This is a genomic window from Dyadobacter sp. LHD-138 (assembly GCF_030929615.1).
In the GTDB taxonomy this organism is placed as follows: Bacteria; Bacteroidota; Bacteroidia; order Cytophagales; family Spirosomataceae; genus Dyadobacter.
In genome coordinates, this window is sequence record NZ_JAVFVU010000051.1 from 1 (window position 1) to 43,492 (window position 43,492).

General features: G+C 44.0%; 33 protein-coding genes, 3 tRNA genes and 1 pseudogene. 20 read left to right on the forward strand and 17 right to left on the reverse strand.

Going from position 1 to position 43,492, the window contains the following annotated elements:
* Nucleotides 1-314: 314 nt before the first annotated feature.
* The 3 genes from RB622_RS27075 to RB622_RS27085 form a co-directional block, all read right to left on the reverse strand.
* Nucleotides 315-388: transfer RNA gene (locus tag RB622_RS27075), tRNA-Arg, on the reverse strand.
* An 84-nt stretch (nucleotides 389-472) separates the two neighbouring features.
* A tRNA-Pro gene (locus RB622_RS27080) sits at nucleotides 473-546 on the reverse strand.
* An 88-nt stretch (nucleotides 547-634) separates the two neighbouring features.
* Nucleotides 635-721 (reverse strand) — tRNA-Ser (locus tag RB622_RS27085).
* Nucleotides 722-851: 130 nt separating this feature from the next.
* Between RB622_RS27085 and RB622_RS27090 the strand changes: the two genes are divergently transcribed.
* From RB622_RS27090 to RB622_RS27135, 10 genes are all read left to right on the forward strand, one after another.
* Nucleotides 852-1,814 (forward strand): VWA domain-containing protein, encoded by a 963-nt coding sequence (locus RB622_RS27090; protein ID WP_308049932.1) that lies wholly within the window; start codon nucleotides 852-854, stop codon nucleotides 1,812-1,814.
* A gap of 38 nt (nucleotides 1,815-1,852) precedes the next feature.
* Nucleotides 1,853-2,572, forward strand: coding sequence for a hypothetical protein (locus RB622_RS27095; RefSeq protein ID WP_308049934.1), 720 nt, complete (start codon nucleotides 1,853-1,855; stop codon nucleotides 2,570-2,572).
* 18 nt (nucleotides 2,573-2,590) lie between these two features.
* Nucleotides 2,591-3,526, forward strand: a complete 936-nt coding sequence (locus RB622_RS27100; RefSeq protein WP_308049935.1) for a phosphoribosylaminoimidazolesuccinocarboxamide synthase — start codon at nucleotides 2,591-2,593, stop codon at nucleotides 3,524-3,526.
* A gap of 52 nt (nucleotides 3,527-3,578) precedes the next feature.
* Entirely contained in the window at nucleotides 3,579-4,001 is a 423-nt protein-coding gene (locus tag RB622_RS27105; protein WP_308049936.1) for an anti-anti-sigma factor, read from the forward strand.
* Nucleotides 4,002-4,397: 396 nt separating this feature from the next.
* Nucleotides 4,398-8,981, forward strand: coding sequence for a glutamate synthase large subunit (gene gltB, locus RB622_RS27110; protein WP_308049937.1), 4,584 nt, complete (start codon nucleotides 4,398-4,400; stop codon nucleotides 8,979-8,981).
* Nucleotides 8,982-9,087: 106 nt separating this feature from the next.
* Complete coding sequence (locus tag RB622_RS27115; protein WP_308049938.1) at nucleotides 9,088-10,596, forward strand: glutamate synthase subunit beta; 1,509 nt, start codon at nucleotides 9,088-9,090, stop codon at nucleotides 10,594-10,596.
* A gap of 176 nt (nucleotides 10,597-10,772) precedes the next feature.
* Entirely contained in the window at nucleotides 10,773-11,396 is a 624-nt protein-coding gene (locus RB622_RS27120) for a polysaccharide deacetylase family protein (protein ID WP_308049939.1), read from the forward strand.
* A 35-nt stretch (nucleotides 11,397-11,431) separates the two neighbouring features.
* Nucleotides 11,432-12,199, forward strand: coding sequence for a TatD family hydrolase (locus RB622_RS27125; RefSeq protein ID WP_308049940.1), 768 nt, complete (start codon nucleotides 11,432-11,434; stop codon nucleotides 12,197-12,199).
* A gap of 24 nt (nucleotides 12,200-12,223) precedes the next feature.
* Complete coding sequence (locus RB622_RS27130) at nucleotides 12,224-13,294, forward strand: asparaginase (protein ID WP_308049941.1); 1,071 nt, start codon at nucleotides 12,224-12,226, stop codon at nucleotides 13,292-13,294.
* Between the two features lie 13 nt (nucleotides 13,295-13,307).
* On the forward strand, nucleotides 13,308-14,450 hold the full coding sequence (locus tag RB622_RS27135) for a hypothetical protein (protein ID WP_308049942.1): 1,143 nt from the start codon (nucleotides 13,308-13,310) through the stop codon (nucleotides 14,448-14,450).
* A gap of 10 nt (nucleotides 14,451-14,460) precedes the next feature.
* Here the strand turns inward: RB622_RS27135 and RB622_RS27140 are convergent, their stop codons facing one another.
* Complete coding sequence (locus RB622_RS27140; protein WP_308049943.1) at nucleotides 14,461-16,800, reverse strand: hypothetical protein; 2,340 nt, start codon at nucleotides 16,798-16,800, stop codon at nucleotides 14,461-14,463.
* Between the two features lie 660 nt (nucleotides 16,801-17,460).
* Here RB622_RS27140 and RB622_RS27145 point away from each other — a divergent pair.
* Entirely contained in the window at nucleotides 17,461-17,967 is a 507-nt protein-coding gene (locus RB622_RS27145) for a GNAT family N-acetyltransferase (RefSeq protein ID WP_308049944.1), read from the forward strand.
* A 64-nt stretch (nucleotides 17,968-18,031) separates the two neighbouring features.
* Here RB622_RS27145 and RB622_RS27150 read toward each other — a convergent pair whose 3' ends face one another.
* From RB622_RS27150 to RB622_RS27175, 6 genes are all read right to left on the reverse strand, one after another.
* Nucleotides 18,032-20,506 carry a hypothetical protein gene (locus RB622_RS27150; protein WP_308049945.1) on the reverse strand — a complete coding sequence of 825 codons (2,475 nt, stop codon included), beginning with the start codon at nucleotides 20,504-20,506 and terminating at the stop codon, nucleotides 18,032-18,034.
* 232 nt (nucleotides 20,507-20,738) lie between these two features.
* Nucleotides 20,739-21,596, reverse strand: a complete 858-nt coding sequence (locus RB622_RS27155; RefSeq protein ID WP_308049946.1) for a hypothetical protein — start codon at nucleotides 21,594-21,596, stop codon at nucleotides 20,739-20,741.
* Between the two features lie 114 nt (nucleotides 21,597-21,710).
* On the reverse strand, nucleotides 21,711-22,400 hold the full coding sequence (locus RB622_RS27160) for a pseudouridine synthase (protein WP_308049967.1): 690 nt from the start codon (nucleotides 22,398-22,400) through the stop codon (nucleotides 21,711-21,713).
* A 47-nt stretch (nucleotides 22,401-22,447) separates the two neighbouring features.
* Nucleotides 22,448-23,179 (reverse strand): class I SAM-dependent methyltransferase, encoded by a 732-nt coding sequence (locus RB622_RS27165; RefSeq protein ID WP_308049947.1) that lies wholly within the window; start codon nucleotides 23,177-23,179, stop codon nucleotides 22,448-22,450.
* A gap of 135 nt (nucleotides 23,180-23,314) precedes the next feature.
* Nucleotides 23,315-24,037: a DUF1361 domain-containing protein gene (locus RB622_RS27170; RefSeq protein WP_308049948.1), complete on the reverse strand. Its 723-nt coding sequence runs from the start codon at nucleotides 24,035-24,037 to the stop codon at nucleotides 23,315-23,317.
* A 184-nt stretch (nucleotides 24,038-24,221) separates the two neighbouring features.
* Complete coding sequence (locus RB622_RS27175) at nucleotides 24,222-25,499, reverse strand: DEAD/DEAH box helicase (protein WP_308049949.1); 1,278 nt, start codon at nucleotides 25,497-25,499, stop codon at nucleotides 24,222-24,224.
* A gap of 602 nt (nucleotides 25,500-26,101) precedes the next feature.
* Here RB622_RS27175 and RB622_RS27180 point away from each other — a divergent pair.
* A pseudogene (locus RB622_RS27180) lies at nucleotides 26,102-26,432 on the forward strand (biotin synthase); the annotation flags it as partial.
* 120 nt (nucleotides 26,433-26,552) lie between these two features.
* Here the strand turns inward: RB622_RS27180 and RB622_RS27185 are convergent.
* Complete coding sequence (locus RB622_RS27185) at nucleotides 26,553-27,746, reverse strand: Myo-inositol-1-phosphate synthase (protein ID WP_308049950.1); 1,194 nt, start codon at nucleotides 27,744-27,746, stop codon at nucleotides 26,553-26,555.
* Between the two features lie 802 nt (nucleotides 27,747-28,548).
* Between RB622_RS27185 and RB622_RS27190 the strand changes: the two genes are divergently transcribed.
* Nucleotides 28,549-29,199, forward strand: coding sequence for a hypothetical protein (locus RB622_RS27190; RefSeq protein ID WP_308049952.1), 651 nt, complete (start codon nucleotides 28,549-28,551; stop codon nucleotides 29,197-29,199).
* Between the two features lie 136 nt (nucleotides 29,200-29,335).
* Here RB622_RS27190 and RB622_RS27195 read toward each other — a convergent pair whose 3' ends face one another.
* Together RB622_RS27195 and RB622_RS27200 are read right to left on the reverse strand one after the other, a co-directional pair.
* Entirely contained in the window at nucleotides 29,336-29,701 is a 366-nt protein-coding gene (locus RB622_RS27195; RefSeq protein ID WP_308049953.1) for a DUF779 domain-containing protein, read from the reverse strand.
* A 97-nt stretch (nucleotides 29,702-29,798) separates the two neighbouring features.
* Nucleotides 29,799-31,340: an aldehyde dehydrogenase family protein gene (locus RB622_RS27200; protein ID WP_308049954.1), complete on the reverse strand. Its 1,542-nt coding sequence runs from the start codon at nucleotides 31,338-31,340 to the stop codon at nucleotides 29,799-29,801.
* A 210-nt stretch (nucleotides 31,341-31,550) separates the two neighbouring features.
* Here RB622_RS27200 and RB622_RS27205 point away from each other — a divergent pair, with 210 nt between their 5' ends.
* On the forward strand, nucleotides 31,551-32,498 hold the full coding sequence (locus RB622_RS27205) for an AraC family transcriptional regulator (RefSeq protein ID WP_308049955.1): 948 nt from the start codon (nucleotides 31,551-31,553) through the stop codon (nucleotides 32,496-32,498).
* Between the two features lie 24 nt (nucleotides 32,499-32,522).
* Nucleotides 32,523-33,050 carry a hypothetical protein gene (locus RB622_RS27210; RefSeq protein ID WP_308049956.1) on the forward strand — a complete coding sequence of 176 codons (528 nt, stop codon included), beginning with the start codon at nucleotides 32,523-32,525 and terminating at the stop codon, nucleotides 33,048-33,050.
* Nucleotides 33,051-33,137: 87 nt separating this feature from the next.
* Here RB622_RS27210 and RB622_RS27215 read toward each other — a convergent pair whose 3' ends face one another.
* Nucleotides 33,138-34,766, reverse strand: coding sequence for a carboxylesterase family protein (locus RB622_RS27215; protein WP_308049957.1), 1,629 nt, complete (start codon nucleotides 34,764-34,766; stop codon nucleotides 33,138-33,140).
* Nucleotides 34,767-34,925: 159 nt separating this feature from the next.
* Here RB622_RS27215 and RB622_RS27220 point away from each other — a divergent pair, with 159 nt between their 5' ends.
* On the forward strand, nucleotides 34,926-35,666 hold the full coding sequence (locus tag RB622_RS27220; protein ID WP_308049959.1) for an NrtR DNA-binding winged helix domain-containing protein: 741 nt from the start codon (nucleotides 34,926-34,928) through the stop codon (nucleotides 35,664-35,666).
* A gap of 149 nt (nucleotides 35,667-35,815) precedes the next feature.
* Here the strand turns inward: RB622_RS27220 and RB622_RS27225 are convergent, their stop codons facing one another.
* Nucleotides 35,816-36,394: a phosphatase PAP2 family protein gene (locus RB622_RS27225; protein WP_308049960.1), complete on the reverse strand. Its 579-nt coding sequence runs from the start codon at nucleotides 36,392-36,394 to the stop codon at nucleotides 35,816-35,818.
* 271 nt (nucleotides 36,395-36,665) lie between these two features.
* Between RB622_RS27225 and RB622_RS27230 the strand changes: the two genes are divergently transcribed.
* From RB622_RS27230 to RB622_RS27240, 3 genes are all read left to right on the forward strand, one after another.
* On the forward strand, nucleotides 36,666-37,145 hold the full coding sequence (locus RB622_RS27230; RefSeq protein WP_308049961.1) for a MarR family winged helix-turn-helix transcriptional regulator: 480 nt from the start codon (nucleotides 36,666-36,668) through the stop codon (nucleotides 37,143-37,145).
* A 24-nt stretch (nucleotides 37,146-37,169) separates the two neighbouring features.
* Entirely contained in the window at nucleotides 37,170-38,018 is an 849-nt protein-coding gene (locus RB622_RS27235; RefSeq protein WP_308049962.1) for a universal stress protein, read from the forward strand.
* Nucleotides 38,019-38,974: 956 nt separating this feature from the next.
* Nucleotides 38,975-40,012: a hypothetical protein gene (locus RB622_RS27240; protein ID WP_308049963.1), complete on the forward strand. Its 1,038-nt coding sequence runs from the start codon at nucleotides 38,975-38,977 to the stop codon at nucleotides 40,010-40,012.
* Nucleotides 40,013-40,082: 70 nt separating this feature from the next.
* Here the strand turns inward: RB622_RS27240 and RB622_RS27245 are convergent, their stop codons facing one another.
* Nucleotides 40,083-40,556, reverse strand: a complete 474-nt coding sequence (locus RB622_RS27245; RefSeq protein ID WP_308049964.1) for a YdeI/OmpD-associated family protein — start codon at nucleotides 40,554-40,556, stop codon at nucleotides 40,083-40,085.
* 36 nt (nucleotides 40,557-40,592) lie between these two features.
* On the reverse strand, nucleotides 40,593-41,237 hold the full coding sequence (locus RB622_RS27250) for a DUF1080 domain-containing protein (protein ID WP_308049965.1): 645 nt from the start codon (nucleotides 41,235-41,237) through the stop codon (nucleotides 40,593-40,595).
* Between the two features lie 160 nt (nucleotides 41,238-41,397).
* On the opposite strand from RB622_RS27250, the gene RB622_RS27255 reads away from it, so the two are divergent.
* Nucleotides 41,398-43,167, forward strand: coding sequence for an ABC transporter ATP-binding protein (locus tag RB622_RS27255; RefSeq protein WP_308049966.1), 1,770 nt, complete (start codon nucleotides 41,398-41,400; stop codon nucleotides 43,165-43,167).
* The last annotated feature ends 325 nt before the right edge of the window (nucleotides 43,168-43,492 follow it).

Sequence of the window (43,492 nt, forward strand, 5' to 3'; positions counted from 1 at the left end):
AAGCGTTCCGTTCCACCTCACGGGGTGTCAGGGATATTTCATTCTTCCTTTTCAGACTATCCAAACTCTACGCATGAAGTCCCGATTCAATTCCCCCCAAGAATTTGGCTTGATCCATATTTCATTCTTCCTTTTCAGACTATCCAAACTCTACGCATGAAGTCCCGATTCAATTCCCCCCAAGAATTTGGCTTGATCCGGATTACTCACCTTTTTTTTGAGAATTATTGAATATTTTGGGGTATTCCGCAAAAAGAAAACTCCCGCAAATGTTTGATTTGCAGGAGTTTATCGAGTTTTGATACTCTTTTTTGTGATCCCGTTGTGATTCGAACACAAGACCTACTACTTAGAAGGCAGTTGCTCTATCCAGCTGAGCTACGGGACCCTGTAATACTAAAACAGTTGGTGGTAGGATCAAGCAACGATAAATTGCTTCATTTTTACTCCCAACTGATCATTCAATTTATAGTCGGGGAGACAGGATTCGAACCTGCGACCCTCTGGTCCCAAACCAGATGCGCTACCGGGCTGCGCCACTCCCCGAGTCATTTGCCCTACCTACTGATTCTAAATTTTCATCTATTTCAATAAGTCCAGAACGTTGCGGCTAACCGCTAAAAGAGAAACAGTGTAGAGGAAGCGGGATTCGAACCCGCGGTACCCTTGCGAGTACGGCAGTTTAGCAAACTACTGGTTTCAGCCACTCACCCATCCCTCCGTCTTTCCGTTCTGGGTTGCAAATATAGGGGGTTGTGATTCAGAAAAACAAATGTTTTAGAAAAAAAATCTTTGTCACAAGCTTCTATTGTCTATTTTTGGAAAACTTTTAATTAGTCAAAACGTTCATTATGAACTGGAATTACCCCTTTGAAACCACTGAATATTTTTTTATATTTTTTTTCCTTCTGGCTTACACGACGTTCATTATTCGTACCATTCGGGTGGCGCGGCAGCTCAATACAACCCCAAGAACACTGATATTAAAACTTTTTTTACGCACGATATCTTTCGCATTACTGATCATTAGCTTACTCGGGCCTTCATTTGGCGAGGCGGATCAGGCGATCCAGTCAAAGGGAAAGGATATTTATGTACTCGTTGACCTGTCAAAATCCATGGATGCAACAGACGTTACACCTTCCAGGCTGGAAAAAGTAAAATTTGAAATAAACCGTTTTGTCCACAATCAGCGATCAAACCGCATCGGCCTGATCGTTTTTTCCAATGACGCCTTTGTCCAGGTACCGCTTACCTATGACGGTGCCGCACTTGAACTTTTCATCCAAAGCCTGCAAACGAATCTGCTGCCGACAAACGGAACAAATATTTGCGGAGCCGCACAGCTGGCTTATGAAAAACTTGTCAGCGGCAGTGATCCTTCGAGCAGATCAAAAATGATCGTACTGTTTACCGATGGTGAAAACAAAAGTGACTGTCGCAGTTCATTTTATAACAATATCCGCCGGTTTGGCATTGGCCTGTATGTGGCAGGGGTCGGCACTAAAAACGGCAGCAGCATCCCTTCCGAAGGAAAACCACTTAAGGACCAGAAAGACAATCTTGTAATCAGCAAGCTGGGTGGCGATTTCCTCCAGACGCTGGCGACCAATTCAAGAGGATTTTATTACGAACTGAACAACGAAAAAAATGAAATCGGCCGGATGATAACCGATATCAACAACGCCGACGGCACGCTGGTAGACACACGGACGGTCACCGTTGTGAGCAATAAATATTACTATTTCCTTGCCGCCGCATTATTTTTATTACTGCTCGACGTTTTAATTACCATCAGAACGTTCCGACTCTGACGATCTCTTCTTATTTTTGCAGCGTAATCGGAATCAATATGAATGCCCTACTTCTTTATTTATTGCTTTTGCTCTGGGACAACCGTACTTTCGATTCAATTACGAAAACGAACGAACGGAAAGCTGGTGCGGAAATAGCCTATGAAAAGAAGCAATATAGCAACGCTTCGAAATTGTATCACCAGATTACCTATGGATCACTTTTTTCCGACCCGGCGGCTCGTTTAAATATGGCTCACTCCTATTATCAGGCGGGGCAATTAAAGGATGCATTGTATCATTATAGACTTTTAACAGGTGTAACCAACAAGACGATCGCTTCCATTGCCAATAGCCAGGTGGCTCTTATTATGGTAGCAAAAAAGGATACGGCAACGGCTTTGGAAAAACTCAAAGATGCCCTTCGTCTTGAACCGAGAAACACACTGGCCCGGTCGAATTATATCATTCTTAAAAAACGTTTTTCAGGCAATGAACAGCCTTCCAGCACAAGTAACGAAAGAAGGCAGGCCAGAAATGAAGCGAGTAAAAATCGGCCAAGCCCTTCGCAGCCAGAGCTGAAACCCGAAGGATTTGAACAGGAAGAAGCAGACAAACGCGAACAGCTTTTAAAAAGCCTGAAAGCAATGAATATGTCCGAAGAACAGGCGCGCCTGATTCTGGATGCAATGAAATCAAACGAATCCCAATATATTTACCAGCTCAGACGAAAACAGTATGCAAAAAAGTCTGAGCGAAATGAGACAATAGAATGGTAATTCTTACTAAATAAATCCATGAACAGTATCCCAGAAACTAATTTTCAATTTCCAGGCCAGACCGCTTTTTACAAGGGAAAAGTACGCGATGTATATTCCTTTGAAGATCGCCTGGTGATGGTTGCGACAGATAGAATTTCAGCTTTCGATGTTATCCTGCCAAGAGCCATTCCTTATAAAGGACAGGTTTTAAACCAGATCGCCGCCCACTTTCTATCGGCCACGGCTGACATCGTTCCCAATTGGCTGCAGGAAGTCCCGGATCCAAATGTGAGCATGGGTATCAAATGCAATGCCTATCCTGTGGAAATGGTTGTGCGCGGCTATCTTGCCGGACATGCGTGGCGGGAATATTCATCCGGAAAACGTTCTGTTTGCGGCGTATCGCTTCCGGACGGACTAAAAGAAAATGACAAATTGCCTACGCCGATCATTACCCCTACCACCAAAGCGCATGAGGGCCACGACGAGGATATTTCCCGTGAGGAAATCCTGAGTAAAGGATTGGTCTCCGAGGATGATTATGAACATCTTGAAAGATATACGCTGGCTCTCTTCAACCGCGGCACTGAAATGGCTGCTGACCAGGGACTTATCCTGGTTGACACCAAATATGAATTCGGCGAAATGAATGGCACAATATATCTAATAGATGAAATTCACACACCCGATTCTTCACGTTACTTCTACAAAGATGCCTATGAAGAAAATCAACGGTTAAACCAACCTCAGAAACAACTGTCAAAGGAATTTGTGAGAGAGTGGCTGATCCAAAATGGTTTTCAGGGCAAGGAAGGACAGGCCGTCCCGACCATGGATGATGACCGTATACAAATGATTTCTGAACGCTATATTGAGCTTTTCGAAAAAGTTTCCGGTAAAAAATTCCAGAAAAACAATTTAGACAATCCATTACAACGCATTGAAAAAGCCATTCTTCGCGCGCTAGCCTAAGAACGGTTTATAACTCAACCAATCAAATCATCTGGTTTTAACAAAAACTCGTATGAATTACAGCCTACAAAAAAAAGAACAATACGCCTTCATTGACCTTGAAGAAGCGGCTTTTACAAATGACATCCCTGCTTCCTTCGAGGAAACATCACGGGAACTTTTCCGTGAGGGATTCAACAACCTGATCGTAAACATGCAGGCCACCAAGTCAATCGACCCCAATGGAACGGCCATCCTTAAAAAAATCAACAGATTATGTATTAATGACCTGGGCTTACTGGTCATTGTTACCCGGGATGATGATTTTATCGATTTGCTTGAATCTTTAAAAATTCCTGACCTTAACATTCTGCCATCAAAAGAAGAAGCGATCGATGCCGTTTTTATGAACAATCTGGAAAACGAATTCGGAGCCGGCGATGATGACTATGACGCAGAAGACTATGACGGTGTGAGTGAATCAAGCGAACCCTGATCATTATTAATATAACAATAACATGAAATCACCTCCATAACGGGGGTGATTTTTTTATTTTACACAAAATTTTATTAGCTTAACTTAAACAAAGCAGCGCTAAATAAATGATCGGTTACAGCATAGAACAACAAAATCCTGCTTTATCAAATTTCCAAAGAATTCATCTACCCATTGACACATTATCAATATTTATAGATTTATTGTGACGAAATAACCGAATTCAAAGAGTTGGAGAAAATTTTGTGTTTTTCGTATTACACCAAATATTTTTTATCATTATCTTGCGAGGCTTTACACTATTCATAATACAATAGCGGTCGGCAATTGATTTAATTTGCTTATTTATATAAATTCTACATACGAATTTGTTAATAAATCTACACTCTTCGATATATGTCGCAAATGTCTGAAACAATGGTAGAACAACAGGGGCTTTATCGCCCGGAATTTGAGCATGATGCATGTGGGATAGGTTTCCGTGCCAACATTAAAGGTCGTAAGTCACACCAGATTGTGGCTGACGCTATTCACATGCTGGAAAGAATGGAGCATCGTGGTGCTACCGGTTTCGATCCTAACACCGGTGATGGTGCCGGTATCCTGATACAAATCCCTCACGAGTACTTTGTAGAGGAGTGCTCTAAGCTTGGTTTTCAACTGCCTCCCGCCGGTGAATATGGCGTCGGTATGATTTTCTTCCCAAGTGATGAAACGATCAGGGAAGAATGCAGGGATATCGTTAACCGTAAATTAAAACGGTTGGGATTAACGCTTTTGGGTTACAGAAAGGTCCCTACGCTAAACAATACGTTGGGCGAAGGTTCTTTATCGGTTGAACCCTTTGTTGAACAGGTTTTCATAAAGCGTCCGGACGATATTACAGAAGATATCGGTTTCGAACGTAAGCTATATATACTACGTCAGGTTTCTGCGCGGTTAATTAGTGACACGGTGAAAGGTGCAAAAGGCAGCTTTTACTATTCCTCTTTGTCATGCCGCACAATTTCCTACAAAGGACAGCTGACTACTGCACAGTTAAAATATTACTTCCCGGATCTTGAAAACGAATCCGTGGTTTCAGCACTTGCTGTTGTCCACTCCCGTTTCGCAACCAATACATTCCCGAAATGGGAACTTGCGCAGCCTTTCCGTTACATCGCCCACAATGGCGAGATCAACACGGTAAAAGGTAACGTGAATTGGATCCGTGCCGGTGAAAAAACTTTCCAGTCTGAGTTTTTCAGCAAAGAGGAAATGGATATGATCCTGCCGATTTGCGACAGAGACCAGTCCGATTCGGGGAACCTTGATAACGCCATCGAATTGCTGCACCTTTCAGGACGTTCACTTCCTCACGTGATGATGATGCTCGTTCCAGAAGCCTGGGATGGCAATGACCAGATGGATGCCGAACGTAAGGCATTCTATGAGTACCACGCGGCGATTATGGAGCCCTGGGATGGCCCAGCATCTATTTCGTTCACGGATGGAAAAATGGTTGGTGCCACACTTGACCGTAACGGTTTGCGTCCGTCACGTTACTGGGTGTTGGATGATGATACCATTATCATGGCGTCAGAAGCCGGGGTATTGGAAGTTGACCAGGCAAAAGTCGTTACCAAAGGGCGTTTGCAGCCCGGACGTATGTTCGTGGTTGATATGGAACAAGGCCGTATCATTCCGGATGAAGAATTAAAGGCACAGGTTTGTTCAGCGCAGCCTTATCAGCAGTGGCTGGATGACTGCAAATTGCACATCGAAGAGCTTGATCAGCCTATCCGCACGTACAGACAATACGAAGATTTTTCGTTGCTGAAACGTCAGATGGCTTTCGGATTTACTTCGGAAGACTTGCGTATGATCCTTGCTCCAATGGCACAAACGGGTATGGAAGCGATTGGTTCCATGGGTACAGATGTTCCGTTGGCTGTTCTTTCAGAGCAAAGCCAGCATATGTCGAGTTACTTCAAGCAGCTTTTTGCGCAGGTAACCAACCCGCCGATCGACTCGATCCGTGAAAGAGCAATCATGTCGCTGATCTCATTCGTGGGAAGCACAGAAAATATTTTGACAGAAACACCGCAGCATTGCCGTCAGATTGAATTACCGCATCCGGTGTTGACTGTTTCTGAATTTGATAAGTTAAGATTTATTGACAAAAATCACTTCCAGGCCAAAACAATCAACATCTATTTCCGAGCAGACCAAGGCGGAAAGGCGTTGGAACGTGCATTGGCAAGAATATGCCGTTATGCAGAAGAAGCGATTGAAGATGGTTTTGAGATCATCATTCTTTCTGACCGTGCCATCGACTCTGACCACGCGCCAATTCCAACCCTGCTTGCTACGGCAGCAGTGCACCACCACCTGATCCGCGAAGGGTTGAGAGGTCGTGTGGGATTATTGGTTGAAGCTGGTGATGTTTGGGAAACACACCACTTTGCAACCCTGATCGGTTACGGAGCCGCGGGTATTTGCCCTTACATGGCATTTGAAACACTTTCATTCATGAACCGCAAGGGCATGATCGATGGTCAGTTCACAGACGACAAGCTTTACTATAACTACATTAAGGCTGTTAACAAGGAGCTTTTGAAGATCTTCTCCAAAATGGGAATCTCGACACTCCAGTCTTACCAGGGCGCTCAGATATTCGAGTGCGTGGGTATGAATAAAGACGTGATTGACAAATATTTCACAGGTACCATTTCCCGCATCAGCGGTATGGGTATTTCCGAAATTGCGCGTGAAGTGCTTGTGCGGCATAAAGTGGCTTACCATGAAGAATCAACCCTTACACCTCGTTTAGAAGTTGGTGGGTTCTATCAGTGGAAACAGCGTGGCGAAGCGCATATCTTCAACCCGCAGACGGTTCACTTACTCCAACATTCGACAAAAAACAACAGTTACGCTGAATTCAAAAAGTATTCAAAACTAATTGATGATCAGACGCATAAGGCACTTACACTTCGTGGATTATTACGTTTCAAAAAAGGAATCTCCATCCCAATCGAAGAAGTAGAGCCGGTTGAAAACATATTCAAACGTTTTGCAACGGGTGCGATGTCCTTTGGATCGATATCATGGGAAGCCCATACCACCCTGGCCATTGCCATGAACCGTATTGGCGGAAAATCCAATTCGGGTGAAGGTGGAGAAGATGAACTTCGCTACAAAACAATGCCCAATGGTGACAGCATGAATTCTCAGATCAAGCAGGTTGCTTCTGGACGTTTCGGGGTGACCAGCCACTATTTGAGCAATGCAGGCGAGTTGCAGATTAAAACGGCACAAGGTGCGAAACCAGGTGAAGGCGGTCAGCTTCCAGGGCATAAAGTAGATGACTGGATCGGACGTACGCGTCACTCGACACCGGGTGTAGGGCTTATCTCTCCCCCACCGCACCACGATATTTATTCGATTGAAGATTTGGCACAGCTGATTTTCGATTTGAAAAATGCAAACCGTGCGGCTCGTATCAGTGTGAAACTGGTATCCGAGGCGGGTGTTGGAACCGTTGCTGCCGGTGTGGCAAAAGCCCATGCTGACCATATCCTGATTTCCGGTTATGATGGAGGAACAGGTGCTTCGCCGCTGAGCTCAATCCGTCATGCGGGACTTCCGTGGGAACTTGGTTTGGCAGAAACACACCAGACACTTGTTAAAAATAAATTACGCGGACGTGTAACCGTACAGACGGATGGTCAGCTTCGTACAGGCCGCGACCTTGCCATTGCAGCCATGCTGGGTGCAGAAGAATGGGGTGTTGCAACAGCGGCGCTTGTGGCTGCAGGTTGTATCATGATGCGTAAATGTCACTTAAATACCTGCCCGGTTGGGGTTGCTACGCAGAATAAAGAGCTTCGTGCATTGTTCTCCGGAAAACCTGAGCATGTGGTGAACATGTTTACGTTCATGGCGCAGGAACTTCGTGAAATTATGGCACAGCTTGGTTTCCGTACCGTGAATGAAATGGTTGGACAAGTTCAGTACCTTGAACCACGTCACGACCTGAAACACTGGAAATACAAAAACCTTAATTTCGATGCGATCCTGTTTAAGGATGCCGACCTTTCGGTTGCACAATACAAACAAGAAGATCAGGATCACGGAATTGACACGATCATTGACCTTAAACTGATCAGCGCGGCGAAAACTGCACTTGAAAATTTGGAAGAGGTTTATGGTGAATTCCCGATCAATAACCTGAACCGCGCGGTCGGTACGATGTTATCTAACGAAATATCGAAACTGCATGGCGGCGTAGGGCTTCCGAAAGGAAATATCCATTTCCGTTTCCGCGGAACAGCCGGACAAAGTTTTGGCGCTTTCAACACAACAGGTATCCGTCTGGAACTTGAAGGTGACGCGAATGATTACTTTGGAAAAGGTCTTTGCGGTGCTGAACTGATCGTTTATCCGGATCGTGATTCTAAATTCAAACCGGAAGAAAATATCATCATCGGTAACGTGGCATTTTATGGTGCAACTTCCGGTGAGGCTTATATCCGCGGTACCGCTGGTGAGCGTTTCTGCGTAAGAAACTCAGGAGCGAAAGTGGTTGTAGAAGGATTGGGTGACCATGGTCTTGAATACATGACAGGTGGTTTGGCTGTAATTCTTGGTTCAACAGGACGGAATTTTGCAGCGGGTATGTCAGGCGGTGTAGCTTATGTTCTTGACAAACAAGGAGATTTCCGCGAGAAGGTTAACTTTGAAATGGTGACACTTGAAACTATCAATGAAGAAGACCAGGTGATCCTGCGCGAATTCCTGGAAAAACACTTCCAGTATACAACATCTAATGTGGCATTCCAGCTTCTGCAAAACTGGGAGGAGGCTGTGAAGCAATTTGTGAAGGTACTTCCAACGGACTTTAAGAAAGCCCTGGATAGCCGCGGCATTACGCTTGCCCAGCAAATCGCTGATAAAAATGTTGTGTATCAGGACATTGTTGTCGACGTAGAACATCTTTAACAGCTATTAACCGTAAGCTGTTGGCTGTTAGCTTCGGGACGCAGCACCGCAAGGTGTACAAACAGACAGCCCAATTGAATCACGATTAATAAGGAAATTAATAAGAATGGGAAAGCCAACCGGATTTATAGAGTTTGAAAGGGAATTACCAAAAAAACGCCCTGTCGAAGAGCGCCTTCATGATTACAAAGAGATTGAAACAGCACCGATAGAATCGAAGTCTAAAGAACAGGCTGCGCGTTGTATGGACTGTGGAATTCCTTTTTGCCACAACGGATGCCCGCTCGGAAACATTATTCCCGAATTTAATGATGCCGTTTATGACGGTAACTGGGGACTTGCTTACGAGATTTTAACATCGACCAATAACTTCCCGGAATTTACGGGAAGAATTTGCCCGGCACCTTGCGAAGCATCCTGTGTTTTGGGTATCAATAAACCGCCTGTTGCGATTGAATTTATCGAAAAATCAATCGTTGAAAAAGCGTTCGAACTGAATCTTGTTAAACCAAGATTCCCGAAGAAACGTACGGGTAAAAAAGTAGCTGTGGTTGGTTCTGGCCCTGCCGGAATGGCTGCTGCCAATCAGCTGAACCAGGCTGGCCACACCGTTTCCTTATTGGAACGTGCCGACAAAGTAGGTGGATTGCTGCGTTACGGTATTCCTGATTTCAAGCTTGAAAAGAAAGTGATTGACCGTCGTCTTGCCGTTATGCAGGAAGAAGGTATCGAGTTTATTACGAACGTAAACGTTGGTGTGGATATCACGGCCGACGAGCTTCTTAACGACTACGATGCAGTGGTTTTGACAACCGGCTCAACGGTACCAAGAGATTTGAACATCGAAGGCCGCCAGTTTAAAGGGGTTCATTTTGCCATGGAATTCCTGAGCCAGCAAAACAAACGTGTGGCTGACATTTTCCCGGAAGTGGATCACCGCGGAGCACCGTATAAAAACGGCCAGCTTCTTGCGACTGGTAAAAATGTAGTGGTGATTGGTGGTGGCGATACAGGTTCTGACTGTGTCGGAACTTCAAACCGTCATGGCGCGGCATCGGTAACCCAAATCGAATTGATGCCGGTACCTCCGAAAGATCGCGATGCAAGCACACCATGGCCAAACTGGCCCATGATGCTTCGTACATCCACTTCGCACGAAGAGGGTTGCGACAGACACTGGTCTATCAATACAAAATCATTTGTAGGTGACGAAAATGGTAACCTGGCAGGCTTGAAAATTGTTAAACTTGACTGGCAGAAAGACCCTGAAACGGGCCGTATGCAAATGAAAGAAGTTCCGGGAAGCGAAGAGACCATTCCATGCGAACTTGCTCTTTTGGCAGCTGGTTTCCTTCATCCACAACAGGAAGGACTTTTGAAAGACCTGGATCTTGAATTTGATGAAAGAGGTAATATCAAAGTGAATGGCTATCAGTCGACAACCAATGAGAAAGTTTTTGCAGCAGGCGACTGCCGCAGAGGACAATCTTTGGTTGTTTGGGCGATCAGTGAAGGACGTGAAGCTGCACGTGCAGTGGATGAATTCCTGATGGGCGAATCATTCCTTGAAGCCAAAGCAGTATCGATGCTGAATCCGGTTTTCGCTCACGCGTGAAAGGATAGCAATACGGACGAATAAATCATTTGACAAATGAAATAAGCCACTCTTTTTGAGTGGCTTATTTCATTTACATCGTTTCTGAAATTTAAATTTTATCGGATTGCCAGGGATCGTCGTTATATTTGAGTTATAAATTACGTCCTTTTATTGACTTGTAAATACACATACTAATGTTTTTACATTATTCTCCATTTTGGCTGAAAGCACTTTTCCCACGTTACAAATGGCACGTGAACACACAGGAAAAAAAGATCTTCCTAACCTTCGATGACGGCCCGATACCGGAAATAACCGAGTTTGTAATGGCCACCCTGAAACAATATCACGCCAAGGCAACCTTCTTTTGCATCGGAGATAATGTACGCAAACATCCGGCCATTTTTAAGGAGATCCTGGCACAGGGACATTCCGTCGGGAATCACACCTTCAACCACATGAATGGCTGGAAATCCGGGGATGCCAAGTATATGGACAATATTGCATTATGCAAAAAAGAGCTGAATTTAAATACGAACTTATTTCGTCCGCCTTATGGCAGGATGAAAAAAAGCCAGTCGCGGCAACTCCCGGCTCACACGGAAATAATCATGTGGGATGTATTAAGCGGTGATTTTTCGCCGACAGTATCACCGGAAACCTGCTTAAAAAAAACAATCAAACACGCCAGACCGGGCTCCATCGTATTGTTTCATGACAGCCTGAAAGCAGCCAAAAACATGCAATATGCCCTGCCCCGCTTTTTAGACCATTTTACCAAAAAGGGTTACCGCTTTGAAGCGTTGCCCATGTTGTAATTATACATTATTATCAGATTAACAGAATACCAGCAATGATTGAAACGCATGCCCATATATATGATGAAAAGTATGAAGAAGATCGCACCGAAATGCTTCAGCGTGCCTGGGATATTGGCATAGAGCAAATCTGGATGCCCAATTGTGATCATACCACCATTCCCGGCATGATGCAGCTTGCGGAAACCTATCCGGATCGTTGCCTGCCCATGATCGGCCTTCATCCTACCTATGTAAAAGAAGGTTTTGAAAAAGAGCTACAAATCGTTGAGGAGTGGCTGAACAAGTATGAATTTATTGCCATTGGCGAGATCGGGATGGATTTATTTTGGGATAAAACATTCCGTCCGCAACAGGAAGAAGCATTTTTATTCCAATGTGCATTAGCCCAAAAACATAATTTATGGATCGATATTCACAGCCGTGATGCTTTTTGGGAAACGGTTGCATTGATTGAAAAATTCGGGGATTCGTCCCTAACCGGGATTTTCCACTGCTTCATCGGCTCTCTGGACGAAGCACAGAAGGCCATTGAACTGGGTTTTAAACTCGGTATCGGAGGTGTATCCACTTTTAAAAACGGAGGCTTGGATAAGGTTCTCCCCTTCATCGGTCTGGAACATATTGTTTTGGAAACTGACAGTCCATACCTGGCTCCTACCCCTTATCGTGGCAAAAGAAATGAGGTTTCTTACATCGACCTGGTTGCGCAGCGCATGGCAGATTTAAAGGAAATCAGCAAACAGGAAGTTATCGCAGCAACTACCAAAACAGCGAAATCTTTGTTGACCCGAACTAATTAACCAAACAACTTTCCGACAGATTAAATGGCTTATAATAAGATACATATCAACCCCATTTCACCCGAACCACCCCGTGCATCGGTGCTGGTAATTTACACGGGAGGAACGCTGGGCATGGTTTATGAAACAAAAGGAAAACAGCTTGTTCCTTTTAACTTTGAGCAGGTGATTGAAAAAGTACCTGAAATCCGCAGGCTGGATTTTGAGATTACTTTTCTCACGCTCAATCCGATTGACTCATCCAACATGAATCCGGATATCTGGGTTGAGCTGGCCAAAATCATTGATGACCAGTACAACCTTTACGACAGTTTCGTGATCCTGCATGGCACGGATACAATGGCTTACACGGCCTCCGCATTAAGTTATCTGCTGGAAGATCTGAACAAACCGGTGATCCTTACGGGGGCGCAGCTTCCTATCGGGGTGGCAAGGTCAGACGCCCGTGAGAATTTTATTACCGCCCTGGAACTGGCAGCCTCTGTCCGGGAAGACGGAACGCCAGTTTTATCTGAAGTATGCGTCTATTTCAATTCCAGGCTGCTGCGCGGAAACCGGAGCAAGAAACAGGAAAGTTCGGATTTCAACGCTTTTCATTCCGAAAACTACCCGCACCTGGCCAATGCAGGCGTTCGTATCGATTGGAATTTCCCATTCATCAAAGCCTATAACCCCGACGCAAAACTTAAAATACGTGAACAGCTCGACACAAACGTAGCATTTTTAAAACTGTTCCCCGGTATTAACAAGCAAGTGGTACAATCCATTCTGGGAATTTCAGGATTAAAAGGCGTGGTCATGGAAACCTATGGAGCCGGCAACGCGCCGACTGACGAGTGGTTTTTGGAAGCCATAAGGGAAACCATTGAACGCGGGATCATTATTTTCAATGTTTCGCAATGTGACGGCGGACGTGTAGCACAAGGACAATACCAAACCAGTAAATATCTGAAACAGGTGGGGGTCGTAAGCGGATCCGATATCACGGCCGAAGCAGCTATTACCAAAATGATGTATATTTTTGGCAAAGAAACGGATCATGCAAAATGTGTTGAAATGCTAGGAATGCCAGTTTGTGGGGAGATGTCAGTTTGATAAACTTTTTACCATGAAAAAGCTTATTATACTCTTATTTTCGGTCATTAACCTTGAGGCCATTGCGCAGCCTGTGAAGTCTCAGCTATATGCAGACAGTACTTTTGGCTGGATGAAAATTTACAACAACACGGTTGTTCCTAAACCCATCAGTTCCGAAGGTAAAACATACAGCACGGCACAATTGCAAATCGCCAATAAATTTCAGGAGTGGATGCAGCAAAGTTATTTACCCAAAGGCGGTTCTGGGGAAATAAAAAAATTTGTAAACGATGACGCTACCTTTATAGAAAACAAAAAAGCCCTTTATCATTCCTACGGTGCGTATGCAAAAACGTATACCATCCTAAAAAAAGATGCAAATGGCAAAATAGTACCCATGACCGGCGATGGATATACCTGGCATATCAGAGCCAATGGCATTGCAACATTTAGTACCGAAGTAGAATCGCTCAGTTCGGATGAGCAATATTATTTTACCTTGCAAGCGGTCCGTCAGGATGATAAAACGGCAAATACCCAGGATGTTGAAAGCGCTAAATTGTCAGGCTTCGGCACGCATCCGATGTTAAATCAATATTCACATTTTTATACCTCAAAAAACAATACTGATGCGGGTAGTTTTTATGTGGTGATCCTCTGCCAGGATAATAAATTGCCCTGGATACCCATAACCAAAGCGGAATATTTTCAGAAACTGGAAGAAGGTATTAATCGTGAATATCAAAAAGAAATTGCACTGCGTACCAGAACAAAACAAACGGATTACGTAGAAAGAGCAAAAGACACTTTTAAAAAAGCCATGGTAAATCTAAAACGGCTAAAAGAAAAGTACGAAAACCAGATGAATGAATTTGCGGCGTTAAGAAGCAATGATGATCCGGGCGGTTATCACATAAGTAACTATAAAAATGGAGAGCCGGACATGTTCGATGAGAAAAAAGGCTACCCAGCTTTCCCCATTTATAAAGTACCCAAACAAACCCTGGATAAATGCAGCAGTCCTCAACCCCAGTGGATCGCTATTTATTGGGATCCCCAACTTCATCTGCATGAATCCATTCTCTCCAATTTTAATTTTGACTATGTATACAATTATTTTTTTGACAAGGATAAAATAACCGGGCCTTACAAACCGCGACGTTCGCCTAAATAAAACACAGAATTTATACGAACATCTTTCTTAATTCCGGTAGCCAATGCTCCAACAGGTCGCGGCAGTTGACCACTTTTTCAGCCAGGTCGTTCAACACGTAGAAATAGTGATTGGATGCCTCAAAACCCAGTCTGCTATCACTTCCCTGTAATTCCGCCATCCGTTTGGCCAGGACAATTTCCTTTTGCAGGATGCCTTCCAATTGCGAAATCAGATCGAGAGCAGTCTTTTTTTCCACACCCGAAGAAAGCTGGTCACGGATAAGATTGAAGCGCGTCTGGTTGACAATACTCCCGTAATGTATGGCTATCGTTTCCGCAACACCGCATTCCTTCACCAAAGCCGCGCGTTGTGGTTTCGTCAGATTAATCCCGTCTGTTTCTTTTTTAAGCGCTCTTAAGGCCAAATTAAAGCCGTCCGCAATTTTGTCCAGCTGCGACATAAAGACCGCCACAGGGTAAGAAGCCCGCCAGCTGGTGACGTCGTCATATGGAATGCCAACCATGCTGGCTGTGTAACCCGTAGGTTTTGACCAGAGCAAATTAGAAGGGCCAACCTGCAAAGGAGCAGAATAAACGACCGCCCCCTCATACGGAAATTCGCTAAAAGCTTTACTGTAAGATTGCCAGGCCTGTGTCACCGCATGGCCGGCAGCCCCATATCGGCGCTGTGCTACTTTTTGCATCGCCTGCATGGGCGTAATGGTTTCACTGCTTCCCATTTCTGCCACCACTTCCAGATTCGGGGAGGGATATCCACCCAAGGTCCAGCCCAGCATCAAGCCATCCACTTTTGTATTTCTCAGGTTCTGGGCATGTGTTGCTATATTTTCCAGCGCAGGAATGTAGGGTACCGCCGCAATTTCCCAGGTATTGCCAGCCTGTATTTTCGCGATTGTTTTCAAACCGTTTTTGCGGGCAATCTCCCAATGTCGCAATGCCCTTGGGCCCGGACCGATGGACGAGATCGAGTACTCACCTACTTTACTTTTGATACCGCCTCTTTCAATAGCCAGGTCCCATTCGCTCACACTCATCAGTGCTGATTCCGGAGGTAATTTTGAAATGATTTCTTCTGCCCATTCGTTTTTCCAGCCCCAATCCCAAACGATCAGTTGTGGTTCTTTTACCTGATTATTTCCAGCCTTATGGACTTCCAGACCTTTTTTAATACCGGTCATATAAATCCTGTTCAGTTCGGAAATTACTTCCGCAGCTCCTTTTTTGGAACAGCGCGGACATTCCCCGCCTTTTCCATGAGACCAGCAGTTGGTATGGTTCTCCGACGCGGTAATGGAGAAAAAGCCAGCCAGATCAGGAATCCGGGACGTGATCGTGGCCATTGAATCGGTCAGATACTGCTGCACGAGCGAATGAGAAGTACAAAGCGCCGCCTGATTTCCAATGGTAACACCTTTCAAATCGGGGTTTTTATCAAAAAAAGCAAGCGGCATAAACCGCGGTTCATTCAGATAAAGATAAATCCCGATGCCGTGCTTTTTGGCTTTCTGTACCATCTTCCCCAGGTTTTCCAACCTTGTTTCCCAATGCTCACTTATCGAAGGATCCCACGGAAATGGCGTCAGTTTGGAAAGTACAATATGCATCCAGGTCCCATCCATTCCGGATGCCGACATCTGTTCCAGGTAGCCATCCGGATAAGGATCGATTCCTTTTTCTAAAAGCGGGTCGCCGAACAATGCAAAATATGCATAGCCAAAACGGGGTGCGAAACCTGATGCAGCCCGGGATTTGCCTGTTTCCGGCATTTTTGACAAATCGTCTACAAACTGAAACAAAGGTTCCTTCGGTTCAGGAAATCCGGCTTTGAATTCTTCCCTCAGGACTTTCGCTAGCCATTGCTGCCGTTTTTTATCATCCCCTGACAAGCTCCGAAACCGAACTATTTCACAGTCAGGCTTGATACTCCCCAGCTTGATATAAAAGAAATCATCCTCCTGAAGCGTAAAGGTTAGTTTCTCCTCTGTCCAGTCTAGTAGTTTCAAAAGCTGTTCACGCGGTAGTAAATGCCAGTTGCGGCGTATGACCGTCAGATAACTTCTCTGCTGCTGGTCCAGCGTTACAGGTTTGTACGCCGGCAAACCTATGGCCCTCGCCATTCCGATCAGATCCTGCGGCTTCGCCCCTACAACGTCCGCAAGCCGCCCGATAGGGACAAGGTTCCAGTTTCTCCACAAATAGGCATGCAACAAATCCGGGAAATGCGGCAGTGCAACAGGTTTTCTTCCAGCGATAGGCTGATAAGTCATGCCCGCCAAAGCGGGAACGGTCAGCGCACCAGCCGTCAATACGGAAACAGATGTCAGAAATTTTCTTCTTGAAAGTGTCATATAGTACTATTAATTCCAGCCCGGATTTTGTTTCAGATTTTTATTCTTCGAGATTTTAAGCCTGTGGGACAGGCATCAGGTACATTTTAATGTAGCATAAACTTGCTCGTATGATAAAAAGTACATTCATAACTTACACTGTTTTTACGATTAGCTAATCATTTTAAAAGCACCAAAAAACACCGAAACAAATTAACGATCATTGCTATACTTTTTGCAGAAGAGCACGGATAATAGCGCGTCACCCGCTAAATCCCGGCTGGATACCTGCCATAAATAACCCTGAATACATATTCTTTCCCACCGACCAGGTCGGCCAACAGATTTTCATCATCAGGTTGAAAGTTACCCTTCATTAATGCATAAATTAATCCGAGATCATGTTTGAATCAGTCAGAAACCAGCAGTCAAAGACCGAACGGCTCCCTTTGCAATTTACATCGTTTTCTTTTAATACTACAAATAATAAATGTACCCTTTTCTGACAAACAACGATTTCAGTAATTGCGAAGATTTCGATGCAGGATAAAATATCATAAAGCAAAGCGATCAAACAAAATGATCTGTACTTATCAAAAACATCAAATCTGCATCTGTTATGTGATTTTCTATATTAAGAACTTTGGCTTTTGAAATTTGACAGCCAACCTAAAACTTAATATGCAAATAGTAAACAGTACAAATGCAGACATTGATACAATTTTCGAATTGTACAATCATGGAACAGAACATCAGAAAAAAGTAGCAAAAAAGCACTGGAAAGGCTTCCAACGTTCACTGATCGAACAGGAAATTTCCGAACAAAGGCAATGGAAAATTATCATTGACAACGTGATTGCCTGTGTTTTTGCTATCGATTACAATGATCCCGACATTTGGGGAGATAAGGACAATGATCCTTCGGTTTATATTCACCGCATTGCTACCAATCCCGTTTTCCGAGGCAGGTTTCTCGTGAAACAAATCGTGGACTGGGCAAAAGAACATGCCAAAGAAACTCAAAAAACCTTCATCCGAATGGACACGGGTAGTGGCAATGAGAAATTAAACAATTATTATGTGCGCTGCGGATTTACTTACCTGGGCGTCGTCAAACTAACAAACAGCGACAGCCTGCCGGCACATTACAAGGATGGCGATTTCAGTTTGTTTGAGATCCGGCTTTAATAAAAATCATATTTTCATTTCCGGGGTTAATAGGGCTAGTCAGAGCATATTAACCCCGAGAAAGCTAAACGTTTCTTCTGACTCCGACGATACAAGCTCCTGCAATTAACGCAAACAATAATACTGAACTGACCAAGTCAATCCGGTGACCGGCGGCAACAGATATGGGTTCAAATTTAAAAACAATCCGATGCTTTCCGGCAGGAATCCGTAACGCCCGCAATACGTAATCAGCACGTAAAAGCTCGGCAGGCTGCCCGTCAACGGTAACTTGCCATTCGTTTCTGACATTGTAATAAATCTCGGAGAAGACCGCCAGGCCATCATTTTTCGAAACACTTTCATAAATAATTTCATCGGGCTTGTAGCTGACAAGTTTGATATGGTCAGTCGAGTCCCGGCGAGGCACCAGTCCAGCCAATTGTACTTTAAATCTCTGATCCAGAACCGCTTCTTCCCTAGGATTTAAATGATCCATTGCTGCCATTTCAGCATCCGCATCCGGCACAATTTTATATCCTTTGACAAACCATCCATGCCCGTAAGCTTCGGGATTTGCCTGCGCAAGTTTATTTCCCTTTTCATCGGCAGTAATAATATACTTCGTATTCAGCATGTTGAGCACGGCAAAATTAGGATTCTGCTTGTAAATCTGACGCTCAAACAATTCCTGATAACGCCTTAATTTGGCTCCATGATAACCTCCCAAAGACTTGTGAAAATACGAAGCTTCGGCGCTATTGAAAGGCCCCTGGCTACTCGAAACATCATACACCCTGTAATCAGGATCGGGATCTTTCAGGATTTGCTCATCGGCTGAGGAAGGTGTTACGGCAGTTTTGGCCACGTAACCACTTACAAAATCTTCATTGTTCAAATAACGTTTGTCAATACCAAACATATCCAGTACCAGCAGACCAATCAGTACCACGTAAAACAACCATGGTTTGATTTTTTCTTTAATCCAAAGCCAAATCAGCAAAGCAGTCAGCAGAAAGATAATAAGCGTTCTGAGCGCGTCTGCTTTCATCATACCAGCCCTGTCGAACACAATCGCGTCCATAATTTGTCCGGCAAAAACTTTGTCCCCCGTCATATGCTCAAAACCAGCCAGGTGCGTCGAATCCACTACGGACCTGAAACTAAAAAATAATCCCGGTACAATAGTCAAAATCAACGTGAGGCCACCGGTGATGGCCAGCGTTATCAAAAAAGGCTTTTTCAGCTCTTTCCAGCTCAATTTTCGTTGGACGATAAGACGCAGCGCAAGTACAGAAAGAATCACCATCAGCAGTTGCGCCAACGAAATGACCATCGTGACTGCCCTGAATTTGTTGAACATTGGAAAAAAATCAAAAAACAGGTTATTGACGACCGACAGGTTTTTGCCCAATGCCCAGATTAAATACAAAAGTACAATAGCCGTCAGCCATGATTTAAGCGGATTTTTAACAATAAAAATACCCAGGACAAAGAAGAAAAAGATCATTGCGCCCACATAATACGGTCCGCCCATAATCGGCTGATCTCCCCAATACAGTGGCAGCTGTTTTACAAAACCTGCGGCCGCTACTGGCTGAACACCGTGACCCGTTAAGGTAAGATAGGTTTGTGACTTGTTATCCAGTTCTCCATAGGACGGGCCTCCGTAAGCATTCGGAATTATCAACGTCAGCAATTCCCCCAAATCATAACTGTATTGAAAGGCATATTCCTTATCAAGCCCTCCCTTTTTTTGAGGACTTCCCACTGCTTTCAGTTCTGATTTCCCCCGACTGGTTTCACTGGTATAATCATAACTATTCCAAAGCCTTGTGCTGTGCGAACCAACGGAAACGACTGCCGCCAGTGCAAGGCCGAGCAGGATCAATGCCAAATCTTTGCCTCTTCCATTTTTGATAAAAGAAAAACTTTCAATGCCCATCAGCACGACCACGCCAATACCCAGATAATAGGTTATCTGCGGATGATTGGCATAGAGTTCCAGTGACAAAAACAGCGCGGTCACCGCCGCTCCTGCAAGCCAGTGTTTTCTAAAAGCAAGAAGTACGCCCGCCAGCACGCCCGGCGCATACATGATCGCGATAATTTGTGAAACGTGGCCTGCTTCCAGGTTTATAACATTAAAAGAACAGAAGGTAAACGCAATGGCCCCAAACACAGATAACCACAGCCCGGCCTCCAAAACTATAAAAAGGATATAAGCACAGACCAGGCCGATAAAAAGATAATTCGCCGGTGCAGGCAGTAATTTGTTAATTGTCTGTCCCAATTTTGTAGGCAAACTGGTGGGATAATCCGCCGCAATCATATAGGCCGGCATACCGCCAAACATGCTGTTGGTCCACTGCGACCATTCTCCCGTTTTTTCATGATACCTAACCACTTCCCTGGCAGCTGCTTTGGCTTGTTTATCATCCTCCATGCTGAGTCTTTTACCTTGCAAAACGGGCGATACATAACAAACGGCCAGCAAGGCAAAACCAATCACAGCTATAAAGTGAGGCAGGAGCTGCTGCCAGAAAACCCTTCTTTTCATCGGATCAGATTAAGCGGAATAGATTATTTGCGTTGCATAACCGAAGCAAAACTTTGGCTGTCAACAATATACTAACATGGTTTCAAGGAAATATACTGTATGTAACCAAAAAAAATATTTTCAAGCAATTAACCATCCGACCGATTACAAGCAAAACCCTTCAGAACGAAATCGTTCTGAAGGGTTTTCAATCAATGCCGGGTCAAAGTAAAGGGTTAATAGTCTTAATCCGCTACAACTCGGGAGCGGCGGCCGTGGCTTTTTGAATAATAGGCCAAACACCGGGTGTGGGAAAACTTACCCCCTTGGTCAAACCTCTGGTGCTGTTATCCTGGCCGAAATAATACATCGGCCAGCCTTTATACGTAAGCTGTTTTTTACCAAACACGTCAATGGTACTGAAAAGTGTTTTGTCAAGAGCAGAAGGAATATCCTTCAGTTCGCTTTGATAAATAGGCCAAACGGCATCATTGCTAAAATCAGCCTTCGTGAAGTTATTCTTGTTCTTTTTGTCTTTGTTAAAGGCATAAAGTGTACGGCCGTTAATGTCTACAAAAAACTGGGTATCGGCAGTTCCTTCCTTGTACTCTGCGGTGTAATTCTTGCCATCGTGCCCTACCAGTTGTGCATTGGCCAGCATAAGCGAATAAGATTTCTTGGCAACGATCCACACATTCAGAACATTTTCACCTTTTACATCACCCGCAGCAGCGTCCGATGCGTAATAATAAAGTGGCCAGCCTTTGTAAGTCACCTGGCTTTTTCCATCCGCTCTTGTGATAGAACCAAAATCAGTCGCAACAAGGCCCGTATCCAAACGAGGAGTCGCTACCGAAAATATCGGCCAGGTATCCAGACAACCTCCTGCACAGGCAGAAGTCCCATTCACATCCTTGGTAAAAAAGTAGAGTGTTTTACCTTTCTGATCGGTAAGCACATTCCCAAGCGTAGTCGATTTCTGCGAGATATCAAACGTTGGAACCGGTGGCACAACTACTGCCGGCGTATCATCGTCAGAACCGCACGACCAGCCGATCGCGGCGATACATCCCATCAGTAAAAAGTAGCTGAAAAAACTTTTTGCTTTCATAAAATAATTGTTAGGGGTAAGTATTAGTTACAATAGCCTATACGGGGCAACTTTTGGACTGGTTGCGTGGCAATGAAACTAAATCCTGTTCCCTGACAACTAAAAACAAAAAAACTAGTATTTCTGAAAGCCCAGAACATCGAGCATTCTTTTAAACTCGGGCTGATAGTCAGCTGATATCAAAATTTCATCTCCTGTCACAGGATGAAAAAAACTGATTTCTTTCGCGTGCAAAAGCATGGAATTCATCTGAAAAAATTCCAGAAAAAACTTGTTCTGCTTGTTGCAGCCATGTGGCCGGTCGCCAATAATGGGGTGAAAGACATGCGCCATGTGCTTCCTTAACTGATGCATCCTGCCCGTCGTTGGCGCGAGGTCGATCAGCGAATAGCGCGAGGTTGCATGTTTGCCGGAAGGAATATCCAGCTCGGTTTTTTCTAAGGTAATAAAAGAAGTGAACGCATCCTGAACGACTCCGTCATCGCGCTTCAACGGATAATCTATATCCATCGAATCCGGTGTGAAACCTCTGACTATGGCATGATATTGCTTTCTGACTTTTCCATCTGAAAACTGAACCTGCATTTTACTGTTTAATGCATCATGCAAGGCAAAAAGCAGGACACCCGACGTTTTCCGGTCGAGCCGGTGAACGGGATAAACCATCCTGCCAAGCTGATCCCGAAGGATCTGAACGGCAAATTCTGTGGCATCCGCTGCAATCGGCGAACGGTGTACCAAAAGACCGTGCGGTTTGTTAATCGCCACCAGGTATTCGTCCTGATAAATAATTTCCAGGGTCATCGGCGGTTCTGCACCGGATATTTCAGACTCGTTTTCCAATCGGACTATTAAAATATGGAAAGATCTTTATCTGTCTTGGTCGTAAGCACTGCGTACGCATTAGGCTTAATCCCCAGCAAATACGGGAACAACCGCAGAATTGACATTTTAAATTTGGTCAGATAAAAACCCTTTTTGTTTGTCTCAAACAACGGTTTCAGCATCTCATCTTCGTAGAGGTAACAGATGTCCTTTACAACTTTAAAATTCTCGGATTTAAGCAAAAACCGAAAAAGGCCCGGTGTGTAGATATTGATATGGCCATATGCCAGAAAATGGTTGATCTTTTTATCAACATAAAAAGAAAAGTCAATGGGCACCTCAAAAATCTGGTTTTTTGAAACCCTTTTAATCTCCCTCAAAAGTATACGTTCATGCTCGACGTGTTCCATCACATGCGAACAGATAACCAGATCAAAATGATTATCAGGATAAGGAATTTTATACCCGTCAAAAAGCAGCACATCTTTCAAATGTTCAATATTTTTTGACTTGATCATTTCAATCCCGCTTTCAGAGATTTCCACACAGTTCAGATTTTTCGAAAAATTCCACTTCGAAAGCCAATTCAGGATACTCCCCTCGCCTGCTCCCACTTCAAGCACATTCTCAAAAGTGATATTTTTGGCCAGTTCGACAATATTTTGCGCCTTATAACGGGCGCCCATATTTCGCCAGGCCACCGATTTTTCATCGTACTGACTTGAATAAGAATCTTTTACTTTTTCTGATACATTCATACTGGATACGTATGTTGATATACTTCCGGGATTTGAAAGAATTTTACGTTACAAAGTAAAGGATAATTGTTTCAATAAACGCGCAGAAGCGGTAATGTGATTGGTCAAAAATATTTTACCAGGCAGGATTTAACCTCAGTCCTCCCGTTTTCCATGCCTAACCCTGAAACGGATGATAGCCCACAAAACCAGATAAAGCATGCCAAGCAGCAGCCCGATTTCAAGGCTGATCACCAATGCGGTTCTGTCGAGCATACTTTGAAAAAGGCTTTCAAGGATAAGTCTTGGATCATGCAGGATATCCCAGCTGTTCATTCGTCTGACACGCCCTAAATAAACACCAAAGCCAGCAAGCGGAAGGCTTAACAAAAGCAGTGTCATGCTTACTTTTTTATGAAAAACTCGGGTCCAGGTCTGATGAATCCAGTATAGCGAAACAAGCCCGTTGAACAAACTCACTTCGGCATAACAAAAAAGCATGATCGTATCATGCCAGGTCAAATCACGCTGATAATCGACACTTAAATGTGCCAGATCGGTGATCATGTATGGTGCGTTTGGAAAAAAAGCAAGCCAGAAGAGACTTACTGCAATGACCAGAAATGGGAGTCGGCCAAACCGTCTGGTTATGTTGTTGATAAAAAAGGCGGCCATCAAGGGAATCCAGCTTAGAAAAAGATTCCAGTCCATTGAAAAATCAACCGGGGCATTAAATAAAATCCGTACCAGGTGAAAAAAAACGGCAACCAGACTTAAAACAAGAAGTAACAGGAGCGGATAAAGTCCTTCCATTGAAATAATGGGAGGATCGGATATGCTAAAACGATAATTTTTCCACCATTGAAGAAAACGTTCCAAGTGTTTTTAATTTAAATATTTCATAACGTCCACAAACAGACAAACGAGGATATATACCTCAGAAAAAGTTTAGAAAAAATTATACCATTACCCATAATCAGGCGCCTTTCGGCATATTTCTTTCTAAACTTTCTATCCGGAATAAACAGCCGTTTCCTGTTATATCAACGCAAGATAAGGCTGATTACGTTTCCAAAGGAGTTTTTTTCTCATGCTTTTGACTCGGCCTCCTTTTTCTGGAAGAAGAATCACCGGTTTTCCGGGAACCATGCCCTCCTTTATTTCTCGGGGCTGCATTGCGAAATTTGCCTGGTTCAAACTTAGGCGCTTCTCCCAATCCCAACTCCTGCGTAATTGATTGTTTCTCAACCTCTTTCTCAAAAAGTTTTTCTATTTTCAATACATATTTCTGATCATGTTCATTGATAAACGTGATCGCTGTACCCTTTGATTCTGCACGGGCCGTACGACCAATCCGGTGCACATAATCTTCCGGGTCACGTGGCACATCATAATTTACCACATGGCTTAAATTATCAATATCAATACCTCTTGACAATACATCCGTGGCCACTAAAACTGGAAAAGCGCGGTTTTTGAAATCACGCAGCACAATCTCGCGGTCAGCCTGGTCCGAATCCGAGGAAATACCCCGAGCCTCATGTCCAAGTTTACGAAGTGCACGCACAATCGGCTCCACAGTCGATTTCCTGGATGTAAACAACACCATACTCGTGCTGTGCACCTGCTTAAGCAAATGCGTAAGAAGCGGCAGTTTCTGCTCGTCGGTTGTCATATAAAACTGCTGATCAATCCTGTCGGCAGGTCTTGAAACCGCCAATCTTACCTCCTCCGGCTTGTGCAGGATGCGTTTGGCAAGCTCTCCGATTTTAGGCGGCATTGTTGCCGAAAACATCAATGTCTGTCGTTTGGCAGGTAAAAAGCTCATTATTTTGAGGATATCGCTCAGGAAACCCATATCCAGCATACGATCTGCCTCGTCCAACACCAGATGACGGATCGATCCAAAACTCACATATCCCAATTGAAGGTGCGCTATTAGCCGTCCCGGTGTGGCAATGATAATATCTGCACCCTGGGTAAGGGCACGCTTTTGCTGATCCCATTCAGGTCCTTTGTTTCCGCCGTAAACGGCAATGCTGGTAGCACCGACAAAATAACCCAATCCTTGTATCTGCTGATCAATCTGCTGGGCAAGCTCGCGCGTTGGCACCAGTATCAAAGCTCCGATCTGCCCGGTGGGTGTTGTAGCTATTTTATCCAAAATGGGGATTAAATACGCCGCTGTTTTCCCTGTTCCGGTTTGAGCGCATGCGAGAAGGTCTTTTCCCGAAAGAATATAAGGAATGGATTGTTCCTGTATAGGTGTTGCCTGTTGGTAGTTCATAGAATCCACGGCGTTCAGCACGTCTTCGTGGAGTTCAAATTCGTTAAAATTCAAAATTCAGCTTTTTAAGTTCCAGCGTATGATTAAGATATTCAATATCTTTCAATGTCTCGAACAGTTTTAAAATATATAAGCTGACTTTTGATTTCACCAGTCAGCAAACCGCTTGATTCATAGCAAATATACGCAAATAACTTAGAAGTACTCACATGCACTTATTTTATTAATACTCAATATATTAACAAAAACAACAGTCCTACGACGCAACCGCTGGATATTATTTAACCCCTACTGCATTGCCTTAAAACGGGATGTACCCATGTTAATTGTCTGAACAAATGTTAGTTAGCAAATAAATATAGTTTCACCGATAATAAACCGGAAGGCGCTGTATTTTAAGATTTCGCCTGAACAGATTGACCATTTTATTTCAGTTAATATCCCTGCAAAATCTGAGCAACCGGCAAATCCCTTCCCCGAATCCCTGATAAAAAGTTTAAGTTTTTGATCCGGCCTGAGATCATATCTTTTGTCTTTTAATATCCGGTTTGCATTTTCTCAACCTATGAATAGCATCAATTCGGACTACCAATGAAGTAAAAATCGGACGCCTCTTACGATCCGGCACCACCATACTTTTGAAGAAAAACGAAACAATGGAAACACCACAAACGATAAGAAACGACTGGTCTCTTGAAGAAATCAAAGCCATTTATCATAAACCGTTTTTTCAACTGCTTTTTGAAGCAGCCGCAGTGCACAGGCCATGGCACACGACCCTGAAAAGATCCAGGTTTGCACCTTGTTCTCCATAAAAACAGGAGGATACCCGGAGGACTGCACCTATTGCGGACAGGCGGCACGATGTCAGACGGGGGATCCGCGGCCTGGCGCGAAGTAAAAGCCAACCGGGATTGCGACAGGGTACTCGAAATGGTTATGAAAGTTAATGCATTGGGAATGGAAGTTTGCTGCAGGCTGGGCATGACTAATATTGCTGGCGTCTATCAAATGAACACCATTCAAGCACTTTAAACCAAAAACCTTCATCCGATCAACCATAACAGATTGACGGAATGAAGGTTTTTAATAGCTGCATTTCACAAATTATTGCTTCAACTGTTTCCTTGTGGATTCGGTTAATTCGCGTTTTGCCAGGGCATGGCATTCGTAAATTGCGTCACTGAACATCATTTGCTGTGGCGGCGTTTTTTGTGTGGAAGCGGATGGACCGCGAAGTGCCCCTACCAAGCCCAGTTCTCTTGCGACGTACACATATCTGATCGCGTCGATCACCACACCGGCGGAATTAGGAGAATCCTGAACAGAAAGCTGCGCGTCAAAAATAACCGGAGCACCCATAAAACCTTCCAGCTCTAAACGGAAGTTAGCCACTTTATTATCGCCGTAAAAAGCAATGTATTCCGACGGGCCCGCGTGTAAAAAGCTGTCCTCGGTAGCAATACCCCTAATATCATTTTGTGCGCGGATCACATTTTCCTTCGAAATCTTCTTGGATTTCAAACGGTTTTTATCCTCCATATTCAGAAAGTCGGTGTTTCCGCCAACATTTCGCTGAATATGCGCTTTTACATGATGCCCACGCTCGAAAGCAAGCTCCTGAAGCATTTGAGAAACAATACTTGCCCCAAACTGACTTCTCATGTCATCGCCAATGATCGGAATGCCGGCCGCGATGAACTTTTGTTCCCATTCAGGATCAGACGCTATGAACACAGGAATACAGTTCACCAAAGAAATGCCAAGCTCAATACAGATTTCAGCATAAAACTCTGTCGCAAGCTGCGAACCTACCGGAAGATAATTGATCAAAACCTCAACCTGGTGATCTTTTAAATGCTGGACAATTTCAGCACGCAGTGCCTGCACCAACGCCCGGTCATAAGCAATACCTTCGATCAGCGCATCCGTCGCCTTAAGTTCCTCTTTAATGACAAAACGGTTGCTTTCCGGATAGGCGGCCATTTCTGGTGACACCCCGTCAATAACCGGAGACCGGTATACTGGTGCCTCCGAGGTAATATCTCCATTCAGTACGATTGTGCAGTTTGGTTTTGCGAAAATTGCATCTTTTAGGGATAAGCCAATCTTTCTTTCGTCCACATCGAAGCCGCAAACAAATTCAATATTTTCAGCCTTGTAACCACCGATATCATCGGCCATTAAACCGGATGTTTTTTCTGAAAATTTCGTGTAATATTCCACTCCCTGAACTAATGAGCTGGCGCAGTTGCCAACGCCTAATATCGCAACGTTAATTTTGTTGTTCTTTTTTTGCATTATCGGCTCTGTTTTATTTAATACTGATCCCGTAAAGAAAGTAAATAAATCAACCCGAAATGCATTTTACAAGTGGTATAAAACAGCTAATTAGCTCAAAAATCACATAATAAAAACCTAAGAGACTGCGGCACAAAACGCTACGAAAAAAGAAGTGCACAGTATTTTTTTATAATATTTTCGAGAAATATTCTGAAATACGTATAATCAATTGCAAACGTTTGCATAAATTTTAAAAATCAGATAAAAAACACCCAAATCTGCCTCTTTTCTCCAACCATTCTCCAAGCGACCGATGAGGAAATCAGGGGGCAAATAATTGATCCCCTAAGCAGCTTTCAAAAGGCGAACGCCAACGTCTGAAATCGTCCCTTCATTTCGCTTCATTTATGGTAATAATCCCATCATCGCCGCACTTATCGGGCTGGCTGAATATATCAAAGTTTCCCGACGTATAAATCCTCAGCCCGCGTGGTCATCTTCAAAACTAATTTTTCCGAAACCGGATCATTCAGCATGTTGACGGAGTAAATTGTCATTTGTCTGCAACCACTGGAAACAAGTTTTCATTTTACATATTCGGCTGCACCAAGAAAAATACAGTTTGCAAATCAGAATGGAATAAATCAGTAATCGAAAATTTTCAAAATGAACCGTTGTCCGAATAGCCTTTATTTTAGGAGTAAGCGTTTTTATTGTAGATTTTTTTTCATTAATTGTTAATAAATTCCATTCCAACTACTATTAGTATAATACAATTGTTCCACTAAAAGAGATACATTTGTGATATAACCTTTACTCTATGAAAAGAAGAAACTTTTTGGCGGCCTCTGCCCTGACGGTGGGAGCCTTGATTCAAAGTAACGCCTCTTCCCTGGGCAACCCACTATCTGTTCACAAACAACGACTTGCAGATTACCTAAACAACATCGGAGCAGTTCCCCAACTCTTTTCATTTCTGAACGACCCCGAGTTACTGGATGTTTATCGATCAAAGTCTAAAAGTCTGATAGCGGTAGGTTACCGGCAGCATGATGCAAAATTTTATTTTTGCGATCAAAACCAGGCAGCTGTTTTCCCCTTGGCACTAAAAAATACGTCTCTAGGAATTATGGATATCAGCGCACTATTTTTCCGAAAAAATACAGCCGGGAAATGGCAATATTGCAGCACCTTGTCCAGCTTTCATCTTGATGCGATTGCGCGGACGGTTTCGCAGTTTGAAATCAAACCGGATCAGAAAGTATTAACGGAACTGTTTGTGCCTATTATAGGGAAATCGGGAAATTCCGCTACGGGAACAATCACGACCGCCAAAGGAAGTATGGTGTTGAAAGTGCTGGTTGGAGAACAAAAAACAACACTTGACTTCTGTTTTAAACAAAACCATGAAATTCTTTTCGCCGAAAATTTCATTTCACACCATACACTTTCCTGTGAGAAGCTGGCGTAGTAAACCGGAATAACCCATAACGAGACAACAAAACAAAAATCCGTTGCCCAGGGCTGACGGATTTTTGTTTTTACACCCAGTTAATTAAACGACGTCCAGCAAGGTTTTTAAAATGATATAAAACAACGCCAACAGACTAACGTATCTCTGCCAAATAAGCCACTTCCTCGGGCCTGTACATACGGGATCTGACAATAAACCGGACGCCCATTGGAATTTCCAGCGAAAAACTCGAACCTCTGCCCGGTGTCACGTCAATCGACAACTGTGTATGCTGCCAGTACTCGAACTGATCGCGACTCATGTAAAATTCACAGTCCGCAATTTCCCCCAAGAGCACATCGCTGTCCCCGGTCTTAAATTCTCCTTTTTCAAAACACATCGGCTGAGAGCCGTCACAACAACCTCCGCTCTGATGAAACATAAGTTCACCGAAACGTTCCTTTAACTGAGCCACTATTTTTTCAGCTTCCGGAGTTATCAGCACACGGGGCGTTTTCATGGTATGAACCGGATTAAAATTAATACAGATTAAAATTCGGGCAAGCACCGACAGTAATTACCGCCGGTGGAATGCCCGACACAAAACAAATCCGGTATTAAAAGAAACCAAGCTTGTTACGATCGTAGGAGATCAGCATATTTTTAGTCTGACGATAATACCCCAGCATCATTTTATGGTTTTCGCGACCGAACCCGGATTTTTTATACCCGCCAAACGGAGCATGCGCGGGATATGCGTGATAGTTGTTCACCCAAACCCTACCCGCCTGAATGGCTCTGGGAACCTGATAAATTTCATGCGCATCACGCGTCCATACCCCTGCCCCCAAACCATACAAAGTATCATTCGCTATTTCTATTGCCTCTTCAACGGTTTTGAAAGTGGTTACGCAGGCCACAGGGCCGAAAATCTCCTCCTGAAAAATCCGCATTTTGTTATGACCTTTAAAGAGCGTTGGTTTGATGTAATAACCACCGGATATCCCATTTTCAAACGTATTGGCTTCTCCGCCGCAAAGCACCTCGGCACCTTCTTCTTTACCTATTTTCAAGTACGACAAAATCTTTTCATACTGATCATTCGAAGCCTGGGCGCCCATCATCGTTGTTGCATCCAGCGGATGGCCCAGCTTAATGGCCTTGGTGCGCTCGATCACGCGGCCCATGAATTTGTCATAAATGCTTTCCTGCACCAGGATCCGTGACGGGCAGGTGCAAACCTCACCCTGGTTCAGGGCAAACATCACGGCGCCTTCCACGGCCTTATCAAAAAACGCGTCGTCTTCATCGGCAACCGAAGCAAAGAAAATATTGGGCGACTTCCCTCCAAGCTCCATCGTTACCGGAATCAGGTTTTCAGAAGCATACTGCATGATCAAACGTCCCGTGGTGGTTTCTCCGGTAAAGGCTACTTTCGCCACACGTGGGGAAGTCGCCAGCGGTTTTCCTGCTTCCGGACCAAATCCGGTTACAATATTGAGCACGCCAGCGGGTAATAAATCTCCGATAAGCTCCATCAGACACATGATCGAAGTCGGTGTCTGCTCTGCTGGTTTTACCACGACACAGCAGCCCGATGCCAGCGCAGGAGCAATTTTCCAGGTTGCCATCAGCAATGGAAAATTCCATGGAATGATCTGTCCCACCACACCGAGCGGTTCATGCAGATTGATAGAAACGGTATTTTCATCGTGCTCCGAAATACTACCTTCCTCTGCACGGATCACGCCGGCAAAATAGCGGAAATGGTCCACGCACAGTGGTAAGTCGGCCGCTCTTGTTTCACGGATCGCCTTGCCGTTATCAATGGCTTCCACCACGGCCAGATATTCCAGATTGTCTTCAATCACCTGGGCAATTTTTAACAGAATATTGCTTCGGTACGTCGCAGCTGATTTACCCCATGTTTTGAAAGCCTCATGTGCCGCATCCAGCGCAAGTTCAATATCCTCTTTGCCTGAACGGGCCGCTTTTGTAAAAACCTTACCATCGATCGGTGAAAGATTATCAAAATATTCACCCTTTACCGGCGGTACAAATTTCCCACCGATATAATTTTCGTACTGAGCCTTAAAAGTCGGCTTTTGGGCAAGGGTTGAACTAACTTCTGATTTGTTTTCTACTTCCAGCGTATCCATAGATATATCAATTTTAATTCGTGAATGACTATTACAAACTTAGTGCTGTATCCGTGGTTAGACTGGAACTATTGTTTCAAATAATAGGATAATAATCTCAAAAAAAATAAATTTATTACTATATTTATTCAGCCGTTACCACGTTATCATTCAGGTAAAAAACGAAAGATACCACCTGTAATTTCTCTACATCTTTATCTCCCAAGTAAAATGCCAGCAGGATACAAACTCAATCAGATCGCCATTTCCAGTCAGAAATCCATGAAAACACTGGTGGAAAACCGCCGTGCGTTTACACTTCAAAACTGCGAACTGAATGTTTTTGAAACCCTGCAGGCTTCGGCTTTGGTGCCGCTTACTTTTTCAGATTTTGTCGTGACCAGTATGCTCCGGGGTAAAAAGATCATGCACTTATTTGATCAGCCCGGATTTGACTATTTACCGGGCGAAACGGTGCTTGTCCCGGCTCACGTGACGATGAAAATAGATTTCCCGGAAGCAACCGAACTGAATCCGACACAGTGTATCGCGCTTGCGCTTGATCATACCAAAATCCAACAGATTGTCGACCGGCTGAATGAACAATATCCGCGCGAAGGCCAGGATCAATACTGGCAATTGCAGCATAATAAGTATCATTTTCTCAACAATCTTGATCTTGCGCAGAGCATCAACAAATTGATCCACATATGTTCGGGAAATTCGCTGGGAAAAGATATTCTCGCCGACCTGACGCTTCAGGAGCTCGTTGTCCATATTATCCAGACACAAAACCTGCAATCGGCCCAGCTGGATCTGTATCAGCAGCCGGATAATCCACTGGCCTATGTGATCCATTATATCAGGACCAATATTGGCGAGAAAATTCAGGTGGAAGATCTCAGTGAAAAAGCATGCATGAGCCGCGCGTCCTTTTACCGGGCGTTTAAACGGGAGTTCAGCATCAGCCCGCTGGAATTTGTTTTAAAGGAAAAGATAAAAAAGGCAAAATCCCTGCTCTCGGATTCCAAAGCAACCATTTCCGATGTATGTTACCAGCTCGGTTTCTCAGACCTGAATTATTTCGGAAGGCAGTTTAAGAAATCGGAAGGGATTTCGCCGTCGCAATATCGCCATGTAAGTGGCGGAGTGGAAGAATCTTCCGGGCGTAAAGAGTAAAACTCATTCTTACCAGATCATCTTATGAAAACACGCTACCACTTTCAAAGATATCGTCAGCACCTTTTCAAAGGACTTCTTTTTTCCCTTCTTTTCGTTGCGCTTTCTTTTACAACCGTCAAAGAAAATTGTCAGGGAAAACTTTTTTACAAAGCCGGAAAAAAGGCATTTGACATTGAGCTGAAATATGCGCACTTCATCACCGGACCGGACACCTTTGATCCCAAAAAGAAAATCCGTAGATTGATATTTACGGCAAATCCGCTGGATGAAAAGATAAAATCCTGTAAAGTACTCAATTGCGTGGACCAATATATTGAAGGCATTCAGGTGGACCTGGACGCCGCACCAAGGCTGCTTTACTGGGTGAGTGTAAACGGACAACTGGTCCAGTACTCAGGCACTTCGGTTAATGAAACGCTCTCCCTTTCGAAAGATTCTCAGGAAAGACTTGCCGGTATGCTAAAATTTGACGATTCGGCAGCGGGTGGCCCGGTAGTGGAGGTCACTTTTGATGCAGCTATGATGAAAAATTTTGACCAGGCGAGATAGGAAATCATTTCCGTCAACACCGGATTATCTTCAAAAAGTAAGGGACAGCGCGCACGAACTGTCCCTTACTTTTTTACTTATTTTTGCCTACTTGATCGAATCCAGCAGCAAATACCGTCCACGGTTCTTTTCTGTTTCCAGACGACTGTTCACATCAATCACCATAAACCGGACACTGTTGCCCTCGTTGGCAGCTTCCCATTGCGGCAAACCTGCACCGTTTGGATTACCGGTTTTGATAAAATTTGCAAAGAAGTTCTGCATGGTTGCGGAGACCTTGTGATCCTCGGGAGTCCATGCGTAAACCGTATTTTTCGACAAATTCCCCATCGCATATTCAATTTCAGCAGAATGCACAGCGCCACGCGGTGGTGCCGCTTTTACGGCACCAGGAACAGCCGTCTTGGTAACCCCTCCGGCAAGGCCCGGCGCCGCATTACCCATTTCAGCCGTCATTGCCGGGCGCGGACGGGCGTAGAAATAACGGTAAACCGGCTTTCCTCCACCCGTTTTCGCTTGCAGCTCTGCCCACTTCCAGGTTCCAAATCCGATAAAACGGTCGCCCGCCAGATCGGTAGCCACCTGCGCTACGGCTGCATCAGAAGATGCTGCATATTCTTTTAAAACCTTATCTGCACGCTCGCCATAGAGTTTTTTTACGGCTTTCGTATAATTTTCCAGCGTCGGAGCATCCTGCCCAAGGACAAAACGATAGTTCATCTCTTCTGAATTCCAGCCCACCAGCAAGGGTACATGCGCCTGTTCACCAGCCATGTATGTTTCAACAGGATTTTTAGGGAAGAAATAACCATCCATGGTTGATGAAAATCTGCCTACCCCTGATTTGGCCGTTGCTTCAAGCAGTTTCTCACCCGATATCGCGCGAAGTTCCGCCAAAGATTTCGCCCCAACCTGTTCTGCAAACTTCAAACCGGCTCCCTCTGCTTCCGCCATCGGTACCGGTGGCAAGGTGCCTAATACCGAACCACTTTCTCCGATAGCACCTGCAAATAACCCTTTGGCCAAAGGAGAGGCCATTTGCGCGCTAACCGAAAGTGAACCGGCCGATTCACCGGCAATAGTCACACGGTTAGGATCTCCACCAAACGCTGCAATATTCTGCTTTACCCAACGCAGTGCGGCAGTCTGATCCAGATAACCATAATTACCCGAGCCATATCCCGACTCCTTTGATAATTCAGAGGAAGCCAAAAAACCAAAAATACCCAGTCGGTAATTGACCGTTAACGCAACAATCCCCTTGGTAGCCATGCTTTCTCCATCATAACGTCCCTCAGAGCCATCGCCAGCCACAAAACCGCCGCCATAAAAATAAACCAGTACCGGCAGTTTTTCTTTTCCCGATTTGGCCGGTGTCCAGACATTAAGATAAAGGCAGTCCTCGCTCATGCCGTCCGAGCGAAAGCCCATATCACCAAAAACATTGTTTTGCATAGCCCGCGGACCAAATTTATCGGTCTTGCGCACGCCATCCCAGTTTTTGACAGGCTGAGGTTCCTTCCACCTCAGGTCTCCTACCGGCGGCTGAGCGAACGGAATTCCTTTAAACGCATGTATGCCACTGGTTTCCGCAATGCCCTCGACAACGCCGTTGGCCGTTTTAATCTGCGGAGCTGCCATGGTTTTCTTCGACTGGGCCGAAGAAAGATGTGCCAATTGGACGGCCAGCAAAATGATAATAAACAATGTTTTCATCGATTTTTGTTTAAATTAAAAATAGGTACAAGAGATTTTTTTCTATCAGCCTCGACTTTTGTCAATCATTATTTTATTATTGTCTCATTATGGAACAATAATAAAAAATTAAATTGACATTCTTCTTTTTTTCTAACTTGCACACAAAATTTTAATACTATGTCTGAACAAATAATGCCATTGGAGGAAAATCCCGGGGGTAGTGATTTTTTGCCGGGGCTGGCCATGGACTTTGTTATTTTTGGTTTTCATCAATATCAGTTAAAAATTCTCTTGCTCGAATACCGCAATACTGATCTTTTTGCTTTGCCCGGCGGGTTCGTCAAAAAGCAGGAAAACTTAAACGATGCTGCCCGCAGGGTTTTAGCCGAGCGCACGAGCCTTACCAATATCTATCTCGAACAATTTTATACATTTGGCGATCTTGCCCGTTACGATCAGGTTCCTATGCGAACAATCATGCAGGCCAAAGGACTCGTCCCGACAGACGAACACTGGCTGCTCCACAGGTTTATATCCGTTGGGTATTATGCGCTGATAGACTTTACAAAAGCAGTGCCGACTCCCGATCCGCTTTCGGATACCTGTACCTGGTACGACCTCGACAATTTGCCCGGACTCATGCTTGATCATGCCGATATCGTCCGGAAAGCCCTGCAAACCTTGCGGGCAGATCTGGATCGTAAGCTCATCGGGTATGATAGCTGGGCGGCTCCACTGCTGCCCGAGGCCTTTACCATGGCCGATTTGCAGAAACTTTATGAAACTATATTAGGGCAAAAACTCCGCCGGTCCAGCTTCCAGCGTAAGATGCTCAGTCTTAATATTTTGGAACGACTCGAAAAACAATACAGCGGCGGGGCCCATAAAGCGCCATATCTGTATCAGTTCAAACAATAAACCTGGGACACGATTACAATATCTCTTTTATCCAAACCGCTGTTATTGACAAAAAGCGTTTGACCGGCACGGCATTAACAAAATACCGCGACACTCGCTCCATCCTGTTATTCATTGTAAGGATATTGTCGACGGAGACAAAACGCTTGTTATTGTTTCATAAAATTAAACCCAAAAGCAGTGCCAACACCGAGGGCGGCTCCGGCAACGACATCGGATGGATTGTGTACGCCCAGATACACCCTCGAATACCCGACGGTGCCGGCCCATAAAAATGCGGGAGCGGCAACATACCATTTAGGATAAGCCATCGACAACGCCGTTGCCGTGCTAAAAGAGGCCGATGTATGGCCTGAAGGCATCGAGTATTCGCCAGGTTTGTAAACCGGCGTCAGGCTCAGATGAACCAGAAATGGCCTGGGTCTTTTAATTATTCTTTTCAATGCAAAATTTAAAAGCGCCGTCGTTGCCGTGCTGCTGACAACATAAAGCGCGTTTTGACGCATATCTTTATTGTGATCTATGGCGCCTGCGACAAACAAACCAGCTGGTATTGCGATATTCACATAGTTATTTGCATCAGAAATAATCTTCAGCGCCCTGGTCTGCGTGGCCGTTCGGGATACTTCTGTTTTTTGGAGGATTTTAAGATCCAGCTTATCCATGCCGCCTTGCGCATGGACAGTACAAGACCATAAAAGACAAAAAATCAATAGGATTTTATTCATGCAGCAAAAGCGATTACAAACCCCGGATATAGCGCATAATACCCTTTATTGGTCTAAAAAATTCAACGCCAATGAATGTACATAAAATAGCCATAGGTTACAAAAAATTGCTCCAATAAGTAATTAAAAACCGGTGTTTCCTCTATACGTTGGACGTATAAAAAATATGCTTGATAGTTTGATTTAAAACTATCAAGTCATTAACTTTATGGATAGCATGCATCGTAAAAAGGCTTAAAAATCTGGCACGACCTGTTAAAATATCTTCTTCATGGACAGCTCATCAGTCATAAAGAAATCAAAGTCCGACCTCGCCATTGAGATGGGACGAACCATGACCGAGCTACGGAATCTGCTCCGCCAGTCTATTCAGTTAAAAATCAAAGAACATGGCATCAACATCACCTTTGAGATGCTGGAAGTACTCTATCACCTCTGGCAAAAAGATGGAATTAATCAACAGGAAATCGCCGATCTGACCCTGAAAGATAAATCCAGCATGACCTACATGATTGATAATATGGTCAAACGGGATATGGTGAAAAGAGTCGAAGACGGGCTTGACAGAAGGAACAAACTAATTTTCCTGACGGAAACCGGAATTGAGCTCCGCAGACAATTACATCCCTGGATCGCCGAAGTGTATGATCTGGCGACGGAAGATTTCGAATTAAAAAATCTGGAATACGGCATTGATATGTTTCAGAAAATGATCCTCCATTTAAGAAAAAGCAATCCTTCATCCGACTAAAATAAACTTAAAATCCCTACAGACATGAAAACGATTTTGATCCCGGTTGATTTCTCTTTCACTTCCGCCAACGCCCTACAATACATTGCCGATGCCAGTGAAGATATTGATATCGAGCGTATCATTTTACTCAAAACACATTACATCTCCGTTTACACCCATATCATTCCATCCTCGGAATACGGACAATCCAATGCAGAACTGGTTATGGAAGAAAGGCAGGAAATTGAAGACCATTTGCGTGCGACAGGCCAGGAACTGCTAAAGAAATGTAAACCCGGTGTTCATGTGGAAGTAGCCGTCAGCGACCTTCCGATTCTTCGGGCGATTCATGACATGATTAAAGATTACCAGCCTCAGCTACTGTTGTTAGGCAGTGACAGCGCTGGTTACGACAGTCACATTGGTGAGTACGTAATCGAAATTACGCAGATCAGCAGCGTTCCTGTACTGATTATCCCCACCATCAGCCGGTATCAAAAACTGGACAGCATTTTGGTCCCCTGTGATTTCAACGCCATTGCGCGGCTTACGCTCTTGCAGAAACTGCACAAAATACAACTCATGCTAAACCCAGCACTGACCATCCTGAACGTGGGCCCTTTTGATCAGCACTCTGCAAAAGAAGGATTCCATAAAGCACTGCTGAAAGAACAACTGGGCGACTTTAAATACAAACTATACTACTCAGAAGAGAAAAACATAGCCAAGGGGATTTTAAATTTTGCCAGACAAAATGAAGAAATCCAGCTGATCGTCGCACTGCCCGGCAAGCACAGTTTCTTTTATAAGCTGACACACCGCAGCATTACTGAGGCCATTGCGCTAAATACACAGATACCTGTTTTAATACTTAAAGAGAGTCAGACATAAACGCAGTACGCTCCTCATCCAGCCCCCGCTCGTTTGTAGTATTAACGATACATTAATAACAAAAGGGAATATTCTAAATCCGTAAATTTGAACCCAGTACCCCTATTTATTCGAAGCAAAAGCACAATTGGTCCAATGTAGGACCAATTGTGCTGGCACGCTACCTTTCCTTATGTATATCCGTCAAAGAAGACTTCTACAAGATATTTTTATAAATCTTCCAATAATAGTTAATAATTTTTTGGTATAAAATTTATCAACTACTTGAAAATTAGTATATTAAATCATAATTAGAATAATACCATTTGGAAGCTATCTGGAATTAACCTAATATTGTATGTAGAATTTATCTATAAAATAAGATAGATAAGTAACATTAATTCTACAAAAAAAATTGAGAATTATTATAATCCTTAATACCATCCCCCTCCGACGCCATTTAAGAAGATAACTGTTTGCGTATTATCCGGCTTTAAAGAATATCACTTACTCAATTTCTCAACGTTATGATGAACCATTTTTCACAACATGCCTTCAGCCTGACTAACGCACGGCTGTTACAAAAAGAAATTCCCCCTACCCCTCTCCTCCGGCATCGTCCCTTATTTGTTGCAAAAGTACAGGCAGAGCATCTGACCTGATGTACCTGGTTTTTTCATTTAAGAACTTTCAAGGCAACGATCTCAAATTTAAGCTTTAACCCTCACTAAAAGAGTTCCGGTTTTCAGGTCGGTCAGCCGCCGAAAATCGTAGTTCGTCACTTAAAAAGTTGGTATTTCCCAGCCAGGAAAAATTGCGTAAGCAAACTTTTTTCGGCGCAGGAAAATTATGTGCTTTCATCAAACCTTTTCGGTTTGTTTTCAGGAAGTTTTGTACTAAAAATTTAAGTAACTAAAAGTAACATAATTTAATTTTTCATCCACCAAACCATTTGTTCACCTAACAATTTTTCAACTATGAAGCCACATTTTTTGAAATCAGCCATGCTTTGCATGATGCTCACGGCTGCACTTTTCAACTGTAAGGACAAGGACGCGGACTCTTTGCAACCAGCAAACAACGAGTTGTCACAGCAAATTGACAAACTTGAACTTGGAGAGGTAACCATCGCGGTCACGCCCGAGGTAACTTACAACGCCGGAAATGTGGAGCTGTCCACACAAACGAAAATATTAAACTCTGATCTTGAATCTATTGCAGGATCACAAACAGTGCCGGGCAGTGTATCAAAAGCGGCCAACGAAACTTCGGCATTGTTAACAGCAACGGAAATCAAAACGCTGAACGCGTTGACAACCGCCAATATTGCCGACAAAAACACAGCGGAATCTGCAAAGATGAAAGCCATTTTAGCGAAAGTTTCGGCCGATTCCAAAGTACAGGTTTACCTGCCAAAGCTATCGTTGCCATCTGTAACAGAAATTAAATCTGTACGGATTGGAAGCACAGTCGAGAGTACATTAAGAACTTCGGCCACCGAAGCGAAAAGTGATGACGAGTGTATTCAACGCGCTAACGACAAGTTCAGCAAAACCAAGGACCGTCTGGACGAAAGCAAAGCAAAAGCCTCTGAAAAGGTTGCCGATGCTTACAACAAAGACCTGGATAAAATTGCCAAAAATCTTGCAAAATGTGTTGACCAAACCGCTGCGGATCGCTTTGAAAAGATGCGTCAGGATGGTATCAAAATAGCAAACATCGCTTTGGCAGCATTGGAAAAGGCAAAACCTTACATCAGCACGGCACAATACGAAGTAACCAAAGCACTCATCAACATACAGTTACTAGACTTCCTTACCAAGGTTAATCAGTTAGAGGCAACAAAAATTGCAACCTGTACGGAAATCGCTGCCATTGCAAAAGCAGCAGCAACAGGCGTGAGAGATTCCAACCTGGCTGCAATCGAAAGCGCATACAACATTGCACTTACAAAAGCACAGGAGCTGAAAGATAAAATGATCGAAAATTGCCACAATCAGGGCGGCGGAAACTAATCAGAATCCCGCAAAATGTTTATACAAGAAAGGGCGGAGTTTCCGCCCTTTCTTGTATACGAGCAAAAAACTAAAATGATTTCACTTTCAGCCGGTCGATCATCTTGATTGCCCTATCAATTCTTGTTTGTACTACGCTCGAAGATGCGACATAATGGATAATGCCGCGCTGGTGACTCGGGATGAGCATGTGAAAAAGTCGGTTACCTTCCTCATCGATGGCCAGGAGTTCCGTCAGTTCCTCGGGCATATCCCGTCCATAGATACTCTCATCCTTCCAGACCTGCACATGAATATTATCACCGAGCCTTATTTTTGCCTGCGTCCGCAATGCTGTTGCTACATTGATATAAAAACCGCCACCGCCTTTTGGCCTGATGGCGCACTGGAATTCCGTATTACCATTAAGCAGACAAACCATCCGAACCGGTTTTCTGCCTTCTACAAATTGCTCTGCAACTTCGTCCGGGACAATAATAAAGTAATAACCTCCTTTGTCAGGAAATCTTTCCAGCAATGATTCAAAATGAACGGGTTCTGCCAATGCGGTTCTGTTTTTTCAATAAAAATATTTTGACTTTTATTCAGTCAAAGGTTTCACCTGGATATCTTTAAAAAGCACAACACTTTTAGGATCATGCGCCTGCAAGGCAAATGTCCCGCTGCTCAAAATTCTGTTTAGATGATCTGCTGATCTTTTATCAATGTCCGTTTCTTCGTAATCCACAACGGTTTTGTCATTGATTTTAACGGTAATGCGCTTGCCTTCTACCCGGATATATTCAGTATACCACTCGTTATCCTTCACATAAGTCTCCTTCACATCCTGAATATCATACAAACTGCCTGTTCTTTTCCAGTCGGTATGCGAGTTATTAACCTGAATTTCATAACCCTTCGAAGGCCAGCCCTTCTCCTGATAATCCGTGTGGATATAAATGCCGGAATTGGCACCCGGTTTGGTCATCACCTGCGCCCTGAATTCGAAGTTTTTAAACATATGGTTTTTGATCGGCCCCTCATAAAATAGGTGCGCCCTTGGACCTGCAACCTGAATAGCTCCATCGACCACCGAAAACGAACCTGCATTCTCTCCGACTTTCCAGCCGTTCAAAGACTTTCCGTCAAAAATAGAAATCCATCCGTCCTGCTTCGGCGCAGAAACAAAACTCCCAAGAACAGCCAAAAACAAAAGTGCAGCAAATAAGTTTATCGTCTTTTTCATAAAATTGGTCAAAATAGAAGGAAAGTTCTGATTGATTTTGTTTAGTTAAAAGCAGCAGAATCAATCAAAACTACTGTAATACAGGTCAAAATCTATTCATAAAAAGTTAAAATCAGAATCAAACAATCGCCTTATATTTGCCTGACAAACGATCATTTCAATGCGTAACCCCTATATTTCCTTACTGGCCACCGCCTGGCGTTATGCCCGTCAGCAAAAAAAACGTTATTTGCTGATCTACGGACTTTTTGTAATGGCCAACGTTGTTTTAGCATTACATCCACTTTTGTACGGCTGGTTTGTCGAATCCGTTCAGAAAGATAGTGACGCTGTGCTTAAAAATGTCTGGTGGTATGCCGGCGCATACATTGGGCTGACTTTGCTGGAATGGGCTTTTCATGGGCCAGCCCGGGTCATGGAACGGAAACTTGCTTTTGATCTGAGCCGTAATTTCCTTGACGAACTTTATCATCAGTCCCTGCACCTGCCGATCCGCTGGCATCAGGACCACCACAGCGGCGCGACAATCAACCGGATCAGAAAAGCCTATGAAGCCCTTAAAGATTTCTTTCAAAACGGCTTCATGTTCCTTCATGCGTTTTCAAAATTTATTTTTTCCTTCATTGCCATTGTGTACTTCTCACCTTTGTTTGGCACCATTGGCGTCGCAATAGGTATTGTAACGGTCTGGGTTATTTTTCAGTTTGACAAACCCTTTATCAAAGCACTCGACGACACCAATGAAAAGGAGCACATCGTCTCCTCCACGCTCTTCGACAGTCTTTCCAATATCATCACCGTGATCACCCTACGCCTTGAAAAAAGAATGCAAGTAAGTCTGATGAACAAGGTGGGTGATGTTTTTCCACCCTTCAAAAAGCAGGTGACAATCAACGAATGGAAATGGTTTGTCGCCAGTCTTTTCATCGGACTGATTTATATCGTGGTAACCATTGGTTTTATTTACCAGCATTATACCCCCGGAACCGTGTTTCTGGTTGGCGGGCTTGTAACCCTTCTTGGGTATGTCAATCAGTTCACCAGTGTTTTCCAGGACGTCGCCTGGCAGTATACCGAAATCATCCGCTACAACACAGAGGTCCAGACCGCCAGAATTATCGGCCAGGCTTATCAGGAACATCATCGTGCCGAAACAAGCACGCCGCTTCCGGTTAACTGGAAGGAAATCTGGATCAGCGACCTTAGTTTCTCGCACGCAGACACCTATGCGTCTGATAAAAAGGCCCATAGTTTACATGCACTTAATATCAAAATCCGCCGCGGTCAGCGGATTGCTTTTATCGGTGAAAGCGGAAGTGGTAAAAGCACGCTACTTGCCTTGCTTCGTGGACTGTATGAGGCAGAAAAAAATGTTCGGCTATCTGTTGATAACGCTGAAAACCTGCCACTGGAAGTCATTTCCGATACCGTCACGCTTTTCCCTCAGGATCCCGAAATTTTTGAAAACACGATCGAATACAATATCACGCTGGGCCTTCCTTTCGACGCAACAGAAATACAGCATGTCTGCGATACAGCACAATTCAGCAGTGTAATTGAAAAATTACCGAACGGCCTTCAATCCAATATTCAGGAAAAAGGTGTCAATTTATCGGGAGGACAAAAACAACGGCTGGCACTTGCCCGCGGTGTGCTGGCTGCAAGAAGCAGTGATATTATATTACTCGACGAACCAACCAGCAGTGTAGATCCCAGAACAGAAGCACTTATTTATGATCGTATGTTTGCCGAGTTTAGTGACAAAGCCGTACTTTCAGCTTTGCACCGACTTCATCTGTTACCAAAATTTGATTACATCTATATTTTGAAGGACGGACACCTGATCGACGAAGGCACCTTTGATGCGCTTAATGAGCATAGTATCGTTTTTCGCGATTTGATGGGAAAAAGACAATTAAATGATCAGTAGGCTATCGGCGGTCGGTAGTCAGATTGGTGCATTAAATCAGATTTAAGCCGGTTGTTACGCTACCCGAAGATAATTTTCATAACCATTAAAAGGCTGACGATCGCTTTCAAAACCAACACGGAATGGTCTGGATACGAGGACCAACTGCCGAGAATACCGCCAGTCGTTCCAAAGGAACGATATTTTGCAATTTCCATATCCTTGCCACCGCTGGTACTGTCGTGAAAAGCAAGATTTGAAATAGAATTTTTTTAATAAATTTGGACTATGAAGGAGTGGCGGTTTTTAAATCGCTACATCCTGTGTAGTCCTGCTAGTCGGGACT

Excerpts from the sequence above, each read along its gene's own strand:
- RB622_RS27090 (WP_308049932.1), top strand. The coding sequence starts at position 852 with ATGAACTGGAATTACCCCTTTGAAACCACTGAATATTTTTTTATATTT.
- RB622_RS27095 (WP_308049934.1), top strand. The coding sequence starts at position 1,853 with ATGAATGCCCTACTTCTTTATTTATTGCTTTTGCTCTGGGACAACCGT.
- RB622_RS27100 (WP_308049935.1), top strand. The coding sequence starts at position 2,591 with ATGAACAGTATCCCAGAAACTAATTTTCAATTTCCAGGCCAGACCGCT.
- RB622_RS27105 (WP_308049936.1), top strand. The coding sequence starts at position 3,579 with ATGAATTACAGCCTACAAAAAAAAGAACAATACGCCTTCATTGACCTT.
- gltB (WP_308049937.1), top strand. The coding sequence starts at position 4,398 with ATGTCGCAAATGTCTGAAACAATGGTAGAACAACAGGGGCTTTATCGC.
- RB622_RS27115 (WP_308049938.1), top strand. The coding sequence starts at position 9,088 with ATGGGAAAGCCAACCGGATTTATAGAGTTTGAAAGGGAATTACCAAAA.
- RB622_RS27120 (WP_308049939.1), top strand. The coding sequence starts at position 10,773 with ATGTTTTTACATTATTCTCCATTTTGGCTGAAAGCACTTTTCCCACGT.
- RB622_RS27125 (WP_308049940.1), top strand. The coding sequence starts at position 11,432 with ATGATTGAAACGCATGCCCATATATATGATGAAAAGTATGAAGAAGAT.
- RB622_RS27130 (WP_308049941.1), top strand. The coding sequence starts at position 12,224 with ATGGCTTATAATAAGATACATATCAACCCCATTTCACCCGAACCACCC.
- RB622_RS27135 (WP_308049942.1), top strand. The coding sequence starts at position 13,308 with ATGAAAAAGCTTATTATACTCTTATTTTCGGTCATTAACCTTGAGGCC.
- RB622_RS27140 (WP_308049943.1), bottom strand. The coding sequence starts at position 16,800 with ATGACACTTTCAAGAAGAAAATTTCTGACATCTGTTTCCGTATTGACG.
- RB622_RS27145 (WP_308049944.1), top strand. The coding sequence starts at position 17,461 with ATGCAAATAGTAAACAGTACAAATGCAGACATTGATACAATTTTCGAA.
- RB622_RS27150 (WP_308049945.1), bottom strand. The coding sequence starts at position 20,506 with ATGAAAAGAAGGGTTTTCTGGCAGCAGCTCCTGCCTCACTTTATAGCT.
- RB622_RS27155 (WP_308049946.1), bottom strand. The coding sequence starts at position 21,596 with ATGAAAGCAAAAAGTTTTTTCAGCTACTTTTTACTGATGGGATGTATC.
- RB622_RS27160 (WP_308049967.1), bottom strand. The coding sequence starts at position 22,400 with ATGACCCTGGAAATTATTTATCAGGACGAATACCTGGTGGCGATTAAC.
- RB622_RS27165 (WP_308049947.1), bottom strand. The coding sequence starts at position 23,179 with ATGAATGTATCAGAAAAAGTAAAAGATTCTTATTCAAGTCAGTACGAT.
- RB622_RS27185 (WP_308049950.1), bottom strand. The coding sequence starts at position 27,746 with ATGCAAAAAAAGAACAACAAAATTAACGTTGCGATATTAGGCGTTGGC.
- RB622_RS27190 (WP_308049952.1), top strand. The coding sequence starts at position 28,549 with ATGAAAAGAAGAAACTTTTTGGCGGCCTCTGCCCTGACGGTGGGAGCC.
- RB622_RS27195 (WP_308049953.1), bottom strand. The coding sequence starts at position 29,701 with ATGAAAACGCCCCGTGTGCTGATAACTCCGGAAGCTGAAAAAATAGTG.
- RB622_RS27200 (WP_308049954.1), bottom strand. The coding sequence starts at position 31,340 with ATGGATACGCTGGAAGTAGAAAACAAATCAGAAGTTAGTTCAACCCTT.
- RB622_RS27205 (WP_308049955.1), top strand. The coding sequence starts at position 31,551 with ATGCCAGCAGGATACAAACTCAATCAGATCGCCATTTCCAGTCAGAAA.
- RB622_RS27210 (WP_308049956.1), top strand. The coding sequence starts at position 32,523 with ATGAAAACACGCTACCACTTTCAAAGATATCGTCAGCACCTTTTCAAA.
- RB622_RS27215 (WP_308049957.1), bottom strand. The coding sequence starts at position 34,766 with ATGAAAACATTGTTTATTATCATTTTGCTGGCCGTCCAATTGGCACAT.
- RB622_RS27220 (WP_308049959.1), top strand. The coding sequence starts at position 34,926 with ATGTCTGAACAAATAATGCCATTGGAGGAAAATCCCGGGGGTAGTGAT.
- RB622_RS27225 (WP_308049960.1), bottom strand. The coding sequence starts at position 36,394 with ATGAATAAAATCCTATTGATTTTTTGTCTTTTATGGTCTTGTACTGTC.
- RB622_RS27230 (WP_308049961.1), top strand. The coding sequence starts at position 36,666 with ATGGACAGCTCATCAGTCATAAAGAAATCAAAGTCCGACCTCGCCATT.
- RB622_RS27235 (WP_308049962.1), top strand. The coding sequence starts at position 37,170 with ATGAAAACGATTTTGATCCCGGTTGATTTCTCTTTCACTTCCGCCAAC.
- RB622_RS27240 (WP_308049963.1), top strand. The coding sequence starts at position 38,975 with ATGAAGCCACATTTTTTGAAATCAGCCATGCTTTGCATGATGCTCACG.
- RB622_RS27250 (WP_308049965.1), bottom strand. The coding sequence starts at position 41,237 with ATGAAAAAGACGATAAACTTATTTGCTGCACTTTTGTTTTTGGCTGTT.
- RB622_RS27255 (WP_308049966.1), top strand. The coding sequence starts at position 41,398 with ATGCGTAACCCCTATATTTCCTTACTGGCCACCGCCTGGCGTTATGCC.